Consider the following 57,425-nt stretch of genomic DNA (forward strand, 5'->3'; position numbering starts at 1 on the left):
GTAACAATCTGGCCCTGCTGGTGGGGATTCCCGGTCCGGGCACGGTGGTGGAGCCCCAGGTTACGGATCTGGCGAACGCCTTCATATTCAACGTGCCTGCCCAAGGGGCGGGGAAACAATTTGAAGTGATCCAGTGGGGTTCAAGGGATGCTTCAGGAAGCAAGCAGTATCCCAACAGTATTTCTCTCTCTGCGACTGAATTGGAGTCGGAAGTCTGGTTCCGTTGTGGGCGGCTTGCCTTTACCCTGGCTAATTATGATTTTTATCCGACGAAAGCCTGTACGCCCGAGGACACGTGGACGGGAATGTCCCTCAAGGTAATGGGACAGCATGTGCCTGTGCTTGGGCGGTCGGTTCTGGCGTTGGCGGCGGGGCAGGTGCCGTTAAAATCCATCAAGGAAGATCGGGGGGGGGCGATTTTTTCATTGCGAGGGACGCTGTTCGGGAGTGCGGGATCTGCCGCGATGATTCCGAGTCATCCGATGTGGCCGAACACCTTTACTCGAGCCGGTGGGGCCGCGGGTTCCTATAGTATCCAGACTCGCGGGGTCAATAATGCGCCGGTGATGCAGACGAGTCCCTATGGGGAGTTCCGAAGGGAATTTGCCTTTGACTTAATCCCTATTGGAAAAAGTTCCGTTTCTGTTTTGGGAATGCGGTTTGATGAGCAGGGTCATATCGTCTATATCAATGAAATTGCCTCGGGAAATCGGGCTGTATTTAGTTCGGATATTCCGGGCACTGATTTGATGGCGACGGGGGCTGGTTCTCCGCGGGAAATCAATCTCTCGATGTTCCGGTGCGTGCCCGTCGCGCTGTATGACCAGATTAATCCCCAGACGATGAAACGCTTTAAAGGCGTTTCCTTCATGGATCGGCTCAGCTTTTCTTCTCCCGCCCGGTCGCATTTCGAACCCACCATCGCCTTTTTGGATCCGGACCTGACGTTTATTATAGGGCTTCAGGATGGATCGGCGGATAATAAGGAGTTACTTGCAGATCGGGCCTTCATGTTGAACGTGGATCGTAATGCCCCCATCAGCGCGGGTGAATCGGAAATTCATGGAGCCGGGTATCTGGCGGCGGACACTCCGGTGTTGACCACACCCATGTTTGATGCGGCGGCTTCCATGTTGCGAACCGCGGAGAAGCGCCTGCAACTCCAGGAGCGTTTTGGGATGGCGGATGAGTTAATGCTCAGTTTTCATAAGCAGGCGAAAGAATGGCTTGCAGAGGCGCATGCGAAGTGGGAGCAGAAAGATCCGTCCGCTGCGGTGAATGCCGCGGGTGCGAGTGAAGCGTATGCGATCAATAACTACCCGGTGATCCGGTCGCGAATCTCGCAGGCTGTGGTGGGGATTATCTGGTATCTCGGGCTGCTGGTGCCGTTTGTTTTCTTCGCTGAAAAACTTCTTTTCGGATATACCGATATCCGCAAGCAGTTGCTGGCTACCGGCGTGATCTTCCTGGTGGTTTTTGCGTTGTTGCGTATTTTTCATCCCGCCTTCGAGATTGTGCGGTCATCGATGATGATCCTGCTCGGGTTCCTGATCCTGCTTCTGTCGCTTCTGGTGACGATGATGGTGGGCGGGAAGTTCAAGCAGAACCTGAAGGATTTAAGGAGCAAGGAAGGTCAGGTGGAAGGGGCCGATATCAGTCGTGGTGGGGTGGTCGGTACGGCCTTCATGCTGGGCTTGAATAATATGCGCCGCCGGAAAATCCGGACGGGGCTGACTTGCGGCACGCTGGTGCTGATCACGTTCGTGATGATCTGCTTCACTTCAGTCTCTACCGATCTGGTTAATGTGGAGCAGCCAACTGGCCGGTCGAGTTGGAATGGCTTGATGATTCGGGATCCGAATTTCCGGACGCTGGATGCCAATGAGGTTTCCAATATCCGCCAGATTTACGGGAATCAGTACCCGGTAACGGTGCATCGCTGGTTGACGACGCAATTGAAGGTTGACGAGCGCGGGCAGAACGCCGAGATTTTGATTGATCGTGAATTTCTGATAAACAGTAACAATGTGGTCAAGCGTGCCCGCGTGAATGCCGCCGTTGAAATGGCTTGGAACGAACCGATATTTTCAGGAATGGACCGCTACCTGATGACCAAAAAAGGGTGGTTTACCAAACCGCCCCAGGATCGTAAAGAGCGGATGGAGGCGTTGAATCAGGGGTACCAAAGCAAACGTCAGGTCATTCTTCCGGATGTCGTCGCGCGCGATCTGGGAATCAGTCCTGCGGATGTGGATGCGGAACCCCCGGTGATCATCTCCTTGCGCGGGGTTGAGTATCAGGTACAGGGAATTTTCGACTCCATTGAAATGGGCAAGTGTCTGGGCCTGGACGGGCAGTCGTTGTTGCCGTTTGATGTCAACACGATGCAGAGTGTGGGGGTGGCGTCGGATGGCACGCCGGTCATTCCGGAAAACACGGGGAGGTTGCCCGCTTCGCAGGTGATCATGGTCAATGAATTGCCGGTCGCAGGCGGGGGTGAGGCCCAGATCGTTGCCAACTGTTTTGTGCTCTTCCCGAAGGCCGTTTACCGCGTTAAGTCCGGCGGTGCGGAGTATCCCGCACTGGATTACCGCAGTCAGCGGAAGCTGGTGTTGGGCTATCTTGAGCGCATTGGACAACCGGCTTACTACGCCATTGATGGGGTTTCGTACTACGGCTCCCGGCAGCGGTCGCGGAGTTTCGCCGGCTTGCTGGAGTTGCTGGTGCCGATTCTGATTGCGGCGTTGACGGTATTCAGCACCATGCGGGGATCGGTGTACGAACGCCGCAGCGAAATCTATGTCTATAACGCCGTCGGGATTGCCCCGAATCATGTTTTCTTCATGTTCATGGCGGAGGCCTGTGTCTATGCGGTGGTTGGGGCTGTCATGGGGTATATTCTGAGCCAGGGAACCGGCAGGCTGTTAACGGCTCTCGATATGACGGGTGGCATGAAGATGGATTACAGTTCGATTGAAACCATCTACGCCTCACTGGCGATCATGGGCTCGGTGCTGCTTTCAACGATCGTTCCGGCGCGTGATGCGGCCAAACTGGCGGCTCCTTCCGATACGGTGAGTTGGGCGATCCCGAAAGCCGAGGGGGATAGCATGATTTTTAATTTACCGTTCACCTTCACGGCGCATGATCGGGTGGCGGTGATCAGTTACTTCCAGCGGTGGCTGGACGCGAATGGGGCGGGTAGTTCGGGGCCTTTCTTCTGTTCCCCTCCTTCTGCACTTCTGGAGATCCGCAAGAAAGAGGGTTATGATACCGATGAACTGGTGCCCGCTGTGGCGAGCACCGTCTGGTTGAAGCCTTATGATTTGGGGGTGTCGCAGCGGATGGAGATTTCGCTGCCGACAGATCCGGAGACAAGTGAGTACGTGGCCCGCATTACGCTCACGCGTTTGAGTGGTAACACGGCGGGCTGGAACCGCACGCTGGTCCCGTTCATGGGCGTTCTGCGTAAGCAATTTTTGAACTGGCGGGCGACAACGGATGCCGAGCGGCGCGAAATGTTTGCTGAAGCCACCGGTATTTTGAATGAATGTGTGGAGAAGGAGGGGCGGCATGTCTGAGGTGAAAAATAGAGGGTCGATGGATCAGGAACTTGAAATCTATCGCTCCGTTTTAGAGACGCCCAAAGAATTTAAAAACGGCTTCACGTGGGTCTCCGTGGCGGGGGCATTTTTCTGTGGTCTGCTGATGATGCCTGGTTCCATTTACCTGGGCCTGATGACCGGCGGTGGGATTGCGGCGGCGTGGGTGACCCTGATCATTTTTTCTGAGGTTTGCCGGCGCGCCATGCGGACGTTGAGCCAGCAGGAGTTGGTGATTCTCCTCGTGGTGGCGGGAGCCATGGCGGCAGGCGGACCGTTTGCGGGCCTCGTCTGGCGGCAGTATTTAGTCCAGAGTGATGCGGTGCGGGACATCGGGTTGCTCGGGAAATTTCCAGCGTGGTTTGCTCCGCAACCAACCTCGGATGCCATCCTGAGCCGTAATTTCTTTGATGCCGCCTGGATTACCCCCGTCCTGCTAATCCTGTTCATGACCATCATCGGGCGGTTCACAAGTTACACGCTGGGCTATATCTTCTTCCGGCTGACATCGGATGTGGAGCGTCTGCCGTTTCCCTTTGCCGGGATCGCGGCCCAGGGGGCGATGGCGCTGTCCGAGTCCGGAGAACGCAAAACGACGTGGAAATGGAAAATGTTTTCGCTGGGAGCCATTCTCGGGATTGTTTTTGGGATTATCCAGATCGGGATACCGCTGGTGACGGGGTCGCTCTTGGCCAAGCCGGTCCAGATTATTCCTTTGCCATGGTATGACATGACCACCATGACTCAGAGCCTGCTGCCTGCCACGCCCACGGGGCTCATCATCGATCTGGGTCTGGTGATTACGGGAATGATCATTCCCTTCTGGGCGTTGGTCGGGACGGGTGCCGCCATTCTCCTGACGCTGGTGATGAATCCACTGCTGCACCACCTGGGGGTGCTCACGCGCTGGCAACCTGGCATGGATACGGTGGCCACGACGTTCGCGAATTCCATCGATTTCTGGATGAGTTTCACGATGGGGGTGACGGCCGCTATTGCGGTCATCTCGATTTTTCAGACTGGGCGGGATCTGTTCCGCAAGGGGCGGGAGATGAAGGCGCGTCGCGCCGCGGAAGGACCGGTTGCACATCCACAGAACCTGTGGGATACGCCTCCGGGACGAGGCGATTTCTCCCTGTGGATTGCGGCTGGTGTTTATGTGGTGTGCGCCTCCATCGTGGTATGGCTGTGTCATGTTCTGGTGCCGGGTTTTCCGGTCATTTTCCTCATCTTTTTCACGTTCTTCTACACCCCGCTCATCTCTTACATCAATGCGAGGTTGATCGGGATTGTCGGTCAGAATGTGGAAATTCCTTTTGTGCGTGAGGCGGCTTTCATTTTGTCGGGTTACAAGGGCGTTGAAATCTGGTTAGCCCCGATCCCGGTCGAGAACTTTGGCGGCATGGCCCAGTCCTTCCGGACGAACGAATTGACCGGGACCAATTTCTGGTCCTTCGTCAAGGCCGACTGCCTGGTCACGCCGTTGACGTTCATCTTGAGTTTTGTCTTCTGGGCGTTTATCTGGCATTCGAGTGCGATCCCCTCCGATTTGTACCCGTTTGCCCAGAAGATGTGGGATCTGCAAGCCAAGAATACTGTTTTACTTTACTCGGCTACCTTGGATACGGGGGGGGCGCAACCCCTGTTTTTCCAGGCCCTTCATCCTTGGGTGATTGCCGGTTCCTTCTCCTTCGGGGTCATTGGGTTTGCACTGCTCTCGGCGTTCAGTCTGCCGGTGATGACCGTGTATGGGTTTGTGCAGGGAGTGGGAAATATGCCGCATGCGTTCGTGGCGATGATTATCGGAGGACTGATCGGGAAGTTCTACTTCCATAAGCGATTTGGGCAGAAACGTTTTCTTGAAATTACGCCTGTAGTGGTGGCGGGCTATGGCACGGGAATCGGCTTGATAGCCCTGATTGGTGTGGCCATCAATCTGATTGTTTCGGCCGTGTCGTCTTCTAGGTTTTGACGGAGTTCATCATGGAACAAAAAATTGGAAAACAAATCAAACTGCCCTTCCGGCGGGCGATGCAGATCTCTCTCAGGGGGATTCGGATCCGTTTCGGACGGTCATTGGTGACGGTTTCCGGCGTGGTGCTGGGAATAGCCTTTCTCATGAGCAATCTGACCGGGCAGTTGATCAAGCAGGCGATTGCCAAGGAACGGGCCCAGCGGGATACGGTCAATATGATGCTTTCGCTCGTACGGGCGGAGATCGGGTCGGTGTCGGGGAAGAAAATCGCCGTGGCAGTCTGTGGTGCCCTGAGCGATGCGGATCGGTTGCTGCTTGAGCAAGTGGTGGCAGCCGGGCCCGAATCGGTGCGCGGATTGGGTTTTGAAATGAATGGTGTTACATCGGTTCCGGTCGAGAGTTTGGGGCAGGAGGCGGCGCTGTTGTTGGTGCTGGGGAATGCAGCAAGGAGTGAACTTAAGCTCTCCACGTTGTCGGCCGGGATGAGGCAGCGCGTGGTGCTCGATTCAGTGGAAGACCGTGTTTACGCCGATCCTGTCGACTCGTCCGTAAGGCGCGAGCCGTTCTTTGGCAGGGAGAGTGATGAGCAGATCCAGAAGGCGCAACAGCAGGCGCGTGCGGAGCGGTTCCGTACAATCTGGATTGTGGGCATTTCGTTGTTGGTCACGGTGTTGGGAGTGGCGAATGCACTGTTGATGTCGGTAACGGAGCGTTTCCGTGAAATTGGTACCATGAAATGTCTGGGTGCCTTATCGGCCTTTATCAGGACGCTCTTTTTAATTGAGAGTTCATTGATCGGGTTGGCTGGCTCGCTGGTTGGGGTGGTGGTTGGCGCTCTGCTGCCGATGATTGCGTATAGCTTTGCGTTCCGTTTCGGACTGGTATTCGGTTCCATGCCATATGGGACGCTCTTTATTTCGGCGGCGGGGGCGGTCGTGGTGGGGACGTTGTTGGCAGTTCTCGCGGCGATCTATCCGGCTCGATTCGCTTCACGAATGGTGCCGGCCTCAGCGTTAAGGAGTACGGTATGAGCAACGAGGATAACCAAACAACGGGGATGTCAACACGGCTGGATGAAATGCTGGCTGGTGCCCGCGATTCGGCCAAGGGTAGCTATGTCATCCGGGCAGTAGGGGTTAAGAAGGTCTACAAGATGGGGGATTTGGAAACCCATGCCCTCCGCGGTGTAACGCTCGATGTGCGCCGGGGCGAGTATATGTCCATCATGGGGCCGTCCGGATCGGGCAAGTCCACGTTTTTCAACATGATTGGCGGGTTGGACAAACCGACGGCCGGTAAGGTCTATATCGATCAGGTGGACATTGCACAACTGGATCCCTACGAACTGGCCTGGCTGCGATGCCGCAAGGTGGGTTACATTTTCCAGATGTTCAACCTGATCCAGGTGATGTCGTGCCTTGAAAACGTGATGCTGCCGATGTCCTTCGCGGGTAAGGATAGCGAAGAGGCGCGCGAGAAAGCCTTGGAGATTTTGGGCCTGGTGGGCCTGGCGGAAAGAGCGCTACATAAACCGGCCGAAATGTCGGGCGGACAGCAGCAACGTGTGGCGATTGCCCGGGCACTGGCGAACACTCCGGACATTCTGCTGGCCGACGAGCCGACCGGAAACTTGGATTTGAAGACAGGGGAAGAGATTATCGAACTGTTCAAGCACTTGAGGGACACGCTGGGGGTTACGATTATCACGGCCACGCACGACCTCAAGATGCTCAAGGCGTCGGATCGGATTGTATGGATTGAGGATGGCAATCTGGCGCGCGTCTCGACGCCGGAAGAATCTGGAATCCACTTGGAAGAGGTTCATTGATGGGGTTTTTTCGCAAAAAAACGATACCGCCGAAGGCTCCGGTGATCAGCAATCCGCTGGCCGTGGTGCCGTTAAAGCCTGATAACGTTGAAGTTAAAAAAGACAGTCAGGGGCTCATCCACTTAAAGATGACCCCGCCACTCAAGCCGTTTAAACGCAAGGTCGCGAAGTGGTTGCGCTACGAGTATAGCGCGAAGCTCGAATTGGATGAGTATGGTACATTCTTTTATAGTTTGGTGGATGGCGAGCAGACGTTGAGTTCCATTGTCGATGCCATGGCACAGAAGTTGGGTAAGAGCCGAAAAGAGACTGCGATGAACGTAGTCGCCTTTACGAAATCGCTGATGACCCGGAACATGCTGGTCTTGATGGTTCCGGCAAAGATACCCCTGCGAGGAGAATCATGAGTGAGATTGAGATTATTGCCAAAGCGACGAATGTCACCCGGAAATACACGATGGGCAAGGAGTCTGTATGGGCCTTGAACGGGGTCTCCCTTGACATTTATAAGGGTGAATATCTTTCCATTATGGGGCCGTCGGGGTCTGGTAAATCCACTTTCTTTAACATGATTGGGGCATTGGATTTCCCGACAACCGGTGTGATTGAGTTCATGGGGGCGGATTTGTTCTCACTGCCAGAAGAGCAGCAAGCGTGGATCCGTTGTAACAAAATTGGTTATATATTCCAGACCTTCAATCTGGTCACGGTGATGACGGCGCTTGAGAATGTTGCGTTACCTGCCGTATTGCGGGGTGACTCGCCGGAAGAAGCCACGGAACATGCCCGTAAGGTGCTGGAAATCGTGGGGTTGGGGCATCGTTTGGATCATTTGCCCATGCAGTTGTCCGGCGGACAGCAGCAACGTGTGGCCATTGCCCGTGCCCTGGTGAACCAGCCGTCGGTGATTCTTGCGGATGAGCCTACTGGAAACCTGGACAGCAAGACAGGGCTGGAAATTATTGAATTATTGTGCCGGTTGCAGCGAGAACAGAATGTGACTATTATCACCGCCACTCACGATGCACGGATGATCGCGGTATCTGATCGTGTGATCTGGATTCGTGATGGCAAACTCGAGCGGATCGCCTTGCGTAATGAATTGAATGTAGAGGTGGGCGGTTTGAAGAATTAATCTTGTCACTAAAAGATTAAAGGGTGCGGAGCACTTTTAGAGAGGTCGATTATGTTAAAAGGTATTTCCCCGTTGTTGAGTCCTGAATTGCTATCTGTGTTGTGCCGGATGGGTCATGGGGATGAAATCGTGCTGGCGGATGCACATTTTCCCGGAGAGACGTTTGGGAAGCGTGTCATCCGGGCCGACGGGCTTGCGATTCCGGTTTTAATTGACGCCATATTGCCGGTATTCGAGCTGGACGCTTATGTGGACGCCCCGTTGGTCATGATGGCGGCAGTGTCCGGTGACAAACTTGATCCCCGCGTTGAGAAGGCCTATCGTGCGGCGGTTGACCGGCATGCTCCAAAAACTCCGGCTATCGCTCGAATTGACCGGTTTGCCTTTTATGACCGGGCGCAATCCGCCTTCGCGGTAGTGATGACCGGCGAACTGGCAAAGTATGGAAATATCATCCTCAAAAAGGGTGTGACGCCAGTTGGGTGAACCGATGACTCAAAAAACCGGAATAACGGCGGCGGGGAATTGGATTGTCGATCGGGTGAAGCGGGTGGATTGCCTTCCCGCCCGCGGGATGCTGGCCAATATCAAGGATCAAACCTTTAGTCCCGGCGGGGCTCCTGCCAACGTCCTTAATGATCTGGCGCGGCTTCAGGTGTCATATCGGCTGGCTGGCCTGGGAGTGGTTGGCAATGACGCTGACGGTCAGTATCTGCGTCGTGTGTTCTCGGAATTGGGAGTGGATATCGCCGGGTTAGAGGTGACGGACTCCGCTCCGACCTCTTTCACGGACGTGATGAACGATGAGACCACGGGGGATCGTGTGTTTTTCCATAATCGTGGCGCGAACGCCCTGTTCAGTCCCCCGCATGTGGATATCCATCACCTGGATTGCCGGATTTTTCACCTGGGTTATCTTTTGTTGTTAGACGCCATGGATCAGACCGATCCTGTATATGGGACAGTGGCGGCGGGTTTGCTCAGACAGGTTCAGGCAGCGGGAATCCTGACCAGTTTGGATGTGGTGAGTGAGGAAAGTGACCGGTTTGCCCAGCTTGTGCCGCCCGCCCTGAAATATGTGGATTATCTGATCCTCAATGAAATCGAAACGGCCAGGGCAGTGGGGCTTAAGGTGCGGGATGAGCAGCGGAATCTTGATGGGGCCGCATTGATTGAAGCCGTGGAGCGGTTGTATGAATTTGGAAACATGAAACTCGTGGCGGTGCACATGCCGGAAGGGGTTTACATGCGCGATCAAGCCGGGCGGCGTTATTCAAGGGGCTCTCTGGTGTTGCCGGAAGGGTATATTGCTGGTGCCGTCGGTGCGGGTGACGCTTTTTGTGCGGGAATGTTACATGGCCTGCATGAAGATTGGGATGTGTTGGAGATCGCTGGTTTGGCAAGTTGCTGTGCGGCGGCGAGTTTGTCGCGCCCGGGTGCCTCAGAAGGAGTCCAGCCCCTGGAAGAGACTCTTCATTTGGCCAAACGGTTTGGCGAACGTAAGCCGCCAGTATTAATTTAAGGAACGTCCATGAAGCAGAATCGAACTTTTGTCGGATTCGGGTTTGGCGCGATTCAAGCGGGACTATTTGGCTACGAAGCCTGGCGGTCAGGAAATTTTGGCAGGCTGGTTGTGGCGGAGGTGGTGCCCGCCATGGTGGAGGCGGTGCGCCGGAATAAAGGGCGCTATGCGCTCAATGTGGCGACGCCGTCCGGAATTGAAACCCATGAGATCGGGCCGATCGAAATTCTGAATCCCCTGGTCGAGTGCGACCGGCTGTCCTTGATCAGGGCTGTGGCTGAGGCGGGGGAGATTGCCACCTCGTTGCCGAGCGTGGCGTTCTACGGGACGGGCAAGCCTGATGACGTGGTGGGCATTTTGACTGCCGGCCTGCGCGAAAAAATGTGTGATGCAGGGTTGCCTGCCGCGGTGATCTATACGGCGGAAAACCATAATCATGCGGCCGAAATTCTTTCTGAGACCCTGGAGGTTCAACTCGGTACAAGCCTTGGCGCCGCGCGGGCACAAGTACTTAATACCGTTATTGGGAAAATGAGCGGTGTGGTCACGGATGTGGGTCAAATTGCAGAGCAAAAACTGTGTCCGGTCGTGCCGGGCATGGTCCGTGCCTTCCTGGTCGAGGCATTCAATCGTATCCTTATTACCAAGATCGCATTACCTGGTTTCACCCGGGGGATTCAAGTGTTTGAGGAGAAGGCGGACTTGCTGCCGTTCGAAGAAGCAAAGCTGTATGGTCACAATGCTACCCATGCGCTGATTGGCTATCTCCTGCGAGAGCGTGGTGTGGTTACTATGGCTGAAGCGGCGCACGATCCGGAGCTGTTAACGTTTACACGTGAGGCGTTTTTGAAGGAATCCGGGGCGGCCCTGTGTCGAAAGTATCAGGGGGTGGATGCCCTCTTTACGCATGCGGGGTTCACGGCCTATGTAGATGATCTTCTGGTGCGGATGACGAATCCTTTCCTGAAGGATGCTGTGGACCGGGTTACGCGGGATAACCGTCGCAAACTGGGGTGGGATGACCGGTTGATCGGAACCATGAGGCTGGCCCTGGGGCAGGGGATCCAGCCGGAGCGGTATGCGCGGGGGGCCGCAGCGGCTATCCGTCAGCTTGCCGTGGAGGAGAAGACAACACCTACTTGCCTCATGGAGAGTTTGTGGAAAGATTATGATGCCGCGCAAGTGGCTCAAGTGCGACAGATGATTAATGCCGCGTTAACCGCTTTTCACTCTTGAGGCAGAATCTTCATAGTGCCAGAATGCCTGTATATCGCATGGATCCTCACAGCGGTCGCTCGTGCTCCATCAGTGGGCCGCCCATGATGGCGGCTCCGCCATCCACGGCGAGAATTTGTCCGGTGATCTTTGCTGCCAGCGGACTGAGTAAAAATGCGGCTGCATTGGCGACGGCTTGCCTATCCTCGACGGGATCCCATGCGATAGGGCTGGATTGTGTCCAAATGTTGCCGATGTGTTCAAAGTCTGGGATCTTACTGGCTGCCGTTGTGGCGACGGGCCCGGAAGAAATGGCGTTGACTCGAATTTGGTCGCGGCCATGACGGCGGGCCAGGGCGCGAACCAGCGCTTCGAGAGCAGCCTTGTGAACTCCCATCCAGTTATATTGCGGATAGACATGGTGCGTATCAAATGAAAGGGCCAGGATAGCACCACCGGTTTTTAAATGGGGGGCAGCAAATTGACTGATGGTGGCGAGGGACGTGCAACTGATCTGGTAAGACTTGAGGACATCGGCCATGGAGCGAGTGTGGAATTCGTTGCCCATGCAGGTTTTGGGATTGGCATAAGCGATGGAATGAACGACACCGGCAAGCTCTCCGAGACCTGAGAAAAGTGATTCAATCTGGGACTCATCAGATACATCGCAGAAACGAAGGTCGAGGCGATTCTTTTCTTCCGTGGTTAAAACTTTGCTGGAGTTGAGATAGCGCTTATTGACGATCTCATTCTGGACGGAATAGATTACTTTTCCGCCAAATCGTTCAATGGTGGTGCCAATAAAATAGGCTATGGAGTTTGGATCAAGCAAGCCCATAACCAAATAAGTTTTTCCTGATTCTATCATGAAGTAGCCCTCTTTTCGTCACCTTGATAGCAATTGGTTTCAGTTGGGTCAAGGCACAGTATTGACATCGCTTGGCCTTTTGACTAGTTTATCAGCCGTTTTTTGAGGGCGGGGTAGCTCAGTGGTAGAGCAGAGGACTCATAAGCCTTTGGTCGTGGGTTCAACTCCCACTCCCGCCACCAGTTTTTCGTGAGATACTGCGATAAGGTTTCGGCACGCCAGAGAGTAAACGAAGCGGCTAGATTTTTCTAGCAACAAGTCGGATGACTGTTATATAATTTTGGCCTTGTAAATTTTTAAGGAAGGGAAATGCCATGTTGAAAAACTTGATGATCGTCTGTGTGTGTGGTGGGGTTGTGACAGCTTTGAGCTCTGGGTGTAATAAGTCAGCTGAAGGAGATGCCAAGGCGCCTGCTCCCAAGGTTGAGAAAGCGGTGGTCGAACTGAAGAATTCGGGTGATAAACCTACGGCGCCTGTGTTAGATCCTGCTTTGGTTTTGGTTGATGTGGGGGGTACAAAATTGACGGTGGCTGAAGCAGATCGCCAAGTGATGACGATGTTGGGTTCAAAAGCGGATCAGATTCCTCCTGCCCAGATGGAGGCGCTCATGGGGCGTTTTCGGCAGCAGGCCGTGCAGGGATTTGTCGTCCGTACGTTGTTGAGCCAGGAGGCTGATAAGCGGAAGTTTACCGTTTCGGATAAGGATGTGGATGCAGAATTGGAGCTGATTAAAACCCGTTTGCCGGAGGGGAAAAAGCTTGAGGAAATTCTGAAATCGGAAAATATGACGGAAAAACAGCTTCGTGCTGATCTTACCGCCAAACTCCGTATTGATATGTTGTTGAAGGCGGAAGTGCCGACCAATAGCGTCGTTACTGATGAGGAAATCGCCAAGTTTTATAATGAGCAAAAAGAGCGCTTTTTGCAGCCAGAGACGGTGCAGGCGCGGCACATCCTGATCAAACTGGATGCCACGGATGACGCCAAGGCCAAGGAGGCCAAGAAGGCCAAGATCGAAGCTCTTCGTAAGCAGTTGGTTGAGGGTGCTGATTTCACCAAGATCGCATTGGCGAATTCAGATTGCCCCAGCAAAGAGCGTGGTGGCGATCTTGGTTCCTTCCCCCGGGGGCAGATGGTCAAAGAGTTCGAGGAGGCAGCCTTCAATCAGGCTACCAATGCGATTGGTCCTGTGGTGGAGACTCAGTTTGGGTATCACATCATTCAGGTGATGGAGCACGAAACGGCTAAGACCAACTCGTTGGAAGAAGTGAAGCCGAAATTGGCTGAACACCTGAAGCAGAAACAGCAGATGGAAATCTTTGAAAAGTTGATTGAAAAACTTAAGAAAAATACCAAGATCATCCAGTCTGACGTTTTAAAGCAGGCTCCGGAAATGCCGATGATGGACGCTCAATAAGTTTCGTGAGCGATTGGATCGAGATAAGCCCGCTGAAAGGCGGGCTTTTTTATTGAGCGGATAGGTTATCCAATCATTCCTGCTATTGTTTTCAGGAGATCGGCGGGGTTACTTGATGGAACAAACCGGTCGACATTAATGAATTTATTGCCTTGTTGATAGACGCCGGTGCCGTCAAATAAAATGATGGGAATTCCCTTGGCATCTGGAAAATCGATGAGGGCGGCGGCGATGGTGCTGCCGGTGGTCCCACTGAGAATGGCCTTGATCAGGATTATGGAGGGGGCGCGTGATGTGATGGTTTCCGCCAGAAACCGGCTGTCCAGAATGGCAACCGCGTTGTACCCTGCAGCAATAAAAGAGGTCTCCATTCGCTTGCTCAATAATGGGTTGTCTTCCAGAATGATGATCGACTTTTTCTTTCCCGGTTCCGCGTGGGTGCTGGGGGAAAGCGTTTTTTTGGTTTTCTGGAGAATTCGCTTGACTTCAGATATTAAGAGAGAGGGATCGCTGGTTTTGGATAGGAACCCCTCCACGCCCATGGTACTGAAGAAGGGTTCCATGTTGGCGCGCGCGGTAAACACCAATATCGGGTAACGGGGTTTCCCGTCAGGGTCTGATAATTTTTTAAGTAGAGTCAGTCCAGACATGCCCGGCATACTGATATCCAGAATGATGAGATCGGGCGGCCTCTGGCGCAAAATTTGCAGGGCTTCATCACCTGTGGTGGCGCCCATCACTTCATAACCCTCCATGCGTAACTGATCGCCAACAGTGAGCTGCAGGCTGGGTTCGTCATCAATTAAAAGAATACGCTCGGTGTTCATCGATGGGGCTCCTTAATTTGAGGTGCTTGGAAAGCTGTCAGGCCCAGAAGGGCGGTTTCAATGGTATCCATTAACTCTCCGATTTTCCAGGGTTTAGCTACGGTTGGAATTGTGAAACGAGCCAGAATATCGGTGGTGGCCTCATCAAGAGTGGCACCGGTTACGGCGATGATCGGGGTGTAAGAGAGGGTGTGAGAGCTTTTTAGTGTCAAAATTACAGTTGTGCCGTGAATATCTTCTAAAATCAGGTCAAGCAAAACCAGTGCAGGTCGATGTGCTTCTGCCATGAGGATGGCCTCTTGGCCGCTTTCGGCGGAAATGATCCGATAACCTTGATTGGTGAGATGCTGCTTTAAAAGCGCCAGGATTGCCGCATCATTGTCAACGATGAGTATAACTGGAGGTTCGGCGAGAGGGAGGCTGATGGATATGGCCGCGCCATGGGTTAGTCCCTCGGGGGGGCTCATCATCGTAAGTTTACCGCCATGGAGCAGAACGATATCTTTTGAAATGGCAAGGCCCAGCCCAGATCCGGAGGCCTGATTATTGGCTTTGAAATAACGTTCAGTGATATGGGGCATGGCTTCGGGTGGAATTCCGAGGCCGCTATCTGTCACAGTGATCCTGGCAAAGCGTTCGATCTCGGGATCGGGCGACAATTCCACGCGAATCGTGCCGCCTCTAGGGGTAAATTTAACGGCATTACCGAGAATATTATGAAGGACACGCTGGATCATACCGGCATCACAGCGGATAAAGAGGCAGCCGGGGTCAAATACCATTTTTATGGAGATTTGAGCGGTCTCGGTTTGAGGTCTGAAGGTCTCGATGCAGCGTAAAATCAAGTGCCTGGCGGGGGCTGTGATGGGCGATAGACTCAGAGTTTGGTTATCAAGTTTGCCTAGATCTAGAATGTCGTTGATGGTAGCGACGAGACGTTGGCATTCAGTATCGAAGAGCTTCAGGTAGCGGATGGCGTGATCAGGGAGAGGGCCAGCGAAACCTTTAAGCAGGTTCCGGACACCGTACATCATGGAGGTGATAGGGGTTCTGAGCTCATGTGAAACATTGGCAACGAATTCCGACTTGGCCTGACTGTTCTTTTCCAGATGAATGACGGCTGCGCGCAACTCGTTCTCAATTTGTTTACGTTCGGTAAAGTCATGGAAAATGGCCAGCAGGTACTTGGTGCCGCTCAGGAGGATGGGGCGTGCGCTAACGAGGCTGTTCCGGAGGTCTCCGGATTTTGATTTATGAACGGTTTCAAACGTTTCGGCCCCGTGGGCCAGAATCCGGCTGAGATGGGCGGTCAGCTGAGTGCGGCCCTCCTGAGCGTCGATATCGAATAGGGTCAGGTGGCTAAATTCCTCTGCCGTGTACCCGAGTTGGCGGCAAGCCTGACTGTTGAATTGCAGAAAAGCGGCTGAAACGGGGTCAATGAGAATGATGGCATCCATGGCCTGTTCAAAAATGATCCGGTAACGCTCCTCTGCTTCGCGTAGTCGTTGATCAACCATTTCACGCTGGTCGATTTCCTTTTGCAGGGCAGACATGGCGTCTAAGAACTCTGCGGAATGGAGTTCTGAGGGGGGGGTGGAATTTTCACGAAGGGGTAGCACTTTATAATTCGCCTTATTCACTATATTATCGGAGCACTAAGGCCAATTAGCCCTATGGCAGCTCAAAATCAAGAATAATATTTTTTTGTTTTTGTTTTGACGTTAATCCGATGAACTCTATACTGGCTGTCATTATATCTAAATCCGGATCGTTGAATGACGCAAGGAGCCCATGATGAAATACGAATACGCGATTAAAAAAATGGCGGTATGTGTTGCGCTCATTCTGGCTTTTGGGACGGTAAACGGTCTGGCGCAGGGGCGGGTGCGTGAAGGGGGATCCATACTAAAAGTCCGCGAATTGACCGGTTATGGGCCCCGGGGCTTGGTTAAAAGTCCCGATTCAGGCTCCTCCAAGCGTGCTGGATCCCGTGAATGGGCGGAACTTAATGTCCAATTTGATACTGAGCCGGAGTGGGTGGACGAGGTCGTATTCAATTTCTATGTTTTGTTGCGAGACCGGGGCGGATCGGATTATACCTTGCTTAAAGGCGTTGTGACTTATGTGGATGTGGAGCGTGGTCGTTCTCATCAAGGGGTAGCCTATGTCCGGCCGACAGCACTGGCGCGGTACGGTGAAATTGTGGGGGTAGCTGTCGAGGCTAGTGTGAAGGGCGAAGTGGTGAGCGTTTTGACAGAAGGTCGATTGGGGCCGAGCAAGCCGTTGCCTTTGGAATGGTGGAAAAACCCCAAATTAAGCCCCAAAGATGGGTATGTCGTGGATAAATCGAAGACCCCGTTTGCGTTGATCAATTTCGATAATTACGAGGCTCTCAAGTAGGCAGCTCATTATGTTCGGATCAGATCGTATTCTAGCATTGGACATTGGAAACAGCAAGATTGTGCTTGCTGAATTCAAGCTTGCGGGGGCGCAAAACCTCGAATTGGTTAATTATGCCGTGTCGCCTTTGGGGATTGATCCGGAGAGTACGTCGGATGTTTCGGCCTATATCGTTTCGGGTATTCGTGATGCGATGCGGGCGAGTAACATCCGTCCCGGACCGGTTAGTGTTTCGGTATCAGGGCAGATGGTATTCCCGCGTTATGTGAAATTGCCGCCGGTGACTCCAGATAAAATTTCGCAGATTGTGAAATATGAGGCGCAGCAAAACGTCCCGTTTCCCATTGATGAAGTAGTCTGGGACTACCAGTTGGTGGGGCAGGATACCGGCGAGCTGAGCGTTCTGTTGGTGGCGGTGAAGGGGGATTTCGTTAAGAATATCACCGATTGTGTTGAGGCTGCGGGGCTCGAACCGATGTTGGTGGATGTGTCTCCGCTCGCGCTTTATAATACCGTGCGCTATAATTACGCCGATTTGCCGGGTTGTACTATGATTCTGGACATGGGGGCGCGCTCCACGAATGTGGTGTTTGTTGAAGGAACAAAAATCTTCAGTCGAAGTATTCCGGTGGCGGGTATGGCGATCACCCGTGATGTGATGAAGGAATTTGAGCTGTCGTTTGAAGAGGCTGAGCAGCTCAAGATTGCGCATGCTTTTGTTGGATTTGGTGGCGTATACGAGGGGCATGAGGTCGGGGTCTCCGATCGCACTTCCAAGATCGCGCGTAATATTATGACGCGGTTACATGCTGAAGTCATTCGAACGATCAATTTTTATCGTAGCCAGCAGGGCGGGGCGCAGCCTGAAATGGTGCTGTTGACCGGGGGCTGTTCGGTGATCCCTCAGGCCAATGTGTTCCTGAAAGAAAAGCTTAAAATTGAGGTGGATTTTCTCAATCCGTTCCGCAATGTAGCGGTGAGTTCAAATATTTCGTCCGACAAAGTGGGCGAAAATCTACACTTGTTGGGGGAAGTGGTCGGTTTGGCGCTGCGGCGCACTTTATCTTGCCCTGTGGAGATCAATCTTCTGCCGCATGAGTTGGCTGCCCGACGCGTGTTGCAACGTCGCATGCCGTTTTTCGGGTTGGCCTCAGTCGGCTTGGTGTTTATTGTACTTGTGTTTGGCATGTTTCTTCATCAGATGAAGTCTATGGCGCAAGACCGGTTGATTAAGGTGCAGTCCCGTATTGATGATTTATCCACTCCTAACGCAACCTTGGGGCAATTGGCAAAGCAGAAATCTCAGTTATATGCCCAGGCTGCAGACTTAAGCACTTTGCTTGAAGGCCGGGTACAATGGTTGACGATTCTGGACGACTTGCATCAGCGTTTGGCTCCGGGAATGTGGTTGACTTCAGTGCGGGTTTTGCCAGCAAAGGATGAAAAGGCGCCTTCGAGATTTGAAATCAAGGGCATGGCGTTTACGGATGAGGTTAACAATCAGGCAATTACTGAATATGTGGCGAAGCTGAAGGGAGTCGGGTACTTTGCGGATGATCTTCAGATCAAGCGTATTAAGCCAGTGGAAAGTACTGATTATGCCACTGAATTTACTGTGGAGCTCGGGCTGAACAAGACTCCTGTTCCTGCTGTCAAGGTGGTACAACCGATGCTTGAGGCGAAAGCCGGCGTTAGTGAGGATAAAGGCGGCAAAACCAGCGGCAAGGGGAACCCGTAACCTATGCAGTCCCGGCGTAAACTTTTGATCATCATTGTGGCGAGTATATTGGTTCTGCTTTTGGCGGGAGCAGCGACGCTTCTGGTGCGGGGGTTTCTGCAATTGCAAGAGGTGGATGCCAGCCTGCAAACTGCAAGCGAAACCTTGACTTCACTGTACGCGCAAAATCCATTCCCCTCTGGTGGTAATCTTCGGCTTGAGCGTGAGAATATTAAGAGTATTGGAGAGGAATTGCTTGGATTACAGTTGGCGATGAGCGAGGGGCAGGTGGAGCCGATTGCGCAAAGTCCCGCCAAATGTATCACTCAATTCTGGGAGACGCGGAACTCACTTCTAGCTCGAGCCGGAGGTACCGTGAAAATTGATAAAGGGTTTGATTTTGGATTTGGACGACACATGAAGGGGGATTTGCCATCGATTCAAGATGTGCCCAGGATTGCCCAACAATTGAAGATTGTCGAAACCTTGTGCAGTATTTTGTACGCTTCGAAAATTACGGCGTTGACCTGGATTTCCCGACAAGAATTTGAGTCGGATGCCGCACTTGCTGCATTGCCTGGTAAACCTGCCAGCGGTACCACGGCTGCAAAAGCGGGGGCTGATATTGTGGTTAAAAATGTGGCTGATGCGACAGCCGGTTTGATTCCTGCCGGGCAACTGTATGGCCGTTGGCATTTCATTGTCCAGTTTACTGCGCGCGAAGGGGCGCTGATGAAAGTTTTAAACGGGATGTCGCGCAGTCCTGTGTTTATTATTGTGACCCGTATGGAGATCAAAGGTGACGATAAGGTGTTTGATCGAAAAGAGGCGGAAGCGGTAGCGGCCAAGTCGGCCGAACGCAATGAAGACGCTGGCGCCAAGGAGGCGGTAAAACCTAGAGATGCACGAGTTGTTTGTGGTCGGGATGCCCTAGTCAATGTAAAGCTTGAGTTGGACGTATATCAGTTTGCAAAGCCGCAAACCAATGAGCCAGAAAAGAAGCTGGGGGGGGTAAAATGACGGTCACCAGCATAAATTCTTTTTTTCAGAAAAATTATGACAGGCTTATAGCTGCGGTCGTGCTTATGGCGTTGCTGGCCTCGCTGGTTTTCCTTGCTGTTCAGGCCAAAGTTCAAAAAACTGGGCAACAGGAGTTTGATAGCAAACTTGCAGGTTTGACTCCGAAATTTGCAAAGGCTGCCCCTGCGGACAAAACTATTTTCCGGGATGCATTAACGGCCATTGCAAACCCATTCCAGGCTGAAGAGTGGATGCAGGATCTTTTGTTAACCCCTGAGCTGAGGGTTCGCTGTGTGGTGTGTGAACGGCCCATCCCCTATGCTGCGACAAACTGTACGTTTAAGGCTTGCGGCGTTGAGCAACCTACTGAAAAAGTCCACTTGGATGATTCAAATAGTAATAGGATCCCTGATGAGTGGGAAAAGAAATATTCGTTCTTTTCCATGACTTCCGACGAAATGACAGTTGATCATGATAATGACGGTTTTACATCCAGAGAGGAATACGACTGGAAAACGGATCCACGGGATACGGGAAGCCATCCGCCGTACCTGGCAAAAGTCAGAGTTTCCGGGATTAAACCGATTCCATTCAGGATGATATTTAAGGCGGTAAACCGTGCGGGTGGAAAGCTGATCTTTCAGATTAATTTGCAGGCAAACGGGAGATCGTTCTACAAGAGTTTAGGGGAAGATGCGGAAGGCTTTAAATTGGCCTCCTATGATGAGAAGGCTGCGGACGGCCCTACTCTGACGCTGGAGCGTAATGGAAAGCAAATTCCCTTAATTAAAGGGCATCAAGTGCCGCGTGATGATTATGAGATTTCGTTAGTCTCGCTCTTGGATGAATCGGTTTTTGTTGTGCGGCCGGATGTGGATTTCGAATTTAAGGGAGACCGGTACAGGGTTAAAAAAGTTGACACACAAGGGAGTCGTGTACTAATAAGCGACCCTTTACGGAATGTGGATGTTTGGATTGAGCGGCAGGCGCCTAGCGTAGATCAACCAGCGGCAACCCCCATTAGATAATAAAGCCGCAAGGCTGTGACTAAAGAATGTAAGGAGAACGATTTATGAGATTACAACACATACTCCGTTACGGCTCGTTTTTACTGGTCGGAGCAGTTACCGTTTTCGCAGCTTATTCCCAGGCCGCAGACGCCGTTATCGAAGAGCTTAAACCCGAAGTTATTGCTGTTGCGGGGACTAATGTGCCTGGCACAGCAAAACCTGCTGCCGTTGTTCCTGTGATCGAGGAATTGGCTCCTGTGATTGTTCCTGTTGAGAAGCCGGTTGTGGTTATTGAAGAACCTGCGGCTCCTGTAGCCGCACCCGTGGAAGCGGTGCCTGTGGCTGAACCTGCGAAAGTGGCGGCTCCCGGGATCGAAGAATTGGCTCCAGTACCAGCGGTTGTTCCTATTGAAAAACCGGCTGCAGTTATTGAGGAGTTGGCGGCCCCTGTTTCTGTTAAGGCGCCTCAGGTCGCTGCTGCGCCGGACGCCGCGACAAAACAAGCTTTGGAATCAGCGATGAAGGGTGCTAGTGATGAAGAGCGTCTCAAAGTCTCGACGGCTGTTTCTCAACAAGAGGAAGTCCGGCGTAAATCCCGCGAAATTGACGGACGTAAGGCGATGGAGTTGGCTGATGAGTCGTGGAAAATGAATGACTATTCTTCGGCGGCCGAATCCTACAAACTAGCCCTCAGCAAGCTGCCGTTAGTTGAGCGTTGCATGGGTCTGCGTATTCGAGCCAACGAACGCCTGCCGGAGTGTGAGTATGAAATTGTTCGTACCATGGTCAAGGAAGGCCGGGATAAGGAGGCGAAAAATAAAGGTGAGGAATTCTTAAAAGTACGCCCGAATAATATACCTCTACGGAAATTGATGGCCAAGCTCACTGAAAAGAAGCCTGCACCAACTCCTGTTGATGATTCAAGTGCGAAGATAGTGCAAAATGATCCTGAAGTTGAAAAGCAGATGCGCTTGGGGCGTGAGGCGATGGCGGGGCGTGAATATTCTGAAGCGCGTCGCCGGTTTGAGTCTGTGCTCGGAGTGGAGCCTGATAACCGGGAGGCTATGCGGTATTTGAAGGTATTGGGCGACCGTGAGTACGGGAATAAATCAGTTGAACGCGATGCAACGGCTAGAAAGATGACCGCAGATGTGCGTGACACTTGGAATTCGAAGTATAAGGTCATCAAGGGACGCCCGCAGGCTGCCTCTCCAACGAATACACAGTCTGTTTCGGTCATAGAAGAAAAGATGAAGAAAATCATCATCGATGAAGTGGAGTTTCGTCAGGCGAACATGCACGATGTGGTTGATTTTCTCAATAAACGTAGCCGTGACTGTGACAAGTCTGCCGTTGATGAATCTCAAAAGGGTGTCAACATCATTTTGAACCTCAATCCGGGAGGAACCTCCGTATCTGCTCCTGCAACTGTTCCCAAGGATGCTGCTGATCCTTTTGCCGCTGATGCAGTGAAAAGCGGCGGAGCTGCGGGTGTCCCTGAAGTAACTTTTTCGGCGAGGTATATCACTCTTTACAATGCTCTTAAAATTATTACCAGTGTTTCCGGATTGAAGTGGCGAGTCGATGGTGATGTGGTGATGATTATCCCGTTTGACTGGGATCCGGCCACTATCGAAATGCGCATGTATCCCGTGGAGCCTACCTTCATTGAGCGTGTCAAGCTGACAAGTAGCGGCATGCCGGCACCCACCACGAAGGGGGGGCGTGAATTTGAGGCACTGAATGCCGGCGGAGGCGCCGAGGGGGTTGGCGATATAAGAACAAACTTTGAGCAAATGGGAATGAAGTTCCCGAAAGGTTCGTCCATTAATTATAACCCGGGAATCGGGAAAGTGATTGTGGCTAATACGGCTGACAATCTGCTCATATTTGAAAAGCTTCTGAGTGAGTTGAATGTGGTGCCCATGCAGGTTGAAATCGAAGCCAAGTTTGTGGAGGTCAACGAAACCGACTTATACGAAGCTGGCTTGGAATGGCTGCTGACGGATAACTGGGAAATGTTGACGAAAAAGAACAGCAATCCATATGCGCCCATGTCTTCGAATCCGAGGATTCAGATGAATGCCAATAGCGCTGATGGCGGATTTACAAAGGGGCTTAACTTTTTGGGAACTGATAGCGGTAAGACCGTACCTATGGCTGGGGGCAAAGGGACTCTTGGGGGTATTGCTTCCATTGCCGGGGTTTTGACGAACCCCGATCTTACGGCTATTCTTCATGCATTGGAGCAAAATGGCAATGCCGACTTGCTTTCTGCGCCCAAAGTGACGGCTCGGTCAGGCGAGGCCGCGTTAATTAAAGTTGTTACTGAGTATATCTATCCCACCACTTTTGAAGTGCAGGGCGGGCAGATTGGCACCAGCACAGGTACCGGCGCTAATAACGCTAACGTCATTCAGGAGACTACGGTTGTTCCACAGGATTTTGCCACACGTGAAGTTGGCGTGATTTTGGAAGTGACGCCTGAGGTCAGTCAGGATGGGAATATGATCAGCTTGACCATGAAGCCTAAGGTAGTGACGGATCCCATCTGGTATCAGTATGGCTCTACTGTTCGGCGTGCTGACGGTTCTCAGCAGACATTGAACATGCCGCAGCCGTTCTTTCAGGTTCGGGCGATTGAAACCAAGATTTCGATTTATGATGGCGCTACTGTAGCGATGGGTGGTTTGATTACCGAGTCTGTGGATAAAGTGAATGACAAGATTCCCGTTCTCGGTGATATACCCTTTATTGGCGCTCTATTCCGGTCCAAGTCTGAAAAAAGCGTTAAGCGGAACTTATTGATTTTCGTGACGGCTAAACTGGTTGATCCTGCCGGACATCTGATTCGAAACCAGCCGACAGATGTCGTTGAGGCAGCCCCCGCCAGTGCATTGGCGCCTGCTTCCACGCGTTAAGGTTGCTTATGAGCAATAGACGGCTGTTGTTGATTGATGGGACGCAGCTGTTCTATCGTTCTTTTTTTGGTATCAAGGAACTAACGACCCGAGACGGGACCCCTTCCAATGCCGTTTATGGTTTTGTAAGGGGGATTCATCAGTTGATCGAGGTTCGCTCACCCTCCCATTTGGTAGTCGCCTGGGATGGGGGGATTCCCGCTGCCCGGCGTAATCTTCTGCCTGAGTATAAAGCGCAGCGTCCGCCTATGCCTGATGCTTTGCGTGTGCAGTATCCTGCCATTGTAGAGTTTCTTGAATGTGCGGGCATTCCGTTCATTCGCAGGGATCAGGAGGAGGCAGATGACATTCTGGCATCTCTGGCGCGATGGGCTGAACCAGAGGCCGATGAAGTTATTGTGGCAACCTGTGATAAAGATCTTTATCAGATGGTGTCTGGAAAAACGGTAATGGTCGGGTGGGGTAAAGAGGATAAGCCCGCAGGTCGGGCTGAGGTATTTGAAAAGACAGGGGTATATCCGGAGCAGATCGTGGACTGGCTCGCATTAACCGGAGACACCGTGGATAATATTTCCGGGGTGGATAGTGTAGGCCCCAAGACCGCCGCCAAGCTGTTGGCCAGCTTTGGAACGGTAGCGAGCATTTTTCAGAACATCGATGCGGTAAAGCCCGATCGTATTCGTGAACGCTTGCTTGCTGGTCGGGCGACGGTTGAGCGGAATCTGGCACTCGTCAGGTTGAATGCGGTCATGGATTGCTCTCCGGGTTGGGCTGGCCTGATGGTGCGTTCAGAGAATCCTAATAAAATGCGGCCTTTTTATGCCCGTATGGAATTCCACTCTTTGATCAAGGGTTGTGATCAAGGTGAATTGTTTTAAATTAGTGCTCAGCCGTTTCATTTTTCCTCTCGAAAACGTTGACTCTAACTCTGCATCCGATATCCTTTCTCTCCATGAAAGTTCTAGTTATAGGCGGTGGTGGGCGTGAACACGCATTGATTTGGAAGCTCGCGCGCGATAGTTGTCGTCCGGTGCTTTTTTGTGCTCCGGGGAACGCAGGTACTGCGGAATTGGCAACGAACGTTGCCATCGAGGCGGATAATATTCCTGCGTTGGTGGAATGGGCCATGGAGCACCATCCCGATCTTGTGGTGGTGGGGCCAGAAGCACCTCTGTGTGCAGGGCTGACCGATGCGCTTGAGGCGGGTGGAATAAGGGTCTTTGGTCCTTCCATGGCGGCGGCTAAGCTGGAGGGCAGTAAGGTGTTCGCCAAGGACGTGATGGTCGCCGCCGGAGTGCCGGCGGCACAGTCCAGCACCTTTACGGACGCCCAAAAGGCCATTGATTTTATCAACGATATCGGCATTCCTATTGTAATCAAGGCGGAAGGTCTGGCGGCCGGGAAAGGCGTTACTGTCTGTGCCACTCGCGAAGAGGCCGAGCGGGCGATCAAAGAGGCATTGGTGGAAGGGGCCTTTGGGGAGGCGGGACGCCGTATTCTTGTGGAAGAATTTCTCGAGGGGGAAGAGGTCTCCGTCTTGGCGTTAACAGATGGTGAGCATATAGTATTGCTGGCCTCTGCGCAGGATCATAAACGCGTGTTCGACGGGGATCGTGGCCCTAATACCGGAGGGATGGGCGCCTATTCACCCGCGCCCGTCCTCACGGCTGAACAGATGCCCGCGATTGAGCGAGAGGTGTTCGGGCGTACTTTGGCCGAGTTGAAAAGTCGTGGCATAACTTATAAAGGGGTTTTATTTGCCGGTCTGATGATGACGAAAAACGGGCCTATGGTGCTCGAATTTAATTGCCGATTCGGGGATCCCGAAACCCAGGTAATTTTGCCTCGAATCGAAGGCGATTTAATTCCAGCCCTTGAAGCCTGTATTAATGGGACGCTGTCGGCAGACATGATCCGGTACAAATCGGAATCCTGTGTCTGTGTAGTGATGGCGGCAGGCGGATATCCCGGCCCCTATCAGAAGGGCAAAAAGATTGGTGGTCTGAAGGCTGCGGCCCGTTTGGCTGAGACAGTCGTTTTTCATGCGGGGACACGATGCCAAAATGGGGATGTGTTGACTGCTGGTGGCCGTGTATTGGGCGTGACGGCGTTGGGTGATACCTTGAAGAATGCGGTTGATCGAGCTTATGTGGCGGTGAAAAAAATCAGCTTTGATGGCGCCCTGTTCAGGCGTGATATTGCGGCCAAGGCTTTTAATAAGGGATAAGGAGTATCATTGAAAAAGAAACAAGCAAAAATCAGTAAGCCCGAAGTGGCGATTGTCATGGGAAGTGATTCGGACTGGCCTCTATTGCAGGAGACTGTCAATACTCTGACGGGTTTCGGGGTTGGTTGTGAGGTTCGCGTGATGTCGGCACATCGGACGCCGGATCTTGCGGCCACCTATGCACGCAAGGCATCAGGTTGTGGTCTGAAGGTGATTATTGCTGCTGCAGGAGGGGCTGCTCATTTGGCGGGAGTGATCTGTGCTCATACCACATTGCCGGTGATAGGTGTGCCCGTTACCAGTGGTTTCTTGAATGGCTTGGATTCGTTGCTTTCAACCGTCCAGATGCCGGCGGGAGTACCTGTGGCCACTGTGGCGACGGGGAAGGCTGGTGCTGTGAATGCGGCCATTTTGGCGGTGCAAATTCTAGCCTTGAATCGTCCTGATCTCGCGCAGAAACTGGTGGTCCATAAAAATACGCTTATTGAGAAGGTGAACGCGGGGAATGACCGTATTCAGAATGAGTTGAAAAATCTCAGAATAAGTTGAGTGGATATCGATCACGGGGGGATTTATTGATGTCTGGCTGGCAGATGTATCGTCGCTTTTTACCTCGTGGATGGGGGCTCTGTCTTTTTGTTTGGTGGCACGCCTTGCCGGTGGTTGGGGGCGAGAGTCTGGATGAAATTCTGTACGGTTTGGAGACGAATGGAATTTTAGGAGACCGATCGGCCGCTGTTCTGGGTGGGCTTAAAGGCATTCTTCAGTCAATTGATTCCGAGGTGACCCTTTGCGCTACTAATCCTTCTGTAGCAGAAGCTGGCTTATCCTCATCTGTTGTGCAGGCGGTTGAATTGTGGCCAGAGAATCTAGCCTATCTCAAGGTATCCGGTTTGGAGACTGGCAGTGGTGATGAGATTTTAGCACATCTGAAATCATTGAGTGACCGAGGGGGTGTGCTGTTTGATTTGAGAGGAGGAGGAGGCCAGGATCTCAATTCGGTCTGTGTATTGGCTGGCTTGACGCGTAGTCAAAACGAGCCCCTGTTTGTCATCACCGATAATCGCGGGGTTGCGCTGTCGACAAATTCAGTTGGCGGGGAATATTTCAAATTGCCGCTGCTGCTGGTTTTGATCGATGCCGCAACTTGCGGGGCCTCAGAGGCGCTGGTCTCAGTTTTAAAAGGAAGTCCCGGAGTGATGTTGGTGGGTTCTCCAACAAAAGGTGATCCTTATCTCAGGAATTGGTTTCCCTTGCCAGGGGGGAAGATCGTGAGGATTGCGACGCAGAAATGGCTTCCCGTCTCAGGTGGAATGTATCAGAAAATCGGGATCAGGCCGGATATTATGGTGGAGGCCGCTGCTGGGATTGGAGGCGCAGGCCTGTCACGCACAAATAGGTTTGCCCGAGCCTTGAGTCCCAAATCAGACGCCGACCAGGAGCTCATGATGCGTGTTGCGGGAGATGCCGCTCTGCAGCGGGCAACCGATATTCTTCTTGGTCTGCAGGCGGTGGGGGGGTATGGACAAGATTAACCCTCCGATCATTACGATCAGATCCGGTCAGATCGATCATAAGGCCGTTCGCGCGGCCGTAGAAGCCCTACATACCGGGGCCTTGATCATTTTGCCGACCGAGACTGTTTACGGAGTTGCGGCTGATCCTAGGGTGCCTGGGGCTGAGGACCGGATCTATGAGGCCAAAGGGCGCGAGCGTAGCAAGCCGCTGCCCATGATGGCAGCCTCGCTAAAAGCTGTTGAGGCTACGGGCGCTGAGTTATGTCCCGCGGCGAGGCGGCTAGCCTGCCGTTATTGGCCTGGCCCACTGACGCTGGTGGTGAACTGTGGTTCTCGGGTAGAAGGCTTTCGAGTACCCAATCATCCAGTCGCGCTGGCCATTTTGCAGGCGGTAGGTGGTTTATTGCGTGTGACCAGCGCCAATCAAAGCGGTGAGCCTTCTGCGCTCACTGCGGCATCTGCCTTACAGGCGTTAGGTCAGCATGTGGCACTCGTTCTGGATGCTGGTTCCGCCAGATTGGGTATGGAAAGTACGGTGGTGGATGCGACGGGGGACACCTTGAAGATTCTCAGGCAGGGGGCACTACCAGCCAAGGCCATTCTGTCGCGACCAAAAGTGTGGCTGGTTTGTACGGGGAATACGTGTCGCAGTCCTATGGCCGAGTATTTATTGCGTCACTGGCTGGGGCCTGCGCCCCAATGGGAAGTGGCGTCAGCTGGCGTATCGGCACTGGATGGGCAGCGGGCAAGTGAGTGTGCGATTCAGGTCATGCAGGAAAAAAAGCTGGATTTGGCTTCGCATAGGAGCCGGAAACTGACTGAGGCCCTCATTGACGATGCAGACCTCATTGTGGTAATGACGGAGGCGCATAAGCGGGCAATTTTGCATCGTTTTCCATGGCTTGACGACCGCGTGGTGCTATTGAATACGTTCAGTTCTGCACACCCCGGGGAAGATGTTCCTGATCCATTTGGAATGTCGCTGGCCGTCTATCGTGCAATTCGGGATGAGATTGATGCGGCAATGCCTGATTTGCTGTTGCATTTACATGGGTTGTATCACAAGTGATCTAGAGTGGAACGGACGGGAAAGGGTTATGATGAAAATAGCGATTGGTGCGGATCATGGCGGTTTTGAACTTAAAGAGACGCTTAAGGCGGAGTTGAAAAAACACAGGATCGCTGTTGAGGATGTGGGGTGTTACAGCGTGGAAGCCGTGGATTATCCTGACTATGCCCGGGCTGTCGCCGTTATGGTTTCTGAAGGGCTTGTGGATCAGGGAATCCTGATTTGTCGAACGGGTCTGGGGATGAGCATGGCGGCCAACAAGTTTCCCCGTGTCAGGGCAGCGTTGTGTCTGAATCCCGAGATGGCGATTGCCGCGCGCACTCATAATGATGCTAACGTTCTCGTCTTCGGCAGCGATATGGAGACGCCTGCAGCAGCCATGGCGACATTAGATGCCTGGCTCAAGGCTGTATTTGCAGGCGAAGATCGGCATCAGCGACGTGTGGATAAGATTGGTTCCGCAAAAGGGGCGGCTTTGGAGGCGGCTTCCATCGCGGAGACGGATAGTGAGATCTACCTCGCAATCAAAAATGAAGAAGAGCGTGAGCTGAAAACGCTGGACTTGATTGCCTCTGAAAACTATGCCAGTCGCGCGGTTCGTGAAGCCCAGGGTTCGGTTATGACCAATAAGTATGCCGAAGGGTACCCCGGGAAGCGTTACTATAACGGTTGTGAGTTTGTGGATGTGGCCGAGCGGCTGGCGATTGAGCGGGCTAAGGCCTTGTTTGGCGCGGAACATGTCAACGTGCAGCCGCACTGTGGAAGTTCGGCTAACATGGCGGTATATTTTTCTGTTCTCCAGCCGGGCGATACCATTCTGGCTATGAGTCTTGCTCATGGAGGCCATCTGACTCACGGACATAAAATCAATTTCTCGGGACGGTTCTTCAACTTCATTCCGTATGGGGTCAGCCAGAAGACAGAAATGATTGATTATGATGAAATCGCGGAACTGGCGCTCAAGCATAAGCCCAAAATGGTGGTTGCAGGCGCCAGTGCCTATGCCCGTGTGCTCGATTTCAAGCGGCTTCGTGAAATCGCGGATAGCGTGGGGGCTATGCTCATGGTCGATATGGCGCATATCGCAGGCTTGATCGCAGCCGGAGTGCATCCTAGTCCGGTTCCGTATGCTGACTTTGTCACGACCACCACGCATAAAACGCTCCGGGGGCCCCGCAGTGGAATGGTGCTATGTAGGGCAAGTTACGCCGCCGGGATTGATAAACAGGTTTTTCCCGGTCTGCAGGGCGGTCCCTTGATGCACACCATTGCGGCCAAGGCGGTTTGCTTTAAAGAGGCGATGTCGCCGGAATTCAAACAATATCAAAAACAGGTCGTTAAGAATGCCAAGGCGTTGGCTGCGTATCTTGCCAAGCATGAGTTACGAATTGTGTCGGGAGGAACCGATAATCACCTGATGCTGGTCGATCTGACCTCCAGTGGCATTACGGGAAAAGACGCTTCGATCGCCCTCGAGAAGGCGGGTATGATTGTAAATAAAAATGCCATTCCGTTTGACGTTCGGCCTCCGGCTGTCACTTCGGGAATTCGCATTGGGACGCCCGCCATCACCACGCGGGGTATGAAGGAACCTGAGATGGAACGACTGGGCGGCTGGATTGTGGATGCGATTAAACATCAGGCTGATGAAAGTGCCCTGGCGCGAATCAAGGCGGAGGTGGTGTCCACTGCGGTGACGTTTCCCGTCCCGTAAAACGATCTGATAGGGGGGCGGGTATGATTCTTCGTGACCTGAATACGGGTGAAATGGCGGCCGTTGAGGCCATCGGCGTATCGCGGATGTTTACGACTGGCGACGCTATTATTCGTGAGGGGGAAGCAGGGTCGTCCTTTTTTTTTGTTCTCGATGGCAGGGTGGAAGTCCGTAAAAGTATCGGACTGGATAAGCATAAGAAATTGGTCGAACTGGGCTCCCTGGACATTTTCGGTGAGGTCTGCTTCCTCGGGGTTGAGTCGCGCTCGGCCAGTGTCGTGGCCTTGGAATTGACGCATGTGCTGGAGTTTTCGCGGGATGCGTTCGAGAAATTGATCGCGGTGAAGCCTGCGATTGGATTGAAATTGTATCGCGGGATTGCCTGTGAATTGGCGCGGCGACTAGCCTGTGTTGATGGCGAGCTTCGGGACGCGCTCATCTGGGCTTTAGGTGACATGAAGTTTCCTGTCGATCCTTCCCTCGTGGCGTCCCAACGGAAATTATCACTGACTCCTCTCAAAAACACGGCGGGACCCACCGCGAAAATTGTAGTCGTGTAGCTGGCGTTATTTGATCATGCGGCGTCTCATGACGTGAAGGGCCACCGGGAACAACAGGGCTGTAGTGATGACCAGATAACCGCCGGAAATGATAATCTGAGTCCAGGTTATGGTGCCCAGGCACAAATTTCTAGACAATGTCACCAGATGCGACAGGGGAAGACCCCATGCAATGATCCGCGCCCAGTCGGGTAGATTTTCCAAGGGGAAAAAGGTGCCACTGAAAAGATACATGGGCGTAATAAACAGGAAAATCGGCAAGTTAAACATTTCGATGCTTTGGACGACACCGGTAAAAATCATGCCGATACAGCCAAACAGCAGTCCACCAAAGAAGGCCAGCGGGATGATTCCGAATCCTGTCGGATAATGAACAAGGCCGAAGCCGCTCAGAACCGCGGTCATGATCGTTGCTGTCATTAGTGACTTGGTGGCGCCCCAAACGATTTCTCCGGCAATAATCTCGTCTACGGAGAGCGGGGTGGCCATGATGGCATCATAGGTTTTTTGGTAGTACATCCGGACAAAGGATGAAAAGGAATTTTCCATGAAGGCGGTATACATGATGTTGGTGGCGATAATAGCCGGTGCCATAAACGCCACATAGGTCAGGGTTTGCCCAGCATATTGAATTTCGGGGATCAACAGGCGAAATCCAAAACCCAGGGAAGCAATATAGAGCACAGGCTCAAGAAGGGGTGTAAGAAAACCGATCAGCCAGGAGCGACGTGTGACCAGCCAGTCACGCCGCCAGACTCGCAGGAGTCGCCAGGAGAGGGTAGCGCCTGTTTTGCTCATTCGCGCAGCTCCCGTCCGGTCAATTTAAGGAAGACATCTTCCAATGAGCCCACGCGCAGAATGCAGTTGTCATGGCAATAAAGCCGTGTGATTTCATCGTAGATCGCCTCGTTATCTTTACAATAAATCAACATGCGATGTCCGAGATCTTCGTGATCCAGGGCGCTGGTGATCACGTAATCCCGTAATTCCGGGCATACAGGGCTATTCTCAATGACTTTATTGCCTACATATTTAGCAATCAGGTCCCGGGGGCGGCCTTCAACCAGAATTTTTCCATGGTCAACAATGATGAGTCGATCACACAGAAGTGAGGCTTCCTCCATGTAATGAGTGGTGAGAAGGATGGTGACGCCTTGTTGTTTAAGCTGCGCCAAACGATCCCAGAGTTGGTGGCGCGTTTGGGGATCCAGCCCTGTGGTGGGTTCGTCCAGGATCAGAAGGTCAGGCTCGTTCATCAGGCCGCGGGCGAGGGCCAATCGGCGCATCATGCCGCCTGAAAGTGATTTGACATTTAGTTTTTCCCGGTTTTCAAGTCCGAAAAACTCCAATAGTTTTGTTGTTCGCGCCCGGGCGATGTTACGGGAAATGCCGAAAAATCCGGCAAAAATTTCCAGATTGTCCCGAACCGAAATTTCTTCGTCGAGACTGTTGTCCTGATGGCACACGCCAATACGAGTTCTGATGGATCTCCAGTGGGTGGTGATGTCTTCGCCGAAAACTTTCAGGGTGCCTCCGCTGCGAGGGGAAAAGCCATAAATCATGCGGATCGTGGAGGTTTTTCCGGCCCCGTTGGGCCCTAGCAGGCCGAAGAGCTCTCCTTGTTGAACGGTAAAGGAGATGCCGTCAACAGCGGTGAACGCGCCGTAACATTTGCGGAGATTTTCTGCTTCTATGACGGAGATGGCCATTTCGGAAGGATGGTATCAATGTCTTGGAAGAGTACAAATCATCTTTTGCAGGGCGCGCAATAAACCTCTTTGCCATACCGAGTTATCAGGATATTCTTGCCGGCATGGAACGACGGAGTGGATTTTGGATTGCCTCGACACCTCTGAAATCTTGGGTTTTGCAGAGCCGGCCGATAACATCCAGGAAAAGTGATGTTAATCTTCGCTTTGATGGCGGACAGTATCAGCTATGGGAGGGGTTCGGTGGCGGGGTATCGGAGAAGAGCTGGGATGCGTTGGCCTTGTTAAAGGCGGGGGATCGACTCCGGGCGCTGAATGCCCTGTTTAATCATGAGGAGGGCTGCCGGTTCCACTATGCGCGGCTTCCTGTTGGGGCTTCCAATACGGCCCGTGACGGGTACTCGTGCAATGCAACCCCCAATGACCTTGCCATGAAAAATTTTAGCATCGTACGGGACCATGAGTGTCTGATCCCGTTCCTGCGTATTCCTCTGGATCGGATCCGGAAGTTTAAAACGGTTGCCTGTCCGTGGAGCCCCCCTGACTGGATGAAGGAGGAGACGGCGGTCGGGTGTGGGCGGATAAAGTGGGATCCTGTGATGCTGGAGGCGTATGCCCTCTATCTTGCGAGGTTTGTTCAGAATTATCGGCGAGAGGGGATCATGATTGATCATTTGCTGATTCAGAATGATCCGGCCGATCAATCCGGTCAGCCTGGCTGTTATTGGACCGGCGCACAACTTCGCGACTTTATCCGGAACTATTGTGGGCCGGTGATGAGGAAACAAAAAGTTTCCGCGCGGTTGTGGTTGGGTGCGCTGGACTCGTTGGACTACACAGATTATGCCCTGACGACGTTGAGTGACCCGATGGCGATGCAGTTTATTGCAGGGGTGGCTTGTCAGCAAGGGGGGCGCGATACTTTGCAGCGGATCCGGCGCGCCTTTCCGGATATTCGCATGATGCAGTCTGATTGTGGGGCGGGGGATGGGCAGAATACCTGGGCTCAGGGCCATGCCACCTTTTCCGTGATCCAGCAGGCGATTACGGCTGGAGCGGATGTCTGCCTGTACGATAACATGGTTTTCCTCGAAAATGGTAAATCCCTGGATGGACGGGGGCTAAACTCGTTGATCAAGGTTAATGAGATGACCAGGACTTATGTTTTGACTCCGGACTATTTTGTTTTAAGGCATTTTTCGTATCTCGTAGACCGGTATGCGGTGCGGCTTGGATTGGATGGGGAATGGGCCGATCGTGCCGTTGTATTTTACAATGAGGATGACGAGAGCCGGGTTATGGTAATCCATAATCCGGAATTGGCGTTCAGGCGCGTGGTTTTGGAAGATGGTGATCGGCGCCTGGTGATGTCTCTTCAACCTCAATCCATCAATACGATCGTGTTATAAAAAACAAAAACCCCGAACCTGTGAAGGTCGGGATTTTTGACAAAACGGGCTGGCCGTATTTGGTTTAACGCTTGGAGAACTGGAAGCGTTTACGAGCACCGGGTTGACCGTATTTTTTACGTTCTTTCATACGGGAATCGCGGGTCATACAACCGCTCGCTTTGAGCGCGGCGCGCAAGGTGGCGTCGCTTAATTGTAGCGCACGGGAAATAGCCTGACGAAGTGCGCCAGCCTGGCCAACGGTACCGCCGCCGATGAGGCGGGCAGTCAGGTCAAACTTGGTGAGCGTATCCGTCAGCTTCATGGGCTGTTCGATAAACTTGATCACGGCTTCGTTGCCGAAATAGATCGTTGGATCTTTTTTGTTAACGACCCATTTACCGGTTCCGGGGGTGAGACACACCCGGGCGACCGACGTTTTCCTGCTGCCTGATGCGCGATATTCTGCAACTTTTTCTGCCACTGGGATACCCTCGTTACTTAATGTCGATTACTTTAGGGTTCTGAGCGGCATGAGAATGCTCAGCGCCCGCAAAAACCTTCAAACGTTTAATAACCTTCCGGCTCATATGATTACCAGGAAGCATTCCTTCAACCGCCTTTGTGATCATACGATCAGGATGGCGCTCGCGCATGGCCGCCACTGTTGTGGTCTTGTGGCCGCCCCGGAAACCGGTGTAGCGCTCATAGATCTTCTTGTCGTCCTTGGTTCCAGTGAGCTTTACGTCCTTGGCATTGATGACGATGACAAAGTCACCGGTATCAATATGGTTCGTAAAGGTCGCCTTGGTACGCCCACGAAGCAAATTCGCCACCTTGACGGCCATCCGTCCCAGGGGTTTCCCTGCTGCGTCAACAATAAACCAATTACGCTTGATTTCGCTCTCTTTGGGTAGAGATGTCTTCATTCTTTGTTCAACCTTTCAGGCCATAAAAAGCGGGCTTGTTTACTTTATTTCAGGGGGATGTGTCAACCACTATTTCCACCTGATGCTCCTTTCGTCGCCATCAGGCCGGAATAGGAACTGCATTAATTAAGACGTAACACTATCGCGAATCGTAATAAATGTGAAGGAGAATCCTTTCTTTTCCTCCCTCGTGTTATAAAGTGAGTAGAGTTTGATGGATAAGGAGGAGGGTATGGTGGACTCGACATTATCGGTGGCAATACGGGATTTGAAATTGATGGCCGGCCAGACGGTGCGGCTACGTGGATGGCTACATGGAAAGCGGGCAGGCGGGAAAGTGGTGTTTTTGCTCGTTCGTGATGGAACCGGCCTTTGCCAGTGTGTGGTGGAGGGAGCCATGGTGGAGGCCTTTGCCAGTGCCCATGAATTAACGCAAGAGTCGTCGTTGATGATTACCGGGCTGGTTCGGTTGGATGAGCGTGCTCCGGGTGGGGCGGAGTTGGCGGTCACGTCCGTCGAGGTGTTGCAGATTTCCAAGGATTATCCCATCAGCCGGAAAGCGCATGGCATTGATTTTTTGATGGATCACCGACATCTCTGGCTCCGCTCGCCACGACCTGCTGCTATTTTGCGGGTTCGGCATACTGTGATCCGGGCCATTCGCGATTTTTTTGACTCTAACGGGTTCACGCTCGTTGATATGCCGATTTTGGTGCCGGGCGCAGGAGAAGATCGGCAGTCCTTGTTTCCTGTGGATTATTTCGGTGAGAAATTATTTTTGAGTCAGACGGGGCAGCTTTATCTCGAAAGTGCCTGTATGTCATTGGGTAAGGTTTATTGTTTCGGCCCGACCTTTCGTGCCGAGAAGTCCAAAACGCGCCGGCACCTGACGGAGTTCTGGATGGTGGAGCCCGAGATGGCATTTGCCGAATTGGATGATGTGGTGGCTTTGGCTGAAAATATGATCTGTGCCATTGTAGCCGCTGTGCTGGAAAAGAATCGGCCCGACCTGGAAGTGCTCGGGCGTGATGTTTCCGACTTGGAGAAAATTGTTAAGCCGTTCCCGCGGATTACCTACACGGAGGCGGGCGAACTTTTACGGGGCCCCTCCATGCTTCGGAAGCTGGAACAGGAATTGGTGCAGGAAAAGGGGCGTCTGCAGGAGTTGATGAAGGAGTTGGAGTCTGTGGAAGCGGCGCTTTGTAAGGCAAAAAAGGGATGGCAGCAGGAACAACAGGAAACGCGTATGCGTGAACTCCATGAGGACATACATGAACTTGAGCAGGAACTTCTTGTGCGTCCGGAACATATCAGACTGGCCCAGTCATTTGCCTGGGGCGAAGATTTGGGCGGAAGCGATGAGACGATTGTGTCGCGTCAGTTTGACCGTCCTGTCTTTGTAACGGGCTATCCCCGCGCAGCCAAGGCGTTCTACATGAAGGTCTCTCCCGATGATTCCAGGACGGTGCGGAATTTTGATCTGCTTGCCCCTCAGGGCTATGGCGAGATTATCGGGGGCAGTCAGCGTGAGGAAAATCCTGACATTATTGAAGAGAGCATGAAGGCCAAGGGCTTGCGTCCGGAAGATTACGCCTGGTATCTGGATCTTCGACGCTATGGCAGTGTGCCGCACGGGGGATTTGGACTGGGCGTGGAGCGGACGTTGACCTGGCTCTGCGGGCTCAAGCATGTCAGGGAGACGATTCCGTTTCCGCGCACCCTGGGGCGTGTTTATCCGTAACGGTTTATTGACGTATTATTTAATCGTGATATCTTGCGCTCAGTTCTTTGATAACCAGAAGCCGTGAAGTAAGTATGGAAGTTCGTGAAATTCGAACGCGGTCGCGCCGCTGTAACCGGATACGAAACCCTTAAACCACTCCTGTCAAGGCAGGGGGAAGGTGGGTAGTAGGTCTGAAGCCGGAAGTCAGAAGACGTTTTACTTCATGCTCAATGGACAGGTAACAGGATTTGTTACCCGTCTCTCTTTCGCGATGGAAGAGCAATGAGGCGTAAAACAACTCATAAGACCCTTTTATTTTCCATCAGGAAGATCAAAGGGTTTTTGTTTTTTATGCGTTGAGAGACCGTGAGCAGCTGGCCGATGGAGGTGGATCAGGAATGGGGCGTAGGACTGGATCCGGCGCTCGGGATGCTGAAACGGGTGGATTGGGAGTCAACGAAATGAAGAAAACAGTATGGATGGGGTTGGTCGTGGCGGGTGGGTTGAGTTGGAGCGAGGCGGCAATCACGAATGAGGTTCCTCTGCAAAGTGTGGTGGTTACGGCAACACGGGTTGAGCAATCACTTGCGACGGTGGGGAGCTCCGTGACAGTGGTCGATCAGGCGCAACTGGCGGAGCGCCAATGTCGCACGGCGTATGACGCCTTGCGTGAAGTTCCCGGGCTGGATGTGGTGCAGTTGGGCGGTGCAGGCGGGACTATGTCGACTCTCATTCGAGGAGCGGCTTCTGAGCAGACGCTTGTCCTGGTGGATGGGGTCCCTGTTAATGACCCCGCTGGATTGGGGCGTGGCGCCGATCTTTCCCAGATGCCGGTGCAGAATGTCGAGCGCATTGAAGTGTTGCGGGGGCCGCAAAGCACCCTCTACGGTGCCGATGCGATTGGCGGGGTGATCAATGTCATCACCAAAAAAGGTGCAGGGCCGGTCGGCGGCGAGGTGTCTGCCGAGGCGGGCTCCTTTAATACCTTCAATGAGACTGCTGCTGTTCGCGGCGGAACATCAAACTACAATTACTCTGTAGGGGTATCCCGTCAGGATTCGGACGGCATTTCGAGTGCTGCTGAGAAGAATGGCAATCCTGAGAAAGATGGCTATCACCGGACAGATCTTTCGAGCAAATTGGGGTGGACCCCGATGGATGAATTTGAGGCCCATGTGCTCGTGCGTTGGAACAAGGCCGACTACGACTACGATGACTTCATGAATGGCCGGCCCGTAGATGGTGACAACCATGGTATTTCGGATCTGGTTTCGCTCTATGGGGAGGGGAAGGGGAAGTTGCTTGATGGGCAATGGCGACCGCGTGTGGGTGGGTCATGGGTCAGTCAGAGTCGTGAGGATACGTCGTCGGTCGGGAATTCTTCATTTGACAGTTTGCTGCAGAAGCTTGAATGGCAGAATGACATGTATTTGGGGAATGCCAATATTGTCACGGCCGGTATTGAGGCCCAGCAGGAATCTGCAGAGTCAACCTATGAATCATTCGGATATGTGGATCAGTTTAATCGGAAAACAGCGAAGCATCGCAGTGCGTATGTGCAGGATATCCTTTCGGCCGGGCCGCTGACGACCACGGTGGGGGGACGGGTGGATAGTTATGATTCATTTGGAACTGAAAACACCTGGCGTGTGGCTCCGTCGTATGACATGGCGGCCACTGGAACCCGGTTCAAGGGGTCATACGGTACCGGTTTCAAGGCGCCATCCCTGTTTCAACTCTATTCATCCTATGGTAGCCCGGAATTAAATCCGGAGACCAGTAAGGGGTGGGATGCTGGCGTAGAGCAGGAAGTTGCCGGGGGCTTTCTCGTAGTGGGCGCCACTTATTTTGAAAATCAGTTTGATGACCTGATTGACTATGATTTTGTCACCATGAAATACGGGAACATCAATCAGGCTGAAACCCGCGGCGTCGAAACTTTTGTCACGGCGAAGCCGGTGAAAGAACTTTCGGTACGGGCGGCCTACACATATACTGATACGGAAAACAAAATTACCGGTGACCAGTTATTGCGGCGTCCTCGCAACAAGGTGTCTCTCGATACCACGTATGCGATTACTTCAAAGCTAAAAGGAACGGTCAGTGTCATTTATGTCGGCCAACGAACAGATGAGGACTTTGTGACCTATATGCCTGCGACACTGGATGGGTACATGCTGGTGAACCTTTATGCCTCGTATGACGTTCGTAAGAATGTGACATTATTCGGTCGACTTGAAAATCTGTTTGATGAGGAATATGAGCAGGCCATCGGCTATGGCACTCCGGGGCGCGCCGGATATGGGGGCGTCAAAGTGACGTTCTAAGCGGAACGAATGGGGGACAGCATTCAGAATTCAGGAATGATGGGAAGAATCCTGTTGAGCCCGACCTTGCGTCGGGCTTTCCCCCTTTCTCTGCTTTTGCATGTATTGGCTGTGGCGATAGTTTTGATCGGCATCAAGTATTGGCCGGTGGCTCCAGTCAGGTCGGTTCCAGTCGGGATGGTATTGGATGTCACCGAGCCAATGCGACCACAGGTGACTGCCGAAGAGCTGCCTGGGTTGGGCCAGGTGCTGGCGGAGATACCGCCAGAATCACGGATTGTGCCTTCCCCTGCAGTGCCTGAAACCCTTGCGCCCATGATTCCTGAGCCAGCCATCAAAGCTCCTGACCAGGTGTCGTTGTGGGTGCCGGTGATGCCTGAGGTGAGCCCAGTTGCCGGGGGCTCGCAGATCATGCAACCACCTGCCGTTCATACGTCTGGCCCGGCGGCGGGCATGGGGGTGCAGTCACAGTCTGTTTCCGGCGAGGGGCAGATTAAAGGTGGGCGGCCTATCGCGCTTTCAGAGATCGTGCCGCGTTATCCCTATGGGGCAAGGATGCGTGGCGAGGCAGGGCGGGTGACAGTACATGTGCGCGTAAGTGACAAAGGGGTGGTGGAATCTGTGGAGGTTGTGAATGGAAGCGGCCATCCGGCATTGGATGACTCGGCCGTCACGGCGACAAAGAAGGCTCGATTCAAGCCTGCTGAGCAGGATGGAAAGCTCGTTCCTTCCGATATGAATCTACAATTTGAATTCCGGCTTGAGGAGCGGTAATACTACTCCATGAGCCAGAAAAAACAAAAAGAAGAGAGCTTGAAAAAAATAGCACTTGGCGACCGGGTCTGGGTCGAACGGTTGAAAGACCATGGCTCCGTGGTGTCTATGAGTGATGATGGGCGTAGAGCGGTCGTCGAGTTGGGTAAAGTACGGTTTAATCTTGAGCTTTCCGGTCTGGCTCCCGGGCGTGAGAAGGTGAATGCGCGTAGTCGGAAAGTTGAAATCATGCGCCCAGTCCGACGCTCATCATCGGCTGTCCGTGAAATTGATATGCATGGACTGCGAGTTGAAGAAATGTTGGTTCGGTTGGATCATTTTTTGAACGAAGCGTTACTGGGCGGGGTGGATGAGATTCGTGTCATTCACGGACATGGTTCCGGGGCCTTGAAAAACGCCCTTCATAAGCGCCTGAAAGAAATGGGAATCCGCCACTTCAGGCTGGGTGAACCTGGGCAGACCCCCGGCGGGGATGGCGTCACGATTGTGTCTTTGTGAGGGCACGCATTTCATTTTCTGAATATGCGGCAAAAACAGAAATCTTTAAAAGTCTTGACGCTGATATATCACGTGATATTATTAATGGATAAATACACGTTTGGAAGTGCAGTGCGCATGCGGCAAAAAACAGAACGAGTAACACTCAAGCAGCGGGCCTATGAGGACATTCTGAAGAATATCCTTGCTGGCCAGTTTGCGCCTGGAGATCTCCTGAATCGGCGGGGCGTGGGACTGCAATTGAAAATGAGTTCCGCGCCGGTGCATGAAGCCATGATTCAGTTGGAGCGTGACGGTTTTCTGGAGGCCCTGCCGCGACAGGGGACTCGGGTGCGATCCGCCTGCAGGGAGGATGTGCGTGGACATCTGGTCGTCCGTGAGGCGTTGGAGTGTCAGGCGGCTCGCATGATTTGTGGGGAGCGCGTGCGGCGGAATCTTTCGAGTCTGACTCCCTTGGCAGCGGCCGCCGACTCAGTTGAGCAATCAGATTCCCAGCGTGCGGTTAGTGAAGTTGCATTTCATGTGGCCTTGGTCGAGCTTTCCGCGTGTCCGGCGCTTCTTCGCGAGTATCGGCGCGTGATGCAAATTGGGTTATTCTACCGCATCAACCTGTTGATGGCCATGCCGCTGCGTGAGCCTGAGAATCGTCATCTCTCATTACTCGAAGAACTCTGTAAAGATACTCCCGAGGTTGCCGCAAATGGGATGAGGCGGCATGTTTGGTCCGGGAAACCGGATTCACTTAAGGCGTGAAACGGAATGGCGGTGACTACGATTTTATCGATGTGTTGATACGGCGTAGCACCGATGGTGGAAAAACTTTTGCACCCGCTGTGAAGCTGGTCGACCACACAACATATGGCAATGGGCCGGTGAACAATATCCGTAGTGAATCGGTGCTCCATCGCCGCCTCGTTGCGATTAGTCCCGACGGCGTCTCAGGCTGGCAGGTTCGCGGGTTTGACAACGCCTTGCAGGATCCGGTTTGCATGGCTAGTATCCTGCGTCATGATTGGGCCGCAGGTGATCAGGCGGGTCGGCTTCTGTTTGCCAATCCGGATCCCATCAATCAAACCCCTAATCCGTGTTTTGATCGTAAGCACCTGACCGTCAAGATGAGCTTGGATGACGGCACTACGTGGCCACTCACCAAAGTCCTCGAAGAGGGACCTGCCGGCTACAGCGATCTAGCCTGTCTTTCAGACGGTACGGCACTCTGCTTCTACGAGTGTGATGCCGTCACTCATATGTGTGACACCCGATTTTTGCGACTGGCACGGTTTGATAAACAATTCTTACAAAAAGGATAACAATGAAAACAAAGGGTTTGGTTGCGGCGCCGCCTACGGCATTCCGCGCGGATAGTAGTATTGATCTGGGTGTGGTGGCTCCGCTGGCTGAGCACCTCCGGCGGCAGGGGGTTGTTGGGGTATTTGTCAACGGTACCACGGGCGAAGGGATGTCGCTCTGCACCGAAGAGCGGGAGGAACTGGCGGCCGAGTGGCGGCGGGTATTGCCGTCGGGCATGCGGTTATTTGTGCACGTTGGACACAACTCCGTGGCTGAATGCAAACGCTTGTCGCAGCATGCCCAGGCCATTGGTGCCGATGCGATCGCGGTGATGGCTCCTGGTTTCTTTAAACCGGCTGGTATCGACGGGTTGGTCGACTGGTGTGCCCCGATCGCGGCAGCGGCGCCCGAATTGCCGTTCTATTTTTACCACATGCCCTCAATGAATGGGGTGAATGTCAGTATCGCGGACTTTCTTCCGCGCGCGGCGGATCGTATTCCGAGTCTGGCGGGCATCAAATTTACCTTTGAGGCTATGGGCGATTATATGTCCGCCTTGCGTGTGGCAGGTGGACGATTTGACGTGCTTTGGGGGCGTGACGAAATGCTGCTGGGTGCGCTGGCTATGGGCGCCGAGGGCGGGGTGGGTTCAACCTACAATGCGATTGCCCCGATTTACCTTAAATTGATCGAGGCTTTCAATCGCGGTGATTGGGAGTCGGCGCGCGATTTGCAGGCTCAGGCAATTGCCTTTATTGATTCCCTGGTGGCGACGGGTAACTTTTTTGCAGGGCTGAAGGCGTCGCTTCGGGCGCAGGGCGTTCCCATCACACCGGCTGTCCGGTTGCCGCTGGCGTCTGTGTCCGAGCAGAAACTGGCTCGCATCAAGCTGCCTTGAGTTGGATCTAATTGCGGGGATGGGGGAGTTGGTTGATTTGCAGTTCCCTGTCCTCTAAATATTCGCGTAGAGCCATGGGGATTGGCCAGTCGAGAAAGAAATGATTTCCCTGTTTTGTGTGCCAGACCAGGCCGCATTTGGTGGCCAGTACCACTTTGTCCCGGCGACCCTTAATGGCTTTACCAACCAGTATCTCGGCCATTCCGAGTCCGTAGGCGGGGGCGGTGTCAATGAGGTTGATGCCGGCATCGAGACTCACCTGAATGGCTTTGATAGAGGCCTGCTCATCCGTTCCGCCCCACATCCAGCCACCCAAGGTGGAACTATACAAGGTGGATTTCGCCACCGTTGGCCAGCAGCGCGTCTATGCCTGGTTTGCCAAGCCGCTGGAGCCTGCGCGCCACGGTTATGCCACGTTGACGATTCATATGCATGGGGAGCCGGTTGATCTTAAGAATTCCCAATATTTGGGGAGATCTACTGATAATAATAGTTTGTATCTGAATGCAAAGCATTCCGATGGCCGCACGGGGATTACTAAGGACTGGGTAGAAGATGACAAGGCGCCACGGGTAGATAGTTATTTCGACGTTTTGAATTTTGCGGCAAAGGTTTCCTGTCCTGTGTTGATGTGTGCGGGGCTTACGGATACCGTCTCGTCTCCCACCTCGGTGTATGCCGTTTATCAGACCGTCAGAGGACAGAAAGAGATTATGACCTGTCCAAATATCGGACATGCGTGGTCACCTGCGTTTGATCGTTACGCGTGGAACTGGCTTGCGAGAATCATGGCGTTAGAATAAAGGCGCTGCGATGAAATAAGGGTTTTGAATAATCATCAGTGACTATTGTCGATTACGAAAACGTAATTTTCCGGGACTCGTGCCCATGCACCGTTTGAAGAGGTGTGACATATGGTACTGATCCCCCATGCCGGCCTTCCCGGCAATGACTTTTAGAGGAAGGGAGGTTGTCAGTAACAGGTCTCGTGCATATTCCACACGAAGTGCCCGGACGTCCTCCATGGGCGTACGTCCCGTCAGTTTGCGATACTGACGGACAAAGTGGAATTTACTCATGCCCGCTGCTGCGGCCATCCAATCAAGTGTGACCGGTTCATGGATTCTTTCGCGTACTTGACGGCGCACTCCCTCAACAAAATCCTGATCAGCACACATCCATAAACTTTTGAATTGCACCAGTAGGGCGTCGCAAAGTGACTGAGTCAGGGCTGGAGTTAGCAGCTTGTGCGATTTTATCTCAGCTGTCAGCCATTCCATAAGGATGCGAATCCGGCCATGTCGATCACGTACCTTGATGGATATCTCTTCGGGAGGCTCGTTCCAGTCGAACGCTAGAAAGGCACTCTCGAGTATATCGTTCGGGGCAGTCCATTCAGCATGCGGGACACGTTTAGGATAGAAGAGAATGTCGCCAGCCGTGGCCTTGATCTTTTGTCCCCTAATTTCGACGTACTGTGACCCTTCTATGATAAGAATCATTTCATAAAAAGGGTGTGCGTGTGAGCCCATTTCCCATTGCGTATGACGCGTTTGCCTTCCAATCGATAGAAATCGTGATGTATTCATGGTGAATAGCAATTTCAGACAATAATTAGCAATCCCAGCCATTTACTGCAGGGCTAAAGAATATCATATTGCGCACATATCTCAAGCGTTATGGACTTTACTGACGAAAGCAATGCGGGCAATTAAAAGCAATATCCGGGAGGTCTTCAATGGCTAAAATAGCAATGATCGGTGCGGGCAGTCTGGTGTTTGGCAAAACGCTCATTTCGGATTTTCTATCTACCCCCGCCTTGAAGGGAAGTGAGTATTGCCTGATGGCTCTGACGCACAAGCGTCTGGACAAAATGCATGACTTCGTCAATCGCATGATCAAGGACAATTCCGTGGAGGCTCGGGTCACGGCCACGACGGACCGACGGGAAGCGCTCAAGGGCGCCGATTATGTGGTGGTCATGATCCAGTCCGGCGGCGTTTCTGAGTTCGCTCAGGACTATGAGATCCCCATGAAATATGGTGTGGACCAGTGCATTGGCGACACCATGGGGCCTGGGGGTGTTTTTCGTGCCCTGCGCCACATCCCGGCCCTGCTTGACATTGCGAAAGACATGCAGGAGCTTTGCCCCAACGCGATTCTTTTCAACTACGCTAACCCGATGGCCATGTGTTGCTGGGCACTTGGAAAGGTGCCGGGGCTCCAGTTCGTTGGACTCTGCCATGGTGTTCAGACCACGATGGATCTGATTGCCAGTTATGTTGGCGCTAAAAAAGAGGAAATTGATTTTGTCGCCGCTGGAATCAATCACATGGCATGGTTTCTCAAGCTCGAAAAGGAGGGGCGCGATCTTTACCCCTTGCTCAAGAGCAACTTTGAAAAGCCGGGGTACTATGTCAACGAGAAGGTGCGTGCCGAAGTGATGCGCCACTTTGGCTATTTCATGACTGAAAGCACGGGCCATCTATCCGAGTATCTTCCCTATTTCCGTAAGAACAAGAGGGCGTTGGATCTCTATTGTGACGAGCCAGCGTTTGGAGGTGAAACGGGTGCCTATTACAAGTACTGCAAGATGCTGGACGAGAAGTTCAAGACCCTCGACCCGCTCTCCATCGAATCGACCCTGCTTGGTCCTCGCAGTGCCGAATACTGCTCGCATATCATTGAAGCCAAAGAGACCGGGAATATCTTCAGGCTGAATGGCAATATCCGCAATGATGGTTTGATCACTAATCTGCCAAATGGGTGTTGCGTCGAAGTTCCGATCTATGTCGATAAAATGGGTCTGCATCCGACGGTTGTCGGGGATTTGCCTGTGCAATGTGCCGCGCTCAACATGACTAACGTTCTGGTGCAGGGGTTGACTGTTGAAGCCAGTTTCACAGGTGATCCGGAATTAGTGATGCAGGCAATTGCGCTGGATCCGCTTACCGCGTCAGTTCTGACCCTTGCGGAAATTCGAAGCATGGTCTCGGAAATGCTGGAGGCTGAGGCGCGCTACCTGCCGCAATTCAAAGATCGTAAACTTCGAGCTGTGCCGCCTATCAAGGTGCCGGCTCATGTCAAACGCCAGGAGGTGCCGGTAGACCCGGCTCTAGCGATTGCAAACCGTTTTGGGAAACTTGCTCAGGTGTAAAGGTATTAAATATTAAATAGGAAAACTCATATGTCAGATAAGAAAATCAAAATTGGCTTCGTCGGTGTTGGTGGCATGGGGCAATGTGCTCACTTGAAGAATTATGCAGCCCTTTCTGAACTTTGCGAAGTTGTCGCCCTTGCTGAATTGCGCCCGGAGATTGCACGTAAGGTGGCGCAACGTTATTTCATTCCCAAAACCTACCCCTCCCATGAGGAAATGCTGAAGAGCGAGAAACTGGATGGTATTGTCGCCTCACAACCGTTTACACGTCACGGAACGCTGATTCCTGACTTGCTGAAATCTAAGATACCTGTATTTACCGAAAAACCGATTGCCGGTACTATCGAAATGGGCGAGAAGATTGTCAAAGCCGTCGCCAATAGCGGCACCTTTCACATGGTGGGGTACCACAAGCGCAGCGACCCGGCAACCATGGCAGCCAAGGTGGAGATTGAACGACTTAAGCAAACGGGCGAATTGGGTAAAATGAAATATGTCCGTTTATTGATGCCAGCTGGGGACTGGGTGGCAGGGGGCTTCTATGACTTGATCAGCAGTCATGACCCTGCCCCGCAGATGCAATGGGATCCGGCTGATGCGTCACTGAGTAAGGCGGACTATGATACCTATATCAGCTTTGTGAATTATTATATCCATCAGGTAAATCTCATGCGCCATATGCTGGGTGAGAGTTATGAAGTCACTCATGTAGATCCTACGGCGGTGCTGTTGGTAGGCAAAAGCAAGAGCGGGATCCCCTGCACGATTGAAATGACCCCATACCAATCGTCCATTGATTGGCAGGAGTCAGCCCTGGTCTGTTTTGAAAAAGGATGGGTCAAAGTGGAACTGCCAGCGCCGCTGACATTGAACCGCGCTGGACGTGTCACCTTCTTCCGTGATCCCGGGAACGGGGTACAGCCCCAGTTTATTGAGCCGCAAATGCCCTGGGTACATGCCATGCGCCAGCAGGCGGTCAATTTCATCCGCGCCATCAAAGGCGAGATCAAACCCATGTGTGAGGCGTCCGAGGCACTTGAAGATATGCGTGTCGCGCGCCAATTCCTCACGCACTATAAGGGCGTCTAAAGGACTGTTCGAAATAAGGAGAAATGTATGCCACTGAAATGGAAGCGTGTTTGGATCTCTGACGAAACTTACGAATCAGCAGGCGTCTTTGACGTCAATGGTGATGGTATCCCTGACATTGTCTCGGGGGCTTTCTGGTACCAGGGCCCCGATTTCCGCCGCAAGCACTTCATCGGTGAAGTGAAACCGGCTGGCGAATATTTTGATGATTTCTCAACTATTGCCATGGATGTGAACGGTAATGGACGCACCGATTTCGTTACTGGTGGCTGGTGGGGGAATAACCTGCGCTGGCGCGAGTGTCCGGAAGATCCGACGAAACCATGGACGGAGCACGTTATCGCCGTGACCGGCAATGTCGAAACGACCCGTGCCTGGGATATTGACGGTGATGGGGTTCTCGAAATCTTCCCGAACACCCCGCCTAATCCGGAAGTGGCCTACTACAAGCTGATCGTCGATACCAAGGGTAAAGGTACAGGCAAATTTAAGAAAGTGGTCATCCATACCTTTGAAGGCAAGGGGCAGGGGCATGGGTTGGGATGTGGCGATATTGCTGGGAACGGGCGAAAGGACATCATTTTGTGCAATGGTTGGCTGGAGGCGCCTGCCGATCCCGAGCATGGCCGCTGGATTTGGCATGAAGACTTTCCGTCCCCGCCTTGGGGTTGGGCGGCCAGTATTCCAATGCTGGTGGTTGATCTTAATGGTGACGGCAAAAATGAAATCATCACTGGTAACGCTCATGGGTATGGGCTCTGGTGGAGCGAACAGAAGATTTCAAGTGGCAAACGCGAATGGATACACCATCCGATCGATCCCTATAATGCACAATATCACGATATGCAGTGGGTCGACATCGACGGAGATGGCCAGCACGAACTTGTCACCGGCAAACGTCATCGTGCCCATTGCGGGAACGAAGCGGGCGAATGGGATGACCTGGGAATTTACTATTTTAAATGGAATGGCGAATCTTTTGCCAAGCAGGTCATTGATTATGGCTCGATCGGCGAGGGGAAAGGTTGCGGGATCCATTTTGCCCTGGCCGATCTTCGTGGTACCGGTCGCTTGGATTTTATCGCTCCCGGCAAAGACGGACTTTCCGTCTACTACAATGAAGGTATGTAAACCCTTTTGGAGTGCGGGTAATTTACTTCAAAATGCAGTTTTCGTGGGTGATTTGAGAGCTGCGGTCGGTGTATTGATGAAACTCAATCCTGACTCCGCTTGGATCTGTGGTCCACATCTGCCAGCTTTGATCAGCGCCCAGCATTTTCTTCGTTGCCTCATATCCGTTTTGGGTCAGGCGAAGGCCCGTGGAGTCGATATCATCCACTTCCAAACAGAAATGCTGAATCGGACAACTCGCTTTGGTATCGATCTCGTCCCGCTGGAAAATTTCGATATAGCCGCCCCGGCTCAGTTCCAGATAAAACCCGACAACCTGGTTGTTACGAATGAAGTCGAATGCCTTCTTTAAACTCAGCCCCTGGCAGTAAAAGCGCTCTGATGCCGCCAAGTTCGACGCAGAAATACACACATGAGCCAATCCCTTGATCATTGCCTTCTCCTTTTATTCCGGCTTTGTTGAAGGAGAACTATAATGCCTCATCCATAGGGCGTCTATTGACAATTCATCGTTTCTCTTCGTTCCGTGGTTAGGTTTTCGAATTCTTGTTTTTTGTATATGGAAGGGCTAATATGCAAGAAACTATGACCGCTAAAACAAACGTTTTATTTTCTGATCCGCTCCTGATGGGGGCTGATCCGGCTACGGGTTTGATGGCCGTGGAGCATGTTGAGCGCGCTGCTCAGGATCAGATGGTATTATTTTGGCGGAAGGAGGGGAGAACGGTCCAGACTGAAGTCTCTTTCTCTCCCTTTATTCTGATAGCTGATAAAGCACTTTTGGAGGGGCTCGAGAAGGGCGTGGAAGTGATCGCGCTTAAGGGAGATGCGCCCTTCCGCTGGAGGGCCAATTTTCCGACCTGGAAGGCCTGTCAGAAAGCCAAAGCCTGGTTGGCGAAAGAGACCGGGGTTATGGCGGGGAATCCACAGGCGCCCTACTTCTTGCTGACGGATCCTGTTCAGCAATATCTGATTCAAACGGGCCAGACCCTTTTCAAGGGCCTTAACTTTGCAGATCTACGCCGGATGCAGGTGGATATCGAGTGCTACACTACGGAAGGCTATGATTTCTGTAATGCGGCTCGTGAGGGAGACCGGTTGATTGCGATTGCGATGGGCGATTCATCGGGTTGGAGTGAGGTGTTGTCTGGTGATGAGTTGGACGAGAAGACGATGCTGGAGCGGTTTGTTGCCATTGTACGGGAGCGGGATCCAGATGTCATTGAGGGGCATAACATTTTCAATTTCGACCTGCCCTATATCGCTGCTCGAGCAAAGCGGGGCGGGGTAAAGCTGTCGATTGGTCGGAATGGGGCGCCCCCTGATTCGCGTCCGAGCCGGTTCTCGGTCGGGGAACGGACAATCTCATTTACGCGGTTTGAAGTGTTCGGACGGCAGATCGTCGACACTTATTTTATGGTGCAGGCTTATGATATTACCCACCGTGCGCTTGCCGGGTATGGTCTCAAGGAAGTGGCGCGACATTTTGGAATTGCCCCTGCAAATCGGACCTACATTGAAGGCAGTGAAATTTCAGCAGAGTTTAAGCGCAATCCCCAAAAGTTGATGCAGTATGCCTTGCATGACATTCAGGAAACAGAAGCGCTGAGCCGCCTGCTTTCCCAAAGTGCATTTATTCAAGCCCAGATGATTCCCCTCTCGTACCAGAACATCGCCATTCGCGGCAACGCCACCAAGATTGATGCCCTGATTTTGCGGGAATATCTCCACCAGAAACGGGCCATCCCTATGCCCGAACGAGGTCGTCCGTTTGCCGGGGGATATACAGATATGTTTATGGAGGGCGTTATCCGGAATGTGCATCATTGCGATGTGCGCTCACTTTACCCTTCGCTCATGTTGACACGTAAAATCGGACCCAAAACTGACAGTCTCGAAGTGTTCCACCGGCTATTGGAACAGTTACGGCGTTTCCGGTTGGATGCCAAGCGTCATGAGCAGGAGGCATTCTCTGAGGGGGAGAAGTTGCATTTTGGTGCGTTGCAGGCCACATTCAAGATATTGATCAACTCGTTCTACGGTTATCTTGGATTCGATCAGGTACGCTTCAGCGATTTCGATGCCGCCGAGCGGGTGGCTTCGGAAGGGCGAGACCTGTTGCACCACATGATTGACTGGCTGAAAAAAAATGGGGCCCAGCCAGTTGAGATTGATACGGATGGCGTCTATTTTGTCCCCCCGACCGAAGGGGGCGTCAGCCAGAAATCATTCAGAAGCCATTTTTCAGCTTCCCTGCCCGAAGGCATTGACGTTGAGTTTGATGGCGAATATGTGGCGATGTTCAGCTACAAAATGAAAAATTATGCGCTGCTGACCGATAAGCAGGAGATTATTATTAAGGGAGCTGCGTTGAAGTCGCGCGGGCTGGAGCTGTTTCAACGGAATTTTCTGCGTGATATGATTCGACTTAAACTGGAAGGAAAAGAGGTCGAGATCCCGGCGTTAAAAACGCAATATGAATCAGCTATCCGGGACCGGCAGTGGCCTATTACGATGCTGGCCAAAACCGAAACGCTGCAGGATGCGCCTGCTACCTATGCCGCCAAGATTGAAGGGAAAGGCCGTGGGCGGAACGCAGCGTATGAGCTGGCGTTAACGTCTGGACGGGACTATCGAGCCGGGGATCAGTTGTCATACTACGTGGCAGGAATGAAGAAAACGGTGCAGGTGTTTGCTGCGGCGCGATTGGTGGCCGAGTGGAATCCCGTTGAGCGGGATGAGAATGTGCCGTACTATATCGCGAAATTGGATTCCCTCTATGAAAAATTCTGTGGTGGCAAACTGGGTGGTGAGCGGGAGGATGAATGAATAAGAAAAGTGGTTTTACGTTAATTGAGATTCTGATTGCCATGACGATTATTGGCATTTTGTCAGGAGTGGTGGGGTTATCGGTATCCGGCTATTTGAGGAAAGCCAAACTCGAGGCTTCCCGTGCCCAGATCAAAACGTTTCAGACAGCCTTGCAGATGTACAAGGCCGCACATGCCCAGTATCCCTCCACCTCGCAGGGACTTGAGTCGTTATGCGTGGCGTCATCCATTCCTCCGGTGCCGAAGGATTACCCCGCCGAAGGCTATCTGGAAAGTCGCAACCTACCCAAGGATCCCTGGGGGAATGCCTATATCTATCTTGTGCCCGGCAGGAAAGGGGAGCCGTATGAAATTGTGTCCTACGGTGCCGATGGAGAAGAGAGCGGTACGGGTGAGGCGGCAGACATAAGTAGCGCGAATCTGTGAGTTCTGTGAATAAATCAGGATTCACATTGATAGAGTCTCTCGTGGCGCTTGCGATTCTCGGGATCATTGTCGGGGTATTGGTAAATGTCCATCTTCAGTCCCTGCGCGCTGAACATTTTTCCCAACTTCGCACATCAGCGGTGCTTGAAGGGGAAACAATCTTATCCCAGTCCTTGTCAGGGATGGAGCGACAGGCTATTGTGGATCAGGCGAGTCAACAAGGTTGGGCCGTTACAGTGAGTAATTCGACAATGAATACGGCATGGGGCGAATGGCGGATTGCGGCAACGAATGTGGATGCCCCGGCAGTGACGTTGTATTTGAGGGCAGGGGAAGAGGTAAAAGAAGCGCATGCAAAATAAATTAATCAAACTTCAGGATCTATTGAGAGAAACTGATGGAGTGGTGGTGGCCTATTCTGGTGGTGTGGATAGCACGTTTTTGGCGGCGGTCGCAGTACAGGTCTTAGGTGACCGCGCCGTGGCAGTAACGGCCTTATCCTCAACCTATCCTGAATGGGAACAAAAAGAGGCTACTGAGCAGGCGCGGCATATGGGCATTCGGCAGATTGAAATTTCAACCCATGAAATTGATGATCCATGTTTTTCTGAAAATCCGCCCGACCGTTGCTATTATTGCAAAAAAGAGCTTGTGCATTATGTTCGGGCGGTGGCTGACCGCGAGGGAATTCAGGTCATCGTTGATGGCAGCACGGTAGACGATCTAGACGATATCCGGCCCGGGCGACGTGCGATGGCAGAAGGTCGTGTGAGAAGTCCTTTGTTAGAAGTAGGCTTGACCAAAGCTGAGGTCCGGGAGTTATCCCGTAAGATGAATTTGCCGACAGCGGACAAGCCATCTTTGGCCTGTCTGGCTTCGCGGGTGCCGTTTGGAACTCCGATCACTGAAGAGAAGCTGAAGGCGATTGATCAGGTTGAGCGAGCGTTGTGGGGTATGGGCTTCCGCCAATTGCGCGTCCGGCACCATGGCGAGATTGCCCGCATTGAGGTTGAGCCCTCGGAGATTGCCCGGCTCTGTGATCCCGAAGTGAGGGCGAAGGTGATTAAGGCTGCCAAAGAAGTGGGCTTTAAATATGTTGCCGCCGATCTTCAAGGCTATCGCACCGGAAGCATGAATGAGGCGTTAAAAAGAGCGAATTCAGGAGACAGTATCCAGTAGTCAGTATTTTTTCGGAATTCAACATGCTGGATCCTGAATTCTGGCTTCTGAATTCTCTCTATTTCCCCATCGCCACTTCGAGGGCCAACACGGTATAGGAGGTCACCAGGACGTCATTGGCCTCCCAGAAGCGGTTATTGGTGTTGACCCAATAGCCATGGCCGGTCTTGGAATCCACTTTTTGAAGGCCGACCAATTTCTTTACAAGTGCCTCGCGCCACATGATCTGACTTTGATCCTTGGCGGGGATGGCATCGCGGCCATAGGCGGCCAGGGCCTTGCTGAGGACGCCGTAGAAATAATAGAGCCCTTGATCGCCCATGCCGGGGTTTTCGTCCAGTGTCCAATGTTTGGCGGCCCAATCAAAGGCTGATTGAACGCGCGGGTCATTCTTGTTTACATCGGCATAGATCAGACTCAGCAAACCTGCGTAGGTCATGCTGCCATAGGATCGAAAGACGACGATACCTTCCTTATTGGTGGTGGTGCCCGCCTTGCTCTCATCAGGCCGGTAAGCGAAGCCCCCGGCATTTTCAGCGCCGGTGGACGGCTTATTTTGGAGTCGGTCGAGGTAACGCACTGCGGCGGCCCAATCCAGATCCACATGGGCCTCTGATTTATCGCGAAGATCCTCGGCGCTTTGGGTCAGGCGCATGGATTCATAGGCAATGACGGAATCGCTTAAATCGGTATAGTCGCGGCCGCTTTCGCGATCGTAGCCCATTCCGCCTTCATAGCGGTCATCGCCGAAATGTTGTCCGGCGGCCACAAACTTCCGGGCTTTGAGAACGATGGGGGTATACTGCGGGTCATTGAGCGAGTGGAGGGCAATCATACAGAGGGCGGTATTATAATTGCTGAGTCCGCCTCCCTTGCCGGGAATTTTGCGATAGATGCCGCCATCTGCCTGGACGTTGCCCAAGATGAATTTTGCGGCTTTGGCCGTGACTTCGGCTTTTTTAGGATGATTACTCATGCTGAACGCCCAGAGCGGCAGTGCCGTCAGGGCGGGAAAACTGGCTTCCGACCAGGATCCATCTTCCTTTTGCTGGGCGGCCAGCCAGTCCAGTCCCCGGTTGAGGGCGGCTTCGGTTTCCTTGGACGTGGAGATGTCAATTTTGCCGCCAACAGCTTGTTTGGTGACGAGCGTCTCCGAGGCGGCGGATGCGGTGAACATCGAGGTTACGAGGCTTAATACGACCAGATGACAGATAAACGCCTGTTTTTTCATAAGACTACTCCTTCTATTAAGTGCTACCTGAGCATTATATACTTCCTTCTGTAGGTCTCAAACAGATTAAACGCTGGCGGAGCCGAAAGAGTTCGCTAGGATTTGGAAATAGAGATCCCCTCGTAATTTCAGACTTCCTGTTATGTTGAGCTCAACATAACAGGAAGTCTGAAATTATCAGGAAAGGCTCGATTTTATTGTTGGGTGGCGATATTTTATTGCTGGTTGAGGGGAATCGTCGTAAATTTTAATCCCTATTTATCGAGTGATCGGGATAATCGCATGGCAAAAGGTAAAACGGAAATTGACATGGATTTGTGTAAGGGCTGCGGCCTCTGTCTTACAGCGTGTAAGTTCAATGTTTTGAAGCTATCCAATCCGGAGCAGGTTAACAAATATGGATATCGTTTCATGGTTTCGGCTCAACCAGAGCTGTGCACGGGTTGTGGGTTATGTGCTCTGATGTGTCCTGACAGTGCCATTTCGGTGTGGCGCTCTAAAGCGAATCATTAAGGGTTGATGGGTGTCTTATGGGCGAACGAGTGTTAATGAAGGGAAACGAGGCGATTGCTGAAGCAGCTATTCGAGCTGGCGTGCAGTCCTATTTCGGCTATCCGATTACACCCCAAAATGAACTGATTGCCTACATGTCTGTGCATATGCCTGCGAAAGGCCGGACGTTTATTCAGGCGGAGAGTGAATTGGCGGCAATCAATATGGTGTATGGCGCCGCAGCGGCAGGCATGCGCAGTATGACAAGTTCATCGAGTCCCGGACTCTCCCTCAAGCAGGAAGGAATCTCGTATCTTGTAGGGGCTCAGCTGCCTGCGGTGATTGTGAATATCATGCGGGGGGGGCCCGGCCTGGGTAATATTGCGCCTTCGCAAGCGGACTATTTTCAGGCCTGCAAGGGGGGCGGGCATGGTGATTATCATCTGGTGGTGTATGCTCCAGCTACGGTGCAGGAGGCTGCCGACCTGACCACCAAATCGTTTGATGTGGCAGACCGCTATCGCAATCCGGTGCTTATTTTGGGGGATGCCATTATCGGACAGATGATGGAGCCTGTGGTACTGAGCGAGAGCACCCCGAACCCACCGCCCAAACCGTGGGCAGTGGGGGGGATCCGGAATGGACGAAAACCCAACTTGATCAACTCTCTTTCATTGGAAGAAGGCGTTGTTGAGGAGTGGAACTGGCTTTTCAAAGCCAAGTATGAGGAAATTAAGAAAAACGAACTCATGGTTGAAATGCTTGATTGTGAGGATGCGGATCTGATTTTAGTCGCGTATGGAACGACCTCCCGCATCTGCAAGGAAGTGTTACGCCAGTCGCGCGCCAGGGGGTTGAAGGTGGGCTTAATCCGTCCGATCACGCTCTGGCCGTTTCCCTATAGAGCCATTGCGCAGGCGGCCCGGAAAACCCCTGAATTTCTTGTGGTTGAGATGAGTCTGGGGCAGATGATTGAAGACGTCAAGTTGGCGGGGCTAGGTGATGCGGCGATCCATTTTCATGGCCGGCCGGGTGGCGGAGTTCCGCGTGAGATCGATATCAGGGAAATTATTGAGCATGTGCTGGTGCAAAAAAGAGCAGGCAAAATCGCCACGCGGGGAACCGTGATTGATTGGGAAATTTCCTGAGGCAAGTGTTTTATGAGCGATATGGAAATGGAAAAAATTGCCGGACGATCCTCGTTGTGGGATGCCAAGCCTTCTCCCTATTGTCCGGGTTGTGGACATGGGGTGGTGCACCGGGTGCTATGCGAATTGATTGAAGAATACAATCTCGCTGACAATTGCGTCTTTATGGCGCCAGTAGGGTGTTCCATCCTGGCCTACACTTTTCTGGGACTGGATGTCTGTCAGTCAGCCCATGGCAGAACGCCTGCGGCAGCGACGGGTATCAAGCGAGCCCGTCCGGATACGTTTGTTCTGGCCTATCAGGGAGATGGGGATCTGGCTTCGATCGGTACAGCGGAAATAATTCATGCCGCCAATCGCGGGGAAAACATCACCACCATTTTCGTGAATAATGCGATTTACGGAATGACTGGCGGCCAGATGGCTCCCACGACCCTCGCGGGGCAGACGGCCACGACTTGCTCGAACGGGCGTGATGCGTCATTGGGGATGGGGAATCCGCTCCGTGTTTGTGAGATGCTTCAGAGCCTGGCGGGAGTGACCTATCTGGCGCGCACGACGGTGCATACTCCGGCAAATGTGATCAAGACAAAGATAGCCATTAAGAAGGCTTTTGATGTGCAACTCAAGCGGCAGGGGTTTTCGTTGGTGGAAATTCTTTCTTCCTGTCCGGTCAACTGGGGTATGCAGCCCGTTGCGGCCTTGGATTTTGTTGATAAGAAGATGGTGCCTCAATACCCATTGGGCGAGTTCAAGGTGGGTGGTGTTTCTGTCACACCAGGGGCATAGGAAGGCGTATCATGGAGCATCGTTGCATATTTTCCGGATTTGGTGGTCAGGGCATCGTTTCACTGGGGACTTTGGTGGCCAATGCCGGAATGGCGGATAACCGTTACGTGACATTTTTTCCTTCGTACGGTATCGCCATGCGTGGGGGAATGGCGAGTTGTACCATTGTGGTATCTGATCACGAGATTAATTCGCCGATCGTAAATGATCCGACTGTTTTGATGGTCATGGATGAGGCGTCCTACGATTGTTTTCATGGCAAGGTGGCTTCAGGCGGATTGATGTTTGTGAATTCAAGCCTGGTCAATAAGCGGATTTCACGTCCGGATGTTAAAGCGGTATATATTAATGCTACTGGTATTGCGCTCGAGCACGGGGATGGCCGCATGGCTAATATGGTGATGCTGGGTGCCGTTATCAAGTTGACCCGTATAGTTTCTTTTGAAGCCGTAGAAACGGCCATTAATAAAATTCCTTCGGTCAAGCTTCACTCGCTTATCGGTCGGAATTTGCAAGTCATGAAGCTTGGATTTGAGGAAGCGAAATAGATTAGGAGTTAGGTCATGTCGTCCAAAATTGATTTTGACAAACTGTGTTTTTCAATCACCCCCGGTGATACCATGTTCATCAGCAAATGTAAGGCAGATGGTGTGTGGGATAAAGGGGCCTGTCTGCCTTATGGGGACATCCCCATTTCTCCAGCCGCAGGGGTGTTGAATTATGGCCAGGGTTTGTTTGAAGGTCTCAAGGCGATGCGGACGAAAACCGGGAAAGTGGTGTTGTTCCGTCCTTCCGAAAACGGAAAGCGTATGACTGAGGGCGCCCATCGTGTCTGTATGCCTCCATTCCCTGTGGATAGGTTTGTGGAGGTGATTTGTGAGATTGTGCGCCGGAATGTAGCCTTTGTTCCTCCTTATGGGAAAGGCAGTCTTTACATTCGTCCGTGTCTTTGGGGGACGGGGCCAGTGTTGGGGGTCTCTCCTGCTCCAGAATTCACTTTTATGGTGTATGTCTCGCCTGTGGGCCAATATTTCAAAACAGGTGTCAAACCCATCAAGCTTGAGATCACTCGTGATTTTCACCGTGCAGCACCGAAGGGGACGGGCGGAGTGAAGTCTATTGGTAACTATGCGGGCGCCATGCTGCCTGCAAAAATCACCAAGGCTAAAGGATTTAACGAGTGTATTTATCTGGATGCGCATGAGGATAAGTATATCGAGGAAGTGGGCGCGGCTAATTTCTTCTGTGTGAAGGACCATACGTTGCTGACGCCCAAGCTTGGTTCGATATTGCCAGGCATCACCCGCAAATCGGTGATGCAGATTGCTCAGGATGTCATGGGATTGCAGGTGATCGAGAAGAGTCTATCGGTGGAGGAGGCGTTTTCGGCCGATGAGGCCTTCTGTTCCGGTACCGCCGCCGTGATTAGTCCCATTGGCTCCATTACTTGTGAAGACCAGGTGAAAATTTATCAAGATTTTGAGGTGGGGCCGGTCACTCAATCTTTGTACGATCATTTGACGCGTATCCAATTGTGTGAGGAAGAGGATCGATTCGGCTGGGTTGTTGAGGTCATGTGATCCGCGAAATCGGGAAGAGTGGTCGTTCGTCCATGCCTGTTTTATTCCATGATTACAAAGCGCATACTTTGGTTAATGCTGTTCCTTATAGCTCTGCCGCTATGGGGGCAGACAGGCCCCTCGGATGTTGCGTCTGCCAGGGTGGTGATTGAGTTTTTCTTTGAAGTGGGGTGCGATAGCTGTGCTGAGGTGCGGGGGACGGTGTTACCTGAATTGGAACAACGGTTTTCGGGCTACTTTGATCTCCGTGAGCGAGACATTGGCATTCAGTCTAATTATCTTGCTCTG

At 52.6% G+C, this 57,425-nt stretch carries 54 protein-coding genes, 1 tRNA gene, 1 pseudogene and 1 riboswitch (1 of these 57 running past the window's edge); of the genes and pseudogenes, 45 read left to right on the top strand and 11 right to left on the bottom strand.

Annotated features, from left to right (window positions below; all coding sequences use genetic code 11):
- From WCI03_05650 to WCI03_05690, 9 genes are all read left to right on the top strand, one after another.
- The coding region (locus WCI03_05650) for an ABC transporter permease (protein ID MEI8139337.1) at nt 1-3,581 on the top strand (3,581 nt) is incomplete at its 5' end.
- Nucleotides 3,574-5,574, top strand: a complete 2,001-nt coding sequence (locus WCI03_05655) for a peptide transporter (GenBank protein ID MEI8139338.1) — start codon at nt 3,574-3,576, stop codon at nt 5,572-5,574. The genes WCI03_05650 and WCI03_05655, both read left to right, overlap by 8 nt.
- Before the next feature lie 11 nt (nt 5,575-5,585).
- Nucleotides 5,586-6,608: an FtsX-like permease family protein gene (locus WCI03_05660; protein MEI8139339.1), complete on the top strand. Its 1,023-nt coding sequence runs from the start codon at nt 5,586-5,588 to the stop codon at nt 6,606-6,608.
- Nucleotides 6,609-6,655: 47 nt separating this feature from the next.
- Nucleotides 6,656-7,405 (top strand): ABC transporter ATP-binding protein, encoded by a 750-nt coding sequence (locus tag WCI03_05665; GenBank protein MEI8139340.1) that lies wholly within the window; start codon nt 6,656-6,658, stop codon nt 7,403-7,405.
- Nucleotides 7,405-7,812, top strand: coding sequence for a PqqD family protein (locus tag WCI03_05670; protein ID MEI8139341.1), 408 nt, complete (start codon nt 7,405-7,407; stop codon nt 7,810-7,812). The genes WCI03_05665 and WCI03_05670 overlap by 1 nt, the downstream gene beginning before the upstream one ends.
- Nucleotides 7,809-8,540: an ABC transporter ATP-binding protein gene (locus WCI03_05675; protein MEI8139342.1), complete on the top strand. Its 732-nt coding sequence runs from the start codon at nt 7,809-7,811 to the stop codon at nt 8,538-8,540. Before WCI03_05670 ends, WCI03_05675 begins: the two co-directional genes overlap by 4 nt.
- Before the next feature lie 51 nt (nt 8,541-8,591).
- Complete coding sequence (gene fucU / locus WCI03_05680; GenBank protein ID MEI8139343.1) at nt 8,592-9,026, top strand: L-fucose mutarotase; 435 nt, start codon at nt 8,592-8,594, stop codon at nt 9,024-9,026.
- A 4-nt stretch (nt 9,027-9,030) separates the two neighbouring features.
- Nucleotides 9,031-10,062 (top strand): carbohydrate kinase family protein, encoded by a 1,032-nt coding sequence (locus WCI03_05685; GenBank protein ID MEI8139344.1) that lies wholly within the window; start codon nt 9,031-9,033, stop codon nt 10,060-10,062.
- 9 nt (nt 10,063-10,071) lie between these two features.
- Nucleotides 10,072-11,298 carry a hypothetical protein gene (locus WCI03_05690; GenBank protein MEI8139345.1) on the top strand — a complete coding sequence of 409 codons (1,227 nt, stop codon included), beginning with the start codon at nt 10,072-10,074 and terminating at the stop codon, nt 11,296-11,298.
- 46 nt (nt 11,299-11,344) lie between these two features.
- On the opposite strand, the gene WCI03_05695 is transcribed toward WCI03_05690, so the two are convergent.
- Entirely contained in the window at nt 11,345-12,145 is an 801-nt protein-coding gene (locus WCI03_05695) for an SDR family oxidoreductase (GenBank protein ID MEI8139346.1), read from the bottom strand.
- Nucleotides 12,146-12,252: 107 nt separating this feature from the next.
- Between WCI03_05695 and WCI03_05700 the strand changes: the two genes are divergently transcribed.
- Together WCI03_05700 and WCI03_05705 are read left to right on the top strand one after the other, a co-directional pair.
- Nucleotides 12,253-12,327, top strand: a tRNA-Met gene (locus WCI03_05700).
- A gap of 132 nt (nt 12,328-12,459) precedes the next feature.
- Nucleotides 12,460-13,563: a peptidylprolyl isomerase gene (locus WCI03_05705; GenBank protein ID MEI8139347.1), complete on the top strand. Its 1,104-nt coding sequence runs from the start codon at nt 12,460-12,462 to the stop codon at nt 13,561-13,563.
- 65 nt (nt 13,564-13,628) lie between these two features.
- Here WCI03_05705 and WCI03_05710 read toward each other — a convergent pair whose 3' ends face one another.
- Together WCI03_05710 and WCI03_05715 are read right to left on the bottom strand one after the other, a co-directional pair.
- The gene (locus WCI03_05710) at nt 13,629-14,390 is read right to left on the bottom strand and encodes a response regulator (protein MEI8139348.1); all 762 of its coding nucleotides are present in this window, start codon (nt 14,388-14,390) and stop codon (nt 13,629-13,631) included.
- A complete protein-coding gene (locus tag WCI03_05715; GenBank protein MEI8139349.1) occupies nt 14,387-16,030 on the bottom strand; it encodes an ATP-binding protein in 1,644 nt (547 codons plus the stop codon). The genes WCI03_05710 and WCI03_05715 overlap by 4 nt, the downstream gene beginning before the upstream one ends.
- A gap of 151 nt (nt 16,031-16,181) precedes the next feature.
- Here WCI03_05715 and WCI03_05720 point away from each other — a divergent pair, with 151 nt between their 5' ends.
- The 12 genes from WCI03_05720 (at nt 16,182) to WCI03_05775 (ending at nt 30,545) form a co-directional block, all read left to right on the top strand.
- Nucleotides 16,182-16,790, top strand: a complete 609-nt coding sequence (locus WCI03_05720; protein MEI8139350.1) for an Amuc_1102 family pilus-like protein — start codon at nt 16,182-16,184, stop codon at nt 16,788-16,790.
- Nucleotides 16,791-16,800: 10 nt separating this feature from the next.
- Complete coding sequence (gene pilM / locus WCI03_05725; GenBank protein ID MEI8139351.1) at nt 16,801-18,528, top strand: type IV pilus assembly protein PilM; 1,728 nt, start codon at nt 16,801-16,803, stop codon at nt 18,526-18,528.
- A 3-nt stretch (nt 18,529-18,531) separates the two neighbouring features.
- On the top strand, nt 18,532-19,527 hold the full coding sequence (locus tag WCI03_05730) for an Amuc_1100 family pilus-like protein (protein ID MEI8139352.1): 996 nt from the start codon (nt 18,532-18,534) through the stop codon (nt 19,525-19,527).
- The gene (locus WCI03_05735) at nt 19,524-20,555 is read left to right on the top strand and encodes an Amuc_1099 family pilus-like system protein (GenBank protein MEI8139353.1); all 1,032 of its coding nucleotides are present in this window, start codon (nt 19,524-19,526) and stop codon (nt 20,553-20,555) included. Before WCI03_05730 ends, WCI03_05735 begins: the two co-directional genes overlap by 4 nt.
- 44 nt (nt 20,556-20,599) lie before the next feature.
- Complete coding sequence (locus WCI03_05740) at nt 20,600-23,458, top strand: hypothetical protein (GenBank protein MEI8139354.1); 2,859 nt, start codon at nt 20,600-20,602, stop codon at nt 23,456-23,458.
- Nucleotides 23,459-23,466: 8 nt separating this feature from the next.
- Nucleotides 23,467-24,336: a 5'-3' exonuclease H3TH domain-containing protein gene (locus tag WCI03_05745; protein ID MEI8139355.1), complete on the top strand. Its 870-nt coding sequence runs from the start codon at nt 23,467-23,469 to the stop codon at nt 24,334-24,336.
- A gap of 74 nt (nt 24,337-24,410) precedes the next feature.
- A complete protein-coding gene (gene purD / locus WCI03_05750) occupies nt 24,411-25,685 on the top strand; it encodes a phosphoribosylamine--glycine ligase (GenBank protein MEI8139356.1) in 1,275 nt (424 codons plus the stop codon).
- A 9-nt stretch (nt 25,686-25,694) separates the two neighbouring features.
- Nucleotides 25,695-26,234: a 5-(carboxyamino)imidazole ribonucleotide mutase gene (gene purE, locus WCI03_05755; protein MEI8139357.1), complete on the top strand. Its 540-nt coding sequence runs from the start codon at nt 25,695-25,697 to the stop codon at nt 26,232-26,234.
- Nucleotides 26,235-26,263: 29 nt separating this feature from the next.
- Nucleotides 26,264-27,220 carry a S41 family peptidase gene (locus WCI03_05760; protein ID MEI8139358.1) on the top strand — a complete coding sequence of 319 codons (957 nt, stop codon included), beginning with the start codon at nt 26,264-26,266 and terminating at the stop codon, nt 27,218-27,220.
- On the top strand, nt 27,207-28,271 hold the full coding sequence (locus WCI03_05765) for an L-threonylcarbamoyladenylate synthase (GenBank protein MEI8139359.1): 1,065 nt from the start codon (nt 27,207-27,209) through the stop codon (nt 28,269-28,271). Before WCI03_05760 ends, WCI03_05765 begins: the two co-directional genes overlap by 14 nt.
- A gap of 28 nt (nt 28,272-28,299) precedes the next feature.
- A complete protein-coding gene (gene rpiB, locus WCI03_05770; protein MEI8139360.1) occupies nt 28,300-29,985 on the top strand; it encodes a ribose 5-phosphate isomerase B in 1,686 nt (561 codons plus the stop codon).
- A 23-nt stretch (nt 29,986-30,008) separates the two neighbouring features.
- Complete coding sequence (locus WCI03_05775) at nt 30,009-30,545, top strand: cyclic nucleotide-binding domain-containing protein (GenBank protein ID MEI8139361.1); 537 nt, start codon at nt 30,009-30,011, stop codon at nt 30,543-30,545.
- A gap of 6 nt (nt 30,546-30,551) precedes the next feature.
- Here WCI03_05775 and WCI03_05780 read toward each other — a convergent pair whose 3' ends face one another.
- Together WCI03_05780 and WCI03_05785 are read right to left on the bottom strand one after the other, a co-directional pair.
- A complete protein-coding gene (locus WCI03_05780) occupies nt 30,552-31,343 on the bottom strand; it encodes an ABC transporter permease (protein MEI8139362.1) in 792 nt (263 codons plus the stop codon).
- Nucleotides 31,340-32,254, bottom strand: coding sequence for an ABC transporter ATP-binding protein (locus tag WCI03_05785; GenBank protein MEI8139363.1), 915 nt, complete (start codon nt 32,252-32,254; stop codon nt 31,340-31,342). Before WCI03_05785 ends, WCI03_05780 begins: the two co-directional genes overlap by 4 nt.
- 104 nt (nt 32,255-32,358) lie before the next feature.
- On the opposite strand from WCI03_05785, the gene WCI03_05790 reads away from it, so the two are divergent.
- Nucleotides 32,359-33,663: a glycosyl hydrolase gene (locus WCI03_05790; GenBank protein ID MEI8139364.1), complete on the top strand. Its 1,305-nt coding sequence runs from the start codon at nt 32,359-32,361 to the stop codon at nt 33,661-33,663.
- A 64-nt stretch (nt 33,664-33,727) separates the two neighbouring features.
- Here the strand turns inward: WCI03_05790 and rpsI are convergent, their stop codons facing one another.
- Nucleotides 33,728-34,126 carry a 30S ribosomal protein S9 gene (gene rpsI / locus WCI03_05795; GenBank protein ID MEI8139365.1) on the bottom strand — a complete coding sequence of 133 codons (399 nt, stop codon included), beginning with the start codon at nt 34,124-34,126 and terminating at the stop codon, nt 33,728-33,730.
- Nucleotides 34,127-34,139: 13 nt separating this feature from the next.
- A complete protein-coding gene (gene rplM / locus WCI03_05800; protein ID MEI8139366.1) occupies nt 34,140-34,571 on the bottom strand; it encodes a 50S ribosomal protein L13 in 432 nt (143 codons plus the stop codon).
- A gap of 232 nt (nt 34,572-34,803) precedes the next feature.
- Here rplM and WCI03_05805 point away from each other — a divergent pair, with 232 nt between their 5' ends.
- The 7 genes from WCI03_05805 to WCI03_05835 all read left to right on the top strand — a co-directional run bounded on the left by WCI03_05805 (nt 34,804) and on the right by WCI03_05835 (nt 42,081).
- Nucleotides 34,804-36,312, top strand: a complete 1,509-nt coding sequence (locus WCI03_05805) for an asparagine--tRNA ligase (protein ID MEI8139367.1) — start codon at nt 34,804-34,806, stop codon at nt 36,310-36,312.
- 26 nt (nt 36,313-36,338) lie between these two features.
- A riboswitch (cobalamin riboswitch) is annotated at nt 36,339-36,530 on the top strand.
- A 225-nt stretch (nt 36,531-36,755) separates the two neighbouring features.
- On the top strand, nt 36,756-38,621 hold the full coding sequence (locus tag WCI03_05810; GenBank protein MEI8139368.1) for a TonB-dependent receptor: 1,866 nt from the start codon (nt 36,756-36,758) through the stop codon (nt 38,619-38,621).
- A 9-nt stretch (nt 38,622-38,630) separates the two neighbouring features.
- Entirely contained in the window at nt 38,631-39,395 is a 765-nt protein-coding gene (locus WCI03_05815; GenBank protein ID MEI8139369.1) for an energy transducer TonB, read from the top strand.
- A gap of 9 nt (nt 39,396-39,404) precedes the next feature.
- Nucleotides 39,405-39,893 (top strand): Smr/MutS family protein, encoded by a 489-nt coding sequence (locus WCI03_05820; protein ID MEI8139370.1) that lies wholly within the window; start codon nt 39,405-39,407, stop codon nt 39,891-39,893.
- A 117-nt stretch (nt 39,894-40,010) separates the two neighbouring features.
- Nucleotides 40,011-40,646 (top strand): GntR family transcriptional regulator, encoded by a 636-nt coding sequence (locus WCI03_05825; protein ID MEI8139371.1) that lies wholly within the window; start codon nt 40,011-40,013, stop codon nt 40,644-40,646.
- Nucleotides 40,643-41,203, top strand: coding sequence for a sialidase family protein (locus tag WCI03_05830; GenBank protein MEI8139372.1), 561 nt, complete (start codon nt 40,643-40,645; stop codon nt 41,201-41,203). Before WCI03_05825 ends, WCI03_05830 begins: the two co-directional genes overlap by 4 nt.
- Before the next feature lie 2 nt (nt 41,204-41,205).
- Nucleotides 41,206-42,081 carry a dihydrodipicolinate synthase family protein gene (locus WCI03_05835; protein MEI8139373.1) on the top strand — a complete coding sequence of 292 codons (876 nt, stop codon included), beginning with the start codon at nt 41,206-41,208 and terminating at the stop codon, nt 42,079-42,081.
- A 94-nt stretch (nt 42,082-42,175) separates the two neighbouring features.
- Here the strand turns inward: WCI03_05835 and WCI03_05840 are convergent.
- Nucleotides 42,176-42,397 (bottom strand): annotated as a pseudogene (locus WCI03_05840) (aldo/keto reductase).
- A gap of 16 nt (nt 42,398-42,413) precedes the next feature.
- Between WCI03_05840 and WCI03_05845 the strand changes: the two are divergent.
- Entirely contained in the window at nt 42,414-42,884 is a 471-nt protein-coding gene (locus WCI03_05845; GenBank protein MEI8139374.1) for an acetylxylan esterase, read from the top strand.
- Nucleotides 42,885-42,926: 42 nt separating this feature from the next.
- On the opposite strand, the gene WCI03_05850 is transcribed toward WCI03_05845, so the two are convergent.
- The gene (locus WCI03_05850; protein ID MEI8139375.1) at nt 42,927-43,712 is read right to left on the bottom strand and encodes an AraC family transcriptional regulator; all 786 of its coding nucleotides are present in this window, start codon (nt 43,710-43,712) and stop codon (nt 42,927-42,929) included.
- A 107-nt stretch (nt 43,713-43,819) separates the two neighbouring features.
- Here WCI03_05850 and melA point away from each other — a divergent pair, with 107 nt between their 5' ends.
- Genes melA through WCI03_05865 form a run of 3 tightly spaced genes read left to right on the top strand, consistent with a single transcriptional unit; the run spans nt 43,820 to nt 47,461 of the window.
- Complete coding sequence (gene melA, locus WCI03_05855; GenBank protein MEI8139376.1) at nt 43,820-45,238, top strand: alpha-galactosidase; 1,419 nt, start codon at nt 43,820-43,822, stop codon at nt 45,236-45,238.
- A 30-nt stretch (nt 45,239-45,268) separates the two neighbouring features.
- A complete protein-coding gene (locus WCI03_05860; protein ID MEI8139377.1) occupies nt 45,269-46,330 on the top strand; it encodes a Gfo/Idh/MocA family oxidoreductase in 1,062 nt (353 codons plus the stop codon).
- Nucleotides 46,331-46,357: 27 nt separating this feature from the next.
- Nucleotides 46,358-47,461: a VCBS repeat-containing protein gene (locus WCI03_05865; GenBank protein ID MEI8139378.1), complete on the top strand. Its 1,104-nt coding sequence runs from the start codon at nt 46,358-46,360 to the stop codon at nt 47,459-47,461.
- 22 nt (nt 47,462-47,483) lie between these two features.
- Here WCI03_05865 and WCI03_05870 read toward each other — a convergent pair whose 3' ends face one another.
- On the bottom strand, nt 47,484-47,894 hold the full coding sequence (locus WCI03_05870; GenBank protein MEI8139379.1) for a VOC family protein: 411 nt from the start codon (nt 47,892-47,894) through the stop codon (nt 47,484-47,486).
- 140 nt (nt 47,895-48,034) lie between these two features.
- Between WCI03_05870 and WCI03_05875 the strand changes: the two genes are divergently transcribed.
- The 4 genes from WCI03_05875 to larE are packed head-to-tail and all read left to right on the top strand — an operon-like array spanning nt 48,035 to nt 51,897.
- Nucleotides 48,035-50,290, top strand: a complete 2,256-nt coding sequence (locus tag WCI03_05875) for a 3'-5' exonuclease (GenBank protein ID MEI8139380.1) — start codon at nt 48,035-48,037, stop codon at nt 50,288-50,290.
- Entirely contained in the window at nt 50,287-50,718 is a 432-nt protein-coding gene (gspG, locus tag WCI03_05880) for a type II secretion system major pseudopilin GspG (protein ID MEI8139381.1), read from the top strand. Before WCI03_05875 ends, gspG begins: the two co-directional genes overlap by 4 nt.
- 5 nt (nt 50,719-50,723) lie before the next feature.
- Nucleotides 50,724-51,080 carry a type II secretion system protein gene (locus WCI03_05885; GenBank protein ID MEI8139382.1) on the top strand — a complete coding sequence of 119 codons (357 nt, stop codon included), beginning with the start codon at nt 50,724-50,726 and terminating at the stop codon, nt 51,078-51,080.
- A complete protein-coding gene (gene larE / locus WCI03_05890) occupies nt 51,070-51,897 on the top strand; it encodes an ATP-dependent sacrificial sulfur transferase LarE (protein ID MEI8139383.1) in 828 nt (275 codons plus the stop codon). The genes WCI03_05885 and larE overlap by 11 nt, the downstream gene beginning before the upstream one ends.
- 58 nt (nt 51,898-51,955) lie before the next feature.
- Here larE and WCI03_05895 read toward each other — a convergent pair whose 3' ends face one another.
- On the bottom strand, nt 51,956-53,128 hold the full coding sequence (locus WCI03_05895; protein MEI8139384.1) for a prenyltransferase/squalene oxidase repeat-containing protein: 1,173 nt from the start codon (nt 53,126-53,128) through the stop codon (nt 51,956-51,958).
- Nucleotides 53,129-53,410: 282 nt separating this feature from the next.
- On the opposite strand from WCI03_05895, the gene WCI03_05900 reads away from it, so the two are divergent.
- The 6 genes from WCI03_05900 to WCI03_05925 all read left to right on the top strand — a co-directional run.
- Nucleotides 53,411-53,641, top strand: coding sequence for a ferredoxin family protein (locus WCI03_05900; protein ID MEI8139385.1), 231 nt, complete (start codon nt 53,411-53,413; stop codon nt 53,639-53,641).
- A 17-nt stretch (nt 53,642-53,658) separates the two neighbouring features.
- The gene (gene vorB, locus WCI03_05905; GenBank protein MEI8139386.1) at nt 53,659-54,768 is read left to right on the top strand and encodes a 3-methyl-2-oxobutanoate dehydrogenase subunit VorB; all 1,110 of its coding nucleotides are present in this window, start codon (nt 53,659-53,661) and stop codon (nt 54,766-54,768) included.
- A gap of 21 nt (nt 54,769-54,789) precedes the next feature.
- The gene (locus tag WCI03_05910; protein MEI8139387.1) at nt 54,790-55,557 is read left to right on the top strand and encodes a thiamine pyrophosphate-dependent enzyme; all 768 of its coding nucleotides are present in this window, start codon (nt 54,790-54,792) and stop codon (nt 55,555-55,557) included.
- Between the two features lie 11 nt (nt 55,558-55,568).
- Entirely contained in the window at nt 55,569-56,105 is a 537-nt protein-coding gene (locus WCI03_05915; protein MEI8139388.1) for a 2-oxoacid:acceptor oxidoreductase family protein, read from the top strand.
- Nucleotides 56,106-56,120: 15 nt separating this feature from the next.
- Entirely contained in the window at nt 56,121-57,137 is a 1,017-nt protein-coding gene (locus WCI03_05920; GenBank protein MEI8139389.1) for a branched-chain amino acid aminotransferase, read from the top strand.
- A gap of 75 nt (nt 57,138-57,212) precedes the next feature.
- Nucleotides 57,213-57,425: the 5' portion of a hypothetical protein gene (locus WCI03_05925; protein ID MEI8139390.1), read on the top strand. Its footprint extends 936 nt past the window's final position; 213 of the gene's 1,149 nt are visible here — the first part of the coding sequence; it begins with the start codon at nt 57,213-57,215; its stop codon lies beyond the right edge, outside the window.

The organism is bacterium, from assembly GCA_037143175.1.
GTDB lineage: Bacteria > Verrucomicrobiota > Kiritimatiellia > CAIKKV01 > CAITUY01 > JAABPW01.

What these genes read in the sequence shown, in the direction of transcription:
- WCI03_05655 (MEI8139338.1), top strand. Translation starts at nt 3,574, where the DNA reads ATGTCTGAGGTGAAAAATAGAGGGTCGATGGATCAGGAACTTGAAATC.
- WCI03_05660 (MEI8139339.1), top strand. Translation starts at nt 5,586, where the DNA reads ATGGAACAAAAAATTGGAAAACAAATCAAACTGCCCTTCCGGCGGGCG.
- WCI03_05665 (MEI8139340.1), top strand. Translation starts at nt 6,656, where the DNA reads ATGCTGGCTGGTGCCCGCGATTCGGCCAAGGGTAGCTATGTCATCCGG.
- WCI03_05670 (MEI8139341.1), top strand. Translation starts at nt 7,405, where the DNA reads ATGGGGTTTTTTCGCAAAAAAACGATACCGCCGAAGGCTCCGGTGATC.
- WCI03_05675 (MEI8139342.1), top strand. Translation starts at nt 7,809, where the DNA reads ATGAGTGAGATTGAGATTATTGCCAAAGCGACGAATGTCACCCGGAAA.
- fucU (MEI8139343.1), top strand. Translation starts at nt 8,592, where the DNA reads ATGTTAAAAGGTATTTCCCCGTTGTTGAGTCCTGAATTGCTATCTGTG.
- WCI03_05685 (MEI8139344.1), top strand. Translation starts at nt 9,031, where the DNA reads ATGACTCAAAAAACCGGAATAACGGCGGCGGGGAATTGGATTGTCGAT.
- WCI03_05690 (MEI8139345.1), top strand. Translation starts at nt 10,072, where the DNA reads ATGAAGCAGAATCGAACTTTTGTCGGATTCGGGTTTGGCGCGATTCAA.
- WCI03_05695 (MEI8139346.1), bottom strand. Translation starts at nt 12,145, where the DNA reads ATGATAGAATCAGGAAAAACTTATTTGGTTATGGGCTTGCTTGATCCA.
- WCI03_05705 (MEI8139347.1), top strand. Translation starts at nt 12,460, where the DNA reads ATGTTGAAAAACTTGATGATCGTCTGTGTGTGTGGTGGGGTTGTGACA.
- WCI03_05710 (MEI8139348.1), bottom strand. Translation starts at nt 14,390, where the DNA reads ATGAACACCGAGCGTATTCTTTTAATTGATGACGAACCCAGCCTGCAG.
- WCI03_05720 (MEI8139350.1), top strand. Translation starts at nt 16,182, where the DNA reads ATGATGAAATACGAATACGCGATTAAAAAAATGGCGGTATGTGTTGCG.
- pilM (MEI8139351.1), top strand. Translation starts at nt 16,801, where the DNA reads ATGTTCGGATCAGATCGTATTCTAGCATTGGACATTGGAAACAGCAAG.
- WCI03_05730 (MEI8139352.1), top strand. Translation starts at nt 18,532, where the DNA reads ATGCAGTCCCGGCGTAAACTTTTGATCATCATTGTGGCGAGTATATTG.
- WCI03_05735 (MEI8139353.1), top strand. Translation starts at nt 19,524, where the DNA reads ATGACGGTCACCAGCATAAATTCTTTTTTTCAGAAAAATTATGACAGG.
- WCI03_05740 (MEI8139354.1), top strand. Translation starts at nt 20,600, where the DNA reads ATGAGATTACAACACATACTCCGTTACGGCTCGTTTTTACTGGTCGGA.
- WCI03_05745 (MEI8139355.1), top strand. Translation starts at nt 23,467, where the DNA reads ATGAGCAATAGACGGCTGTTGTTGATTGATGGGACGCAGCTGTTCTAT.
- purD (MEI8139356.1), top strand. Translation starts at nt 24,411, where the DNA reads ATGAAAGTTCTAGTTATAGGCGGTGGTGGGCGTGAACACGCATTGATT.
- WCI03_05760 (MEI8139358.1), top strand. Translation starts at nt 26,264, where the DNA reads ATGTCTGGCTGGCAGATGTATCGTCGCTTTTTACCTCGTGGATGGGGG.
- WCI03_05765 (MEI8139359.1), top strand. Translation starts at nt 27,207, where the DNA reads ATGGACAAGATTAACCCTCCGATCATTACGATCAGATCCGGTCAGATC.
- rpiB (MEI8139360.1), top strand. Translation starts at nt 28,300, where the DNA reads ATGATGAAAATAGCGATTGGTGCGGATCATGGCGGTTTTGAACTTAAA.
- WCI03_05775 (MEI8139361.1), top strand. Translation starts at nt 30,009, where the DNA reads ATGATTCTTCGTGACCTGAATACGGGTGAAATGGCGGCCGTTGAGGCC.
- WCI03_05780 (MEI8139362.1), bottom strand. Translation starts at nt 31,343, where the DNA reads ATGAGCAAAACAGGCGCTACCCTCTCCTGGCGACTCCTGCGAGTCTGG.
- WCI03_05785 (MEI8139363.1), bottom strand. Translation starts at nt 32,254, where the DNA reads ATGGCCATCTCCGTCATAGAAGCAGAAAATCTCCGCAAATGTTACGGC.
- WCI03_05790 (MEI8139364.1), top strand. Translation starts at nt 32,359, where the DNA reads ATGGAACGACGGAGTGGATTTTGGATTGCCTCGACACCTCTGAAATCT.
- rplM (MEI8139366.1), bottom strand. Translation starts at nt 34,571, where the DNA reads ATGAAGACATCTCTACCCAAAGAGAGCGAAATCAAGCGTAATTGGTTT.
- WCI03_05805 (MEI8139367.1), top strand. Translation starts at nt 34,804, where the DNA reads ATGGTGGACTCGACATTATCGGTGGCAATACGGGATTTGAAATTGATG.
- WCI03_05810 (MEI8139368.1), top strand. Translation starts at nt 36,756, where the DNA reads ATGAAGAAAACAGTATGGATGGGGTTGGTCGTGGCGGGTGGGTTGAGT.
- WCI03_05815 (MEI8139369.1), top strand. Translation starts at nt 38,631, where the DNA reads ATGGGGGACAGCATTCAGAATTCAGGAATGATGGGAAGAATCCTGTTG.
- WCI03_05820 (MEI8139370.1), top strand. Translation starts at nt 39,405, where the DNA reads ATGAGCCAGAAAAAACAAAAAGAAGAGAGCTTGAAAAAAATAGCACTT.
- WCI03_05825 (MEI8139371.1), top strand. Translation starts at nt 40,011, where the DNA reads ATGCGGCAAAAAACAGAACGAGTAACACTCAAGCAGCGGGCCTATGAG.
- WCI03_05835 (MEI8139373.1), top strand. Translation starts at nt 41,206, where the DNA reads ATGAAAACAAAGGGTTTGGTTGCGGCGCCGCCTACGGCATTCCGCGCG.
- WCI03_05850 (MEI8139375.1), bottom strand. Translation starts at nt 43,712, where the DNA reads ATGGCTGGGATTGCTAATTATTGTCTGAAATTGCTATTCACCATGAAT.
- melA (MEI8139376.1), top strand. Translation starts at nt 43,820, where the DNA reads ATGGCTAAAATAGCAATGATCGGTGCGGGCAGTCTGGTGTTTGGCAAA.
- WCI03_05860 (MEI8139377.1), top strand. Translation starts at nt 45,269, where the DNA reads ATGTCAGATAAGAAAATCAAAATTGGCTTCGTCGGTGTTGGTGGCATG.
- WCI03_05865 (MEI8139378.1), top strand. Translation starts at nt 46,358, where the DNA reads ATGCCACTGAAATGGAAGCGTGTTTGGATCTCTGACGAAACTTACGAA.
- WCI03_05870 (MEI8139379.1), bottom strand. Translation starts at nt 47,894, where the DNA reads ATGATCAAGGGATTGGCTCATGTGTGTATTTCTGCGTCGAACTTGGCG.
- WCI03_05875 (MEI8139380.1), top strand. Translation starts at nt 48,035, where the DNA reads ATGCAAGAAACTATGACCGCTAAAACAAACGTTTTATTTTCTGATCCG.
- gspG (MEI8139381.1), top strand. Translation starts at nt 50,287, where the DNA reads ATGAATAAGAAAAGTGGTTTTACGTTAATTGAGATTCTGATTGCCATG.
- larE (MEI8139383.1), top strand. Translation starts at nt 51,070, where the DNA reads ATGCAAAATAAATTAATCAAACTTCAGGATCTATTGAGAGAAACTGAT.
- WCI03_05895 (MEI8139384.1), bottom strand. Translation starts at nt 53,128, where the DNA reads ATGAAAAAACAGGCGTTTATCTGTCATCTGGTCGTATTAAGCCTCGTA.
- WCI03_05900 (MEI8139385.1), top strand. Translation starts at nt 53,411, where the DNA reads ATGGCAAAAGGTAAAACGGAAATTGACATGGATTTGTGTAAGGGCTGC.
- vorB (MEI8139386.1), top strand. Translation starts at nt 53,659, where the DNA reads ATGGGCGAACGAGTGTTAATGAAGGGAAACGAGGCGATTGCTGAAGCA.
- WCI03_05910 (MEI8139387.1), top strand. Translation starts at nt 54,790, where the DNA reads ATGGAAATGGAAAAAATTGCCGGACGATCCTCGTTGTGGGATGCCAAG.
- WCI03_05915 (MEI8139388.1), top strand. Translation starts at nt 55,569, where the DNA reads ATGGAGCATCGTTGCATATTTTCCGGATTTGGTGGTCAGGGCATCGTT.
- WCI03_05920 (MEI8139389.1), top strand. Translation starts at nt 56,121, where the DNA reads ATGTCGTCCAAAATTGATTTTGACAAACTGTGTTTTTCAATCACCCCC.